Genomic DNA, 57671 nt, shown 5'->3' with positions numbered 1-57671 from the left:
CGTGAAACGCTTTGATTCGCGCGTGGTAGATATCGATAAAGGCCAGGTAATCCATCTGCTGAAGATGAAGGTGGCTGGGATCATAGAGTATGTTGCAGCGCGGGTGGTTATCGAGGCGCTGCAGAAAACGCTCAAAGGTGACGCCATCATGCAGATCTTCGCCGGGATGGATTTCGTAGCAGAGATCCACGCCCTGTTCGTCGAAAACGTCCAGCAGCGGCCGCCATCGCCGGGCCAGCTCATCAAAGGCCTCATCGAGAAGCGGCTGATTATGCGGCGGCCACGGATAAAAATAAGGCCACGCCAGCGCCCCGGAAAAGGTGGCATGCGCTTTCAGCCCCAGACGCGCAGAGGCCACCGCCGCCTGGCGCACTTTCTCTACCGCCCACTGCTGGCGCGCCTGCGGGTTACCGCGCAGCGCGGCGGGCGCAAAGGCGTCAAAGGCCGTATCATAAGCCGGGTGAACGGCCACCAGTTGACCCTCAAGATGGGTGGACAGCTCGCCGATCGCCAGGCCATGCTCCGCCAGCTTGCCGCTCATCTCATCGCAGTAGGTCTGGCTGGCGGCGGCGCGTTCAACATCGAAAATCGCCGGATGGTTGCAGGGGATCTGCAATGCCTGATAGCCCAAACCGGCAGCCCACTGCGCCAGGCCCTCCAGGGTATTAAACGGCGCCTGCGAACCGATAAACTGCGCCAGAAAAATGCCCGGCCCCTTGATTGTTTTCATACCACCTCCTGAAAAATTAACGCGACTCTTTCTCGTTGTACTGGAAAGAGAAAAGGAAAATCAGGGCGATGACCGCTGCGGCCACCGCCGGGATCCACCAGAAGGCGACCCACGCCTGCGGTACGCTCTGGCCTGCCACCAGGTGGTTATACAGCGCGCCGGAAATCTGCGATCCCAACAGCATGCCGATACCGTAGGTGAACATCACAATCATGCTCTGCGCCTGGCCCTTCACCTTTTCACCGGCCACGCGATCGGTATAGATAAAGCCGACAACAAAGAAAAAGTCGTAGCAGACGCCGTGCAGCAGGATGCCGAGATAAAGCAGGAACCGTCCCTCTTCGCTGACGCCCAGCGCAAAGAAGGCATAGCGTACAAACCACGCCGCCATGCCGATCAGCAGCATGTATTTCACCCCGAGACGGCGGAACAGCAGCGGGATCACCAGCATAAAGAAGATTTCTGACATCTGACCGAAAGACATTGCGGTGCTGACGTCCGCGATACCGGCATCCGCAAGATAAGACGCGGTGTAGGCGTAGTAGGTCCCCAGCGGAATCGAAATCAGCGTCGCGCAGAGGGAGAAAATCAGGAAGTGACGCGTTTTCAGCAGCGCGAAGGCGTCGGCGCACAGCAGGTCGCGAAACTGAACCGGGGTCCCTTTCGCCGGGGCCGGCGTGTGCGGCAGCGTCAGGCTATAAACGGCCAGCGCCACCGAACAGAGCGCCGCAACAGAGAAAATTCCTGTGGTATCGGAAATCCCCGTCACGCCGATAAAGATACCGGCGATGATCCAGCCGATGGTGCCGAAGACGCGCACCACCGGGAAGGTTTTATCGACGTTCGCCAGGCTATGGAAAGCGATGTTATTGGTCAGCGCCAGCGTCGGCATATAGCACAGGGTATAGCCGAACAGCAGGCCAATCAGCAGCGCGCCGTTTTGCGCCACCAGCGCCTGCGGGACAAACCATAGAATCACCGCGCCGGCCAGATGCATCACCGCCATCACCTTCTGCGAAGCGAAAAAACGATCGACCAGCATGCCCAGCACAAACGGCGAGAGAATAGACGCAATCGGCCCGGCGGAGAAAGCATCGCCGATCAGCAGCGACATCTCATAGCGGGTCATCACCAGCCCCAGCGTCACCGACCAGCTACCCCAGATAAAGAACTGCATAAACATCATTAACGACAGCCGCGGCACCAGAAAACGGTGGGCTACGCGGGGACTTTCACGACCTTCGGTTGTTGTGACCATTTCGACCGCCCTCAAAAAAGTAATCGATTACAAATACGCTCAAATAAAAAGTAATCGATTACAAAAAGAAGATCGCGAGCAAAATACGCTAAGCGCGAAGAAGATCACAATAAAAGTGGAAGATACCCCGCCGGACGGCGGGGCGATCGCGCGCTACGCCGTCCGGCGCAGGGTTTTAAAGGCCGCAAACAGGAACAGGATCCACACCGGCAGCAGAATCGCCGACAGACGCATCCCGTCGATGGTGCACATCAGCACCAGGATCAGCGCCAGAAAGGCGATACAGATATAGTTACTGGCGGGCGACAGCAGAGCTTTAAACTTCGGCTCGCGCCCCTTGCGCCGTTGGGCGGCGCGGAATTTCAGGTGCGCCAGGCAGATCATGATCCAGTTCAGCAGCAGCGTCGCCACCACCAGCGCCATCAGCAGGCCGAGGGCTTTCTGCGGCAGCAGATAGTTAAGCACCACCACCAGGGAGGTAATAATCCCGGAAAGCAGCAGGGAGTTGACCGGCACGCCGCGCTTGCTGACGCGGGCGAGAAACTTCGGCGCGTTGCCCTGCACCGACAGTCCAAACAGCATCCGGCTGTTGGAGTACACGCCGCTGTTATAAACCGACAATGAAGCCACCAGAATCACAAAGTTCAGCGCAGAAGCCACCACGTTGCTGTCAAGATTATGGAAGATCATTACGAACGGGCTGCTGTCGGATTGGATTTCCACCCACGGATAGAGCGCCAGCAGAACCACCAGCGAACCGATATAAAACAACAGAATACGGTATACCACTTGGTTAACCGCTTTCGGGATGCTCTTTTCCGGGTTCTGCGCTTCTGCGGCAGTAATGCCAATAAGCTCCAGTCCGCCGAAGGAGAACATAATGACCGCCAGCGACATAATCAGGCCGTGCCAGCCGGTGGCGAAGAAACCGCCGTGTTTCCACAGGTTATCGATTCCCGCTTTACTGCCGCCGTGGCCGCCGAACAGCATCCACAGGCCAAAGCCAATCATGCCGATAATCGCCAGCACCTTAATCAGCGCGAACCAGAACTCCGCTTCGCCGTAAAGGCGAACGTTTACGAGGTTCACGGCGTTGATAATGAGGAAGAAAGCGGCGGCCCAGATCCACGTCGGCACGTCCGGCAGCCAGTACTGCATATAGATGCCGGCGGCGGTCAGCTCCGCCATCCCCACCAGCACGAACATTACCCAGTAGTTCCAGCCGGAAAGAAAACCGGCAAACGGGCCCCAGTATTTATAGGCAAAGTGGGCAAAGGAGCCAGAAACCGGCTCTTCAACGACCATTTCGCCAAGCTGGCGCATGATCAAAAAGGCGACGATGCCGGCGACGGCATAGCCGAGCAGGACCGCCGGTCCCGCCATTTGAATCGCTGGCCCGATGCCGAGAAACAGGCCGGTACCGATGGCGCCGCCAAGGGCGATAAGTTGGATATGTCGGTTCTGTAAACCGCGGTGCAGCGTCGGGCCGCTTTCCTCTATGGTCTCCGACGACGTTGACGCGTCTTTCACGTCGATCCCCTGTGTATTTATATGAAGGGGCACCTTTTAACACTTATACTCGCCATACTTCAAGCGGCAGATGCGCAGGCTTCATACGTTCATTGATTTATCACAAGGGACGATCGGCCCTGCCCGCCTCTGCATTTTGGCTCAGAACGCGTAACCTACCGATACCTTGAACGTCCGCGGTTCGCCGCGGAACAGATAGGTTCCGCTGTCATCCGCGCCGGACCAGTAGTTCTCATCCGTTACGTTATCGACGCCCGCGCGTACCGTCATCTGGTTTTGATTCTCGTTAAGCGCCAGTCGATAGCGCACGCCGAGATCGAGGGTGGTATAGCTATCAATCTTCTTGCTGTTCGCCTGATCGGCATACTGCGAACCCGAGTGGTTGAGGCGCGCGGTGGCGGTCAGACCGTCGATGGGCTTGATGTCATACTCTGCGCCAAGCACCGTGTAGAACCCCGGCACGCCGATCGCTTTCTTACCATCGTTCAAACCCTTCGCGGTTTTCGACAGTTCGGCATCCAGCCAGGTAGCGCTGGCGTTAAGGCGCAGGCCATACAGCGGTTCGCCGAAGATATTAAATTCGACGCCGCGGTTACGCTGCTCGCCGTTAAGCCCGTAATAGCCGTTGCTGTCGAGGACCGCTGACGGCATTTTAATTTCAAACAGCGACAGCGAGCCGCCAATTGTACCGAAATCGGCCTTCACCCCGACTTCGTTCTGTTTTGAGTGAATGATCCCAACGCTTTCACCATAGTTTTTAGCGGAGGTTGGCGCATTGCTGCCCGGCTGTAGCGCTTCGGTATGGTTGGCGTATAAAGAAATCACTTTCCACGGCTTATAAACCACGCCGTAAGTGGGCATCCAGCGGCTGTCATCAAATGCGTCATCGGTTTGCAGGCCGGTGGTTTTGTTGTAATTGCGCACCACTACCTTTTGATGGCGCGCGCCAGCGGTAAACAGCAGCGTATCGTCGAGCACGCCAAGGGTGTCGCTTAGCAGCCAGCCCTGGGAACGGGTGCGGCCGCTGGTCAGCGGATCGTCATAGTCGCCGCCGAATGAAGCGTTGGCCGGAGGCGCGACCTGCCGGGTATCGTAGATGTTCACCAGCGGATTATCCGCCGCCTTCGACATCCGCCATGCGGTTTTGTCGTTTTGAGTTTTCGCCGAATAGCCGACGTTGACCCTGTGCGATACAAAACCGGTGGCGAACTCGCCGCGAAGGCCCGCCATGCCGCTGGCGGTATCAATATAGCGGTTGGTATCGAGGCGCCCCGCCGTGGCGTTGCCCGCCCGGTCAATCAGCTTCGAGGCGCTATACAGGCCAATCTCATGGGCATGCTGCGCCCCTAACGAGGCGTAGGCGGTCCATTTATCAATAATGTCGTATTCCATTCTCAGCATACCGAACTCATTTTCGATATCGCTGTAAGCCCATTTTTGCGTGTAGTTATGGGTGTTATCCGGCAGGCGCGGGATAAAATCCACGGCCGAAATATTGATCCCCATCGGGCCGCCGTGGAAGGTTTTCTTCTGATAGCCAAAGTCAAAAGAGCTGCGTAAGCGCTCACCGCGATAATCGAGGCCAATCGAAGCCAGAGTGGTTCTGCGCTTGTCATTGTCGACCGCCGCCTCGCCTTCGCGATGCACCAGGTTCACCCGCGCGCCGAACTGGTTATCGTCGCCAAAGCGACGGCCTAAATCCAGCGAGCCGCCGACCTGCGAATCCGAGGTATAGTCGACGCCAACGTTGGCGGTAGGGATATCCTCCGCGCGCTTAGGTTCGAGGTTAATCATCCCGCCGACGCCGGAGCTGGCGGCGCCGTTGAGCAGGGCGTTGGCGCCTTTAAAAATTTCGACCCGCTCAAGCATGGCGGTATCCACCACCTGACGCGGCACCACCCCGGCCAGCCCGCTCAGGGTCATATCGTCGCCGTCAAACTTGAGGCCGCGAATGCGGTAGGTCTCGGCATAGTTACCGTAGCCCTGCACCGGCTGAACCCCGGCATCGTTGCTCACCACGTCGGTGATGGTTTTCGCCTGCTGGTCCTGAATCAGCTTCGAGGTATAACCGATGATGCTAAACGGAACGTCCATGGCGTTTTGCTCGCCGAGCATCCCGAGACGCCCGCCGTTCGCCACCTGTCCGTCGTGATAGGCAGGCACCACCAGATCGCCGCCGGCTTTAAAATCGCTGGCGGGCGTTGCCTGGACGACCATGGTTTCTTCGCTTTTCTTGCTTTCCGCCGCCGCGGCTGAATGGGTGATTGCGCCGATGGTTAACGCCAGCAGCGTTTTGCGTAGCGGGAAAACAGAAGAGTGATAGGTACGCATAATGAGTCCCATAGGTAAGAAAAAATAAAAAAAGATTAATTATTAATAAAATCAATAAATTAACATTTACTTCGCCGCCGATGTTCTCTTTTCGATCTTGCGTGAGCGAGCCCTATCCCGCTTTCGCAGTTTCCCCGTGAGCATCCGCTGAGGCAGGCAATCACCGAAAACATAAAAACAAAATAAGAATGAGAACTATACGCATTATCTTAACGTAATCAAGAAGGGCTTTTAGCGCATGAAAAAACGTTTCATTTTTCGCTGAAAAGTATTCAGAGCCGGGGAAGTGACTAAAAGAGAAAAGAAAAGGAATACAAAACGCTGATGGAAAAGCGCCGGAACCTGACAGGCTCCGGCATACAGTTTTACGCGCTGGCGCTGTCCAGACGCGCCAGCTGGTCGGCGCTCAGGGTCAGTGCGGCGGCGCGGGCGAAGCTCTCCACCTGAGCGATGCTGGTGGCGCTGGCGATAGGCGCCGTTACGCCTTCGCGGCTCATCAGCCAGGCTAGCGCGACTTCGGCGGGTTTGGCGTCGTTTTGCTCCGCCACCTCAACCAGCGTATCGACGATGCGCAGCCCGCGCGGATTGAGATATTTGCCAATGCCGCCCCCGCGCTGGCTTTGCGCCAGATCGGACTGCTGGCGGTATTTGCCGGTCAGGAAGCCGGACGCCAGGCTGTAGTAGGTCACCACGCCGATATCGCGGCTGATGCACAGGTCGCCGAGCGCGCCCTCAAAAGCCGAGCGATGATAAAGATTGTATTCCGGCTGCAGCACCTGCCAGGCCGGCAGACCGCTTTTGCGCGACACTTCCAGCGAGCTCGAAAGCTGGCCGGCGTCAAGGTTGGAGGCGCCCATAGCGCGGATTTTCCCCGCCTGCTGCAGGGCGTGAAACGCCTCGAGGGTTTCCGCAACCGGCGTTTCCGGGTCCGGCCAGTGGGCAAAATAGAGGTCGATATAATCGGTGTTCAGGCGCCGGAGCGAATCCTCAACCGCCTGCTGGATCCACGCTTTTTTCAACCCTTTATGCCCGGGAAGGCCTAAATCGGCCCCCACTTTGGTGAAGATCTTCACCTTATCGCGCATGCCGGGCCGCGCCTGTAGCCAGCGGCCGATAATGGTTTCAGACTCGCCGCCCTGATTACCCTCCGCCCAGCGGGAGTAAACATCCGCCGTGTCGATAGCATCAAAGCCGTGGTCTATAAACGCATCAAGAATGGCAAAACTGGTTTTTTCATCGATGGTCCAGCCAAAAACGTTGCCGCCAAACACCAGCGGGGCGATGGAAAATCCGGTTTTGCCCAAGGGACGTGTGATCATGCCGTTCACTCCTTATCGCTTATATTCAGTATCCTTCGGAACGCCGTGAGGGCCAGGAAAGGACAATTACGGGATAGTAAGAAAAGGAAGCTTGAAGCGGGCTAGCCGTGCCCGCTGAATGCATAACAACATTATGTCCCGGAATAGACGTCAAAGCTAAAATATTTCCCGGCTAACTTTTTATAAGTGCCGTCGGCGAGAATGCGGGCAATCGCGCCGTTAATCTCCTGACGCAGGGCATCGTCCTCTTTGCGCAGGCCAATCGCCGCGCCGGCGCCGAACAGCTTGTCGTCCTTCAGATGGCCGCCAACGAAGGCAAAATCTTTACCCTGCGGCTGCTGCAGGAAGCTGTAGTCGGCCATCATCCCGGACAGCACCGCGCCATCAATACGCCCGGACTCCAGATCCTGAACCACGCGATCCGCCCCCTGATAGGCGACGATATTGATCCCCGCCGTGCGCCAGTGCTGGTTGACGTAAGTCTCCTGCGCCGAGCCCTGTTCCACGCCGATGGTTTTGCCCTTCAGCTGTTCGACGGTATTCCCGGCCAGGGTATTTTTACGCGCCACGAGGAACACCGGACCGTTGTAGAGCTTGTCGCTAAAGCCGATCTGCTCTTTGCGCTTCTCGGTCATATACATGCCGGAGAGGATCGCGTCGAACTTACGCGCCTTCAGCGCCGGGATAATGCCGTCGAAGTTGCTTTCCACCCACACGCACTTGGCCTGCAGCTGGGCGCAAATCGCGTTGCCGAGGTCAATATCAAAACCCGCCAGCTTACCCTGCGGATCTTTCCATTCAAACGGCGCAAAGGTGGGATCGACGCCAAAGCGAATTTCCTTATTTTCTACGGCCAGGGCTGAAGTTGAGGCCATCAGCGCGACCCACAGCAGAAGAGATTTTTTCATTATTTACGGACTCCAGAGATCAACGGCAGTGTGTTTCAACTAACCGGACGAACAGCGTCGCGCCGGTAGAAATAATGTCATCATTAAAGTCATAGCCGGGGTTGTGCACCATACAGCCGCCCTTCCCGCCTTTCTCCCCATTACCCAGCAGGAAGTAGCAGCCGGGGCGTTTCTGGAGCATAAAAGCGAAATCTTCGCTGGCGTTCATCGGCGAAATGGATTCCAGCACGCCCTCCTCGCCAAATACCTCCAGCGCCAGCGCTTTGGCGAACTCGGTCTCCTCGTCGCTGTTGGTCAGCACCGGATAGGAGTCAAAAACCTCAACCTCGCTGCTGGCGCCGTAGCTTTTGGCGGTAAAATCAGCGAGCTCCTTGATCCGCTTAATCAGCAGGTCGCGAATTTCCGGCTTCATCGCCCGCACGCTTAGCTCCATCACCACGTTCTCGGGGATGACGTTGGAAGCGATACCCGCCTGGAAAGTGCCGACGCTCACCACCGCGGTTGCGCCCGGCGGTACGTTACGGGCAACGATACTTTGCAGATTCATCACCAGCGCCGCGCCGGTCACAATGGGGTCGACGGTGCGCTCGGGGTGCGCGCCGTGGCCGCCGTAACCGGTAATGGTGATTTTGACCGTATCCGCCGAGGCCATAAAATTACCGGCGTAAAAGCCGAGTTTCCCCACCGGCAGGCCCGGCATATTGTGCAGGCCGAAGATGCGCTCGCAGGGGAAACGTTCAAACAGGCCGTCTTTAATCATTAAATCCGCGCCGCCGATAGCTTCTTCCGCGGGCTGGAATATCAGGTGTACCGTGCCGTTGAACTGGCAGGCCGGCGAGGCGATATATTTCGCCGCCGCCAGCAGAATGGTGGTATGGCCATCGTGGCCGCAGGCGTGCATTTTCCCGGCAACGGTGCTGGCCCACGGGAGATCGGTCGCTTCGAAAATCGGCAGCGCGTCCATGTCGGCGCGCAGGCCGATTGTGCGCGGAGAATCGCCTTTGCTTAAGGTTCCGACCACCCCGGTTTTCGCCAGCCCGCGGGTCACCGTATAGCCCCACTCGGTCAGTTTTCCGGCCACCAGCTCGCTGGTATTAAACTCTTCCAGGCTTAATTCCGGATGGGCATGTAAATAATGACGGATCGCAATCATTTCATCTTCGGTGGCTTTAATTTCAGGAATTACACAGTCGGTCATGCCGGTCTCCGGGAATAGAATCAGATGCAAAGCTTTAATAACTTAACGTGCTAAGGGTTTATTGCAAGCAGGATTTCTTATTCCGCAGGCAGTTTTCATCTGATTTATTCATAGTGATTTAACGGCGAAGCGGACGTCTTTTACTCTCGCCTGAACCAGGGCGCTTCTTACATTCTCTGCTTTTTATTAACCATGAAGCACAATAACAATTTATAAAGTCTAAATACGCAGATAAAACATCAAAGAAGAGGCACAAGGATGATATTTTCAACTTTGCGCTTTTTAAGTGAGAACAAGGGCGGGTGGGCATTGCCCGATAGCGCTACGCTGACCGGACTACCGTCCCTCAGACGCGGGGAAATCGGTAGCCCGGACAGGCGCGCAGCACCGCCTCCGGGGGAAGCGGTAGCGAGGTTAAGGCAGAAAAAGGTTAGTGACTCAGCGCGCCGTTAATCAGGATCGACGTAATAATCCCGGTCGCGGCGGCAATCAGCACATAGTTGCCATCAATATAGGACCAGTGCTGCCCGCGCGGCGGTGCCGGTAATCCGCGATCGTTCCAGTCGTTTATCCGGTAATCATTGCCGCGAAAACGTTCCGGCGCCGGATGACCTTTGCGGAAATCATGCCCGTTCCACGCAAAGTGGTCCTGCTCATGACGCGCCTGATGAGGGTTACCCTGCGGCCCCTTGTCACCATGCGCCGGGCCACGGTTATCGCCGTTGCCCTGATGGTTGTTAGCCTGCGGCCCCTGCTGACGGTTACCGTTCGGGCCGCCGCGCCCGGCGTCTTGCTGCCAGACCTGCTGCTGACCGTGGTTGTTGCCGCCAGGGCCATCCGCCCAGGAGACAGAAGTTAAAGCACAAGATAAAATAATCGCCAGTGAAAGAATCTTTTTCATAATACACCTCCTGATATATTTCCTTTGTACCAGGAGAATGTGGAGGAATAGTGAGTAACAATATAACCAGGACAATTCCTGGCATATCCGCTTAGTCTTCCAGGGCGCATTTTTATTGCCTGCGCTCATTTAACCCAGCCACAGGGTTTACTATGCCCCCGGGTATACCGCAAGCCGGCTCGATATCCATTGCGGATAATTATCCCGAGGCTGAACCATGGACGCTAAATAACAAAAAAGGCCGCTTTCGCGACCTTTTTTAGCAAAGAGTCAGTAATTACTCAGTGACTTTAGTTTTTAGCTCTTCGGCACCCTGCTTGGTTTTATCCCAGCCTTCTTTGCTGACCTCTTTGGTCTTATTCCAGCTTTTTTCGGTGCCTTCTTTAGTTGCGTTCCAGCCCTTCTCAGTCCCTTCTTTGGTCTTATTCCAGGTTTTCTGCGCGCCTTCGCTGACTTCGCTGCCTACGCTGTCGCTTTTGCCTTCCGCCGCGTGTTTAGCTTTGAGCTGCTGCTCTTCACCCTGGTGCTGGGCCTCGTGCAGTTTTTCCTTCGCGGTGTTCGCCCCTTCATGGGCCGCCGCGACGGTATCGTCGGTTGCGTGTGTCGTTGTTGCAGCAAAAACAGGAGCTGCTACCAGAATCGCAGATAACGCAATCATTGCTTTTTTCATAATATCCTCTCTCGCTAACGAACTTAATGTTATGAGTCGCATTTAGCATGGCACAAGATTTTGCCGTCTGGCTTTAGGGATTGTTCTTAAAACTGATTTCAGACTTTTCTATCGACTTTTGGTCTGCCGCTCCCCCCTTTGCACCTGTCCGGGCTGCCGCTTTTTACCGCTATAGAGTCCGCAGCCATCAGAAGTCTCTCCCGCTCAGCCGAACGGCCGCTCTTTTGCCAACCGGCTCACGTTTTTATACCCTGGTTCGCACTTTTCCGCCGCTGACGTTCCCCTGATCCTGTCGCTATGCTTTAATAAGCTAAACCGGTTTAACTAAGTTTAGCTATGGAGATTTTTCAGCATGATTGCAAAAGTTTGGGTTCTGGGAGATGCGGTAGTTGACCTGCTGCCGGAGAGCGAAGGCCGTCTGCTGCGCTGCCCCGGCGGCGCGCCGGCCAACGTGGCGGTAGGTATCGCCCGTCTTGGCGGCATCAGCGGGTTTATCGGGCGCGTCGGCGACGATCCGTTTGGCCGCTTTATGCGCCACACCCTGCAGCAGGAGCTGGTCGACGTCAGCCATATGCGCCTCGACGGCGAGCACCGAACCTCCACCGTCGTGGTCGACCTTGACGATCAGGGCGAACGCACCTTTACCTTTATGGTGCGCCCAAGCGCGGATCTGTTCCTGGCGAAAGAAGACCTGCCGCAGTTTGCCGCCAACCAGTGGCTGCACGTCTGCTCTATCGCGCTCAGCGCCGAACCCAGCCGCAGCACCACCTTCGCGGCTATGGAGAAAATCAAGCTGGCCGGCGGCCGGGTCAGCTTTGACCCCAATATCCGCCCGGACCTCTGGCAGGATCAGGAGCTGCTGCACGCCTGCCTCGATCGCGCCCTGCGCATGGCCAACGTGGTGAAGCTGTCGGAAGAGGAACTGGTATTCATCAGCGGAAGTGATGATTTAGCGCAAGGCATCGCCAGCATCACCGCGCGCTACCAGCCTGAATTGCTGCTGGTCACCCAGGGCAAAGCGGGCGTGCTTGCCGCCTTCCAGCAGCAGTTTACCCATTTCAGCGCCAAGCCTGTGGTCAGCGTGGACACCACCGGCGCGGGTGACGCTTTTGTCGCCGGACTGCTCGCAAGCCTTGCCGCCAAAGGGATGCCGACGGATATCGAAGGGCTGGAACCCACCCTGACGCTAGCGCAAACCTGCGGCGCTCTGGCGACAACGGCGAAAGGCGCGATGACCGCTCTGCCATACCAGCGCGATCTTAATCGCCAGTTTTGATTCTTCAGGCCGTCGTGCGCGGCCCACTTTGTTGCATCCATCACATTTATTAAACCGGTTTAGCAAAATCCATTTCCAAATGTTAAGGGTCATGCTTAACATAGCGCCTAAACCGGTTTAGCAAAAAACAACATTTCCAAATTTTACTTTCGGGATGCAACCAGCATGTATAAAAAAAGCACACTCGCGGTCCTTATCGCTTTGCTAACCGGTGCCGCCTCAGCCCACGCGCAAACGGACCTCAGCACCATCGAAGCCCGCCTGGTCGCGCTGGAAAAACGCCTGCAGGAGGCGGAAAACAGAGCGCAAACCGCGGAAAACCGCGCCGAGTCAGCGGAGAAAAAAGTCCAGCAGCTGACCACCCAGCAGCAAAAAAATCAGGACACGACGCAGGAAGTGGTTCAACGTACCGCCAAGCTTGAGAAAAAAGCCGATGAGAAAAGCGGCTTTGAGTTTCACGGCTACGCCCGCTCCGGCGTGATAATGAATGATTCCGCCGCCAGCACCAAATCCGGCGCCTATATGACGCCAGCGGGGGAAACCGGCGGGGCTATCGGCCGTCTGGGAAACCAGGCCGATACTTATGTTGAAATGAACCTTGAACATAAGCAGACCCTGGATAATGGCGCGACGACCCGCTTCAAAGTGATGGTCGCCGACGGCCAAACCAATTATAACGACTGGACGGCGAGCACCAGTGATTTGAACGTTCGCCAGGCTTTCGTCGAACTGGGCAACCTGCCTGCCTTTGAAGGGCCGTTTAAAGGCTCCACCCTGTGGGCCGGGAAACGCTTTGACCGCGACAACTTTGATATTCACTGGATTGACTCTGACGTTGTGTTCCTCGCCGGTACCGGCGGCGGTATTTACGACGTCAGGTGGAACGATAGCATTCGCAGTAACTTCTCTCTTTACGGACGCAACTTCGGCGATATTGCTGACTCGAGCAATAGCGTGCAGAACTATATCGTCAGCATGAACAACTTCATCGGTCCGGTGCAGGTGATGGTCAGCGGGATGCGGGCAAAAGACAACGATGAACGTCAGGATACCAACGGCAATCCGGTCAAAGGCGATGCGGCAAATACCGGGACGCATGCGCTGCTCGGGTTGCATAACGACACTTTTTACGGCCTGCGTGAAGGCACCAGCAAAACCGCCCTGCTCTACGGTCACGGCCTGGGCGCTGAAGTTAAAGGCATCGGCTCTGACGGCGCGCTACGCTCGGGCGCCAACACCTGGCGCTTCGCCAGCTACGGCACCACGCCGCTCAGCAAAAACTGGTTTATCGCCCCGGCTATCCTGGCGCAAAGCAGTAAAGACCGTTATGCCGAGGGCGACAGCTATCAGTGGGCAACGCTCAACATGCGTCTGATCCAGGAGATCAACCAGAACTTCGCCCTCGCTTACGAAGGCAGCTACCAGTATATGGATCTTAAACCTGAAGGTTATAACGATCGCCATGCGGTGAACGGTAGCTTCTACAAGCTCACCTTCGCTCCGACCTTTAAGGTCGGCAGCATCGGTGATTTCTTCAGCCGTCCTGAAATCCGCCTTTACACCTCATGGATGGACTGGAGCAAAAAACTGAATAATTACGCCAGCGACGACGCGCTGGGCAGTAGTGGTTTTAAATCGGGCGGCGAATGGTCGTTCGGTATGCAGATGGAAACCTGGTTCTGACGGGTAACGTCTGACGGCAGGAACATCCGGGGCGATTACGCGCGCGTTGTCGCCCCGGACACGATAATGACGCAGAAACTGCGCCCCCGTGAACACGGGACGACAACACGAAAATTTTACGCATTCAGAGGGTACTATGGATTTTGAACAGATTTCCCGCTCGCTGCTTCCGCTTTTGGGAGGCAAGGAAAATATCGCCAGCGCCGCGCACTGCGCCACGCGTCTGCGGCTGGTGCTGGTCGATGATTCGCTGGCCGACCAGCAGGCCATCGGCAAAATTGAAGGGGTTAAGGGCTGTTTCCGCAACGCCGGGCAGATGCAGATTATTTTCGGCACCGGGGTGGTGAACAAGGTCTACGCCGCCTTTATCCAGGCGGCGGGCATTAGCGAATCGAGCAAGTCGGAAGCCGCCGACATTGCGGCGAAAAAGCTTAATCCTTTCCAGCGTATCGCGCGCCTGCTGTCGAACATCTTCGTGCCGATTATCCCGGCAATCGTCGCCTCCGGCCTGCTGATGGGCCTGCTGGGGATGGTCAAAACCTACGGCTGGGTTGACCCGAGCAACGCCCTCTACATCATGCTGGATATGTGCAGCTCGGCGGCGTTTATCATTCTGCCGATCCTGATTGGCTTTACCGCGGCCCGCGAATTCGGCGGTAACCCCTACCTCGGCGCGACGCTCGGCGGCATTCTGACCCACCCGGCGCTGACTAACGCCTGGGGCGTGGCCGCCGGTTTCCATACCATGAACTTCTTCGGCCTCGAGATCGCCATGATCGGCTATCAGGGGACAGTGTTCCCGGTGCTGCTGGCGGTATGGTTTATGAGCATCGTTGAGAAGCAGCTGCGTCGCGCGATCCCCGATGCGCTGGACCTGATCCTGACGCCGTTCCTGACGGTGATTATTTCCGGTTTTATCGCCCTGCTGATTATCGGCCCGGCCGGTCGCGCGCTCGGCGACGGCATCTCGTTTGTCCTGAGTACCCTGATTAGCCACGCCGGCTGGCTGGCTGGACTGCTGTTTGGCGGTCTCTATTCGGTTATCGTCATTACCGGTATTCACCACAGCTTCCACGCCATCGAAGCCGGGCTGCTGGGTAACCCGTCCATTGGGGTTAACTTCCTGCTGCCGATTTGGTCCATGGCCAACGTCGCTCAGGGTGGCGCCTGCCTGGCGGTATGGTTTAAAACCAAAGACGTCAAAATCAAAGCCATTGCGCTGCCCTCGGCGTTTTCCGCTATGCTGGGCATCACCGAGGCGGCGATTTTTGGTATCAACTTACGTTTCATGAAGCCGTTTATCGCGGCGCTGATCGGCGGCGCGGCGGGCGGCGCGTGGGTCGTGTCAGTGCACGTCTATATGAGCGCAGTCGGCCTGACGGCGATTCCCGGCATGGCTATCGTGCAGGCCAGCTCGCTGCTGAACTACATTATCGGTATGGTCATCGCCTTTGGCGTCGCTTTCGTCGTCTCTCTGCTGCTGAAATACAAAACGGACGCTGAATAATGTCACTTCCATCACGTTTGCCTGCGATTTTGCAGGCCGTTATGCAGGGCCAGCCGCGCGCGCTGGCCGATAGCCATTATCCCCGCTGGCACCATGCGCCGGTCACCGGGCTGATGAACGACCCCAACGGCTTTGTCGAGTTTGCCGGGCGCTATCACCTGTTCTACCAGTGGAACCCGCTCGCCTGCGATCATAAGTTCAAGTGCTGGGCGCACTGGAGTTCAGACGATCTGCTGCGCTGGCGGCATGAGCCTATTGCGCTGATGCCGGATGAAGAGTACGACCGCAACGGCTGCTACTCCGGCAGCGCGGTGGATAACAACGGTACGCTCACCCTGTGCTATACCGGCAACGTGAAGTTCGACGATGGCGGCCGAACCGCGTGGCAGTGCCTGGCGACGGAAAACGCCGACGGCACTTTCACTAAGCTCGGCCCGGTCCTGCCGCTGCCGGAGGGCTATACCGGCCACGTCCGCGACCCGAAAGTCTGGCGGCATCAAGACCGCTGGTACATGGTGCTGGGGGCGCAAGATCGGCAAAAGCGCGGTAAGGTGCTGCTGTTCAGCTCCCCGGACCTTCATCAGTGGCGCAGCGAGGGCGAAATCGCCGGTGACGGCATTAACGGCCTGAGCGACGCAGGCTATATGTGGGAGTGCCCGGATCTGTTTGCGCTCGGCGACCAGCATATTCTGATCTGCTGCCCGCAGGGGATTGCCCGTGAAGAAGAGCGCTTCCTCAATACCTATCCGGCGGTGTGGATGGCCGGTGGTTTCGACTACGACCGCGCCGCGTTCAGCCACGGCGAACTGCGCGAGCTGGACGCCGGATTCGAGTTTTACGCCCCGCAGACCACGCACACCCGCGATGGCCGCCGCCTGCTGGTCGGCTGGATGGGCGTCCCGGACGGCGAAGAGATGCGCCAGCCGACGCTCGCTCATGGCTGGATCCATCAGATGACCTGCCTGCGCGAGCTGGAATTTATCGACGGTCAGCTCTACCAGCGTCCGCTGCGCGAGCTGACCGCCCTGCGCGGGGAAGCGCACGGCTGGCAGGGGAACGCCCTGCCGCTGGCGCCGATGGAAATCGCGCTGCAAACTGCCGCCGACGACGCGCTAAGCCTTGATTTCGGCGGCGCGTTAACCCTCGAGCGCGACGCCAGCGGGATCCGACTGGCGCGACGCAGTCTCGTCAGCGACGAGATGCACTATCGCTACTGGCGCGGCGAGGTCCGCACGCTGCGGATTTTCTTCGATCGGTCGAGCGTGGAGATTTTCATTAACGACGGCGAAGGCGTAATGAGCAGCCGCTGCTTCCCGGCTTATCCGGCGCAGCTGATTTTCTCCGGTAGCGCGCCGGATGCATTCTGCTACTGGCCGCTGCGCACATGCATGGTAGAATAAGCGTTTTGCTTTCAGGCTCATGGCGTCGTAATGAAAACCAAACGCGTAACCATTAAAGATATCGCCGAACTGGCGGGCGTTTCCAAAGCGACCGCCAGCCTGGTGCTGAACGGGCGTGGCAAAGAGCTGCGCGTGGCGCAGGAAACGCGCGAGCGCGTGCTGGCGATTGCCCGCGAGCAGCACTATCAGCCGAGCATTCACGCCCGCTCCCTGCGCGATAACCGCAGCCACACCATCGGCCTGGTGGTGCCGGAGATCACCAACTACGGCTTTGCGGTCTTTTCCCATGAGCTGGAGATGCTGTGCCGCGAGGCGGGCGTCCAGCTGCTGATCTCCTGTACCGACGAAAACCCCGGTCAGGAGAGCATGGTGGTCAATAACATGATTGCCCGTCAGGTCGACGGGCTGATCGTCGCCTCCTGTATGCACGCCGATGCAGACTATCTCAAGCTCAGCGAACAGCTGCCGGTGGTGCTGTTTGACCGCTACCCGAATGAAAGCGCCCTGCCGCTGGTGATGACCGATTCAATTACCCCGACGGCGGAGCTGATTGCCCGCATCGCGCCTCAGCATCGCGATGAGTTCTGGTTTTTAGGCGGCCAGCCGCGCCTGTCGCCCTCCCGCGATCGTCTGGCCGGGTTTACGCAAGGTCTGGCCCAGGCGGGTATTGAATTGCGCCCGGAGTGGGTGATCAACGGCAACTACCATCCCAGCTCCGGCTATGAGATGTTCGCCGCCCTCTGCGCGCGTCTGGGTCGGCCGCCAAAGGCGCTGTTTACCGCCGCCTGCGGGCTGCTGGAAGGGGTGCTGCGCTATATGAGCCAGCACCATTTGCTCGATTCAGACATCCACCTGGCGAGCTTTGACGATCACTATCTCTACGATTCGCTGTCGCTGCGTATTGATACCGTCCAGCAGGACAACCGCCAGCTGGCCTGGCACTGCTACGATTTGATAAGCCAGCTGATTGACGGCAACACGCCCGAGCCGCTACAGCGCTACCTGCCGGCGACGCTGCAGTTTCGGCATCGTTGAAATAACACGGCATCGGCTACCCGTTTTAGACGCCCTGCCCGCATTTTTGCCGGGTGGCGGCTGGCGCCTTACCCGGCCTACAAAACCCTTAATATTCTCAGGCGAATGGGGGAAACGCGCGCTTTTATCCTCAGAATAGAACACGCTCACGCATCCAGGCCCGCGATCCGCACCAGATGTACGGTGAGCCATAACAGCTCGTTGCCGCCGAGGGTGATATCGAGCTGGGCTTTGACGTAATCGCGGATCAGCAGCGCGCAGCGGTACGCCTCCGGATACTCCTTAATCACCTGCACCAGCAGAAAACTGTCCCGCGCGCCGTCCAGCTCTCCCTCTTGTAAACGCTGGAGGAAAAACTGCATATGGACCAGAAAACGCGAGTAGTTAATCGAGTCGGTGTCTATCGGCTGTTTAAAGTGATACTGCACGAGATTAAAAATATCCTTCAGCATCTTCACCGACTGCATGGTTTGCGCCACGTCGTCGCCCTCGCTCTGGCCGTTTACCAGATGAAAGGCGATATTCCCGGCTTCCTCCTCCGGCAGTTCAATCCCGTACTGCTGGCGAATAATCGTTACCGCCTCGCTGGCGACGCGGAACTGCTGCGGATAAAAACGCCTGACTTCCGGCAGCAGGCGATTTTGAATGGCGATCCCTTTGCGGCTGCGCTCGATGGCAAAGGTCAGGTGGTCGGCGAGGGTAAAGAAAATCTGCTCGCGAACCTTGCTGGCGAGCTGCATATTGGCGCGGGAAATAATCATCGCCGCCATTTCAATGACCTCATCCGGAATGGCGGAGAGCGCCTCAAGATAGCCGCTGCGCGCGCCGAGCGCCTGGGTCACGAACAGCTTCTCAATCTTATCCGGGGCGATCTCATCCCCGGGTCTGCTGTTGAAGCCAATGCCTTTCCCCATGACGATAACCTCCCTGCTATCGTCATCCATAGAGAGCACCAGGCTATTATTGAGCACCTTCTGAACAATCATCTCTGCGACTCGTCGTGGTTGCCGTTTTGCGCGATGACATCCTTATACCACCAGAAGCTGCGTTTGCGGATCCTTTGCAGGCTTTTCAGGTCATCCTCGCCGCGATCGACATAAATAAAACCGTAGCGCTTGGCGTATCCCTGATGGGTGCTGACCACGTCAATCGCCGCCCACGGACAGTAGCCCATCAGCTCGACGCCGTCGGCTATCGCCAGGCGCATTTGCTCAATATGCGCCTGTAAGAAGGCGATGCGATAGTCGTCATTTACCGTCCCATCAGGCGCCAGCTTATCCGGCGCGCCCATGCCGTTTTCGCTAATCAGAATCGGCAGGCCGTAGCGTTCGCACACTTTACGCAGCGTCAGGCGCAGCCCCACCGGATCGACCACCCAGCCGTAGGGGGTTTTGCCAACCCACGGGTTTTCCGCCGGACGATAAACCCCCTCTTCGCCCAGCATAATTTGCTGGTCCCCGGCGCGGGGCGCAACGTCGCCGCCGTCGCCCCGGCTGGCGGCAATGGTAGCGGTCGAGTAGTAGTTAATGGCGATAAAGTCCGGCCTCCCCTGCTGCAAAATCAGCGCATCTTCCGGCTGCAGCTCCGGCGCGAGGCCGCGATCCTGCATATAGGCCCACGCCAGGGCGTTGTAGCGGCCATGCGCCGCAACATCCAAAAAGCTCCAGCAGCGCAGCGTCTCCCAGTTATGCGCGGCGATGGCGTCCTCAGGCTTACAGCTTTCGGCGTACATCGACGTGGTGTTTATCGCCGGGCCGATGCGCAGCCCGGGGAACTCGCGGTGGCACAGGGCGAAGATCTGCGCCTGGGCCAGCATCATATGATGATTCTGCTGGTACAGCGCCTTCTTGTCCGGCAGTTCGCGATCCGCTGGCACGCCAATCGCGCCGGGATGGAGGATCATGGTGTTCTGTTCATTGATGGTCAGCCAGAGCGGAACTTTGGCGGCAAATTCGCTGAACAGCAGCCTGGCATAGCGCACGAATGCCTCCCCGGTTTTGCGGTTCAGCCAGCCGCCTTTAAGCTCCAGCGCCCACGGCAGGTCGAAGTGGTACAGCGTGACGATGGGGGTGATGCCATGGCGGGTCAGGGCGTCGATCAGGCGGTGATAAAACGCCAGCCCGGTCGGATTCACCGGGCCATCGCCGTCAGGTATCACCCGCGACCAGGCCACCGAAAAACGGTAGGCCTTCAGCCCCATCTGCGCCATCAGCGCGACGTCCTCCTCCACGCGATGATAGTGGTCGCTGGCGATGCGGAAGTCCGCCGTTCCCGGCGGATGGCTGAGCATATCGACCACCGAAGGGCCTTTACCATCTTCATTCCACGCGCCCTCAACCTGATAGGCTGAGGTGGACGCGCCCCACAGAAAACCGTCCGGGAACTGCGCTTTCTTTTGATAAATCATGCCTGCGCCTCCTTAGCGGATTGCACCATCAGTTGCTCCCCGTAATCGACCTGCGCGGCGGCAGTCAGGCGCAGTGAGTGCTGCTCGTCGCCGTTGACCACAATCACCGGGGTAATCAGGTCATACCCGGCCTGCTCGATGGCGGGAATATCAAAGCGGATTAGCTCCTGTCCCGCTTCCACCCTATCGCCCACCTTCAGCGTAGAGCTAAAGTGCTGGCCGTTAAGATTAACGGTGTCGATACCGATATGGATCAGCAGCTCAAGACCGCTGTCGCTCTGCAGGCCAACGGCGTGGCACGACGGCAGAAACATCATCACCGTGCCGCTAAACGGCGCGCGCAGTACCCCTTCCTCGGGACGAATCGCCAGCCCCTCGCCCAGCAGGCCGCCGGAAAAGACGTCATCGTTCACTTCGCTGAGCGCCACCACCTGGCCGCGCAGCGGGCTGAATACTTCCGTCTCCCCCTCGTTTTTCGGGCTCACCGCAGGCTGCGGCGCCTCGCCCACTTCCTCTTGTTCCTCAGGAACGTCTTTAAAAGCGATAAACCAGGTCAGGGTAAAGGTCACCACGATGGAGATCGCGCAGGTTACCAGCGCATGGACGATGTTCATCGGGTTTTCGCCGATAAACGCCGGCAGCGCCGCGAGGCCTGGCGAGACAAACGCGTAGCGCACCAGCCCGCTCACCCCGGCGTAGACCCCGGCGCAGCCGCCGCCGATCATCGCGGCAATCAGCACGCGGCGGAACTTGAGCAGCACCCCGTACAGCGCCGGTTCGGTGATCCCCAGCAGCGCGGTAAAGCCCGACGAAGAGGCCAGCTGGCGCAGGTTGCTATTTTTGGTTTTCAGCGCCACGCACAGCGTCGCCGCCCCCATCGCCACGTTGGACGCCAGCATCCCCGGTCCGTTAATCATCTCGTAACCGCTTTTACTCAGCTGGCCGGTGGCGATCGGCGTCATCGCCCAGGCGGTGCCGGTAATAATCAGGAAGGGCTGCAGGGTGCCCATCAGCATCGGGATCAACCAGCTGGCGTGGCGGTCGATAGCGCCCGCCCCGGCAGCCACCAGATCGTTAAGCAAAATGCCCGCCGGGCCGACCACCACCAGCGCCAGCGGCGCGGTAATCAGCAGGATCAGCATCGGCTTAACAAAGAATTTAATAATCGACGGCGAGACTTTTTCGGCAAAGCGCTCCACCCACGACATCAGCCACACCGTCAGAATGATCGGCAGCACCGAACCGGCGTAATCGGAAAGCAGGACGTTGATGCCGACAAAATCGACCGCTTTACCGGCCGCCAGCATCTGGCCGATGCCCGGATGCAGCAGCACGCCCGCGAGGGTCATCGCCAGAATCGGGTTGCATTCAAACTTCAGCGATGCGCCGTAGGCCAGCAGCACCGGTAGGAAGAAGAAGGCGGCGTCGGCAATAATATTCAACAGCTGATACGTCGAGCTGGTCTCGCTAATCACCCCGGTGAGCTTGAGAATAGCCAACAGCGCTTTAATCATCCCCGCGCCGGTAATCGCCGGGATCACCGGGGTAAAGGTGGTCGAAATAACGCTGATAATCCGGGCGACGATGCCGGCCGGCTTCGCATTTTTATCGCCGCCTGCCGGGCCTTTTTTCTCCGGCAGCGCCTTATTGAGCCGCCGGTAAACCTGCTGCACCTCGTTACCGATCACAATCTGGAACTGGCCGCCCTTCTCCACCACGCTGATCACGCCGGGGAGGGTGCCAATCTGCGCATCGTTTACCTTTGCGCGGTCGTTGAACTCCATGCGCAGCCGGGTGGCGCAATGGGTGAGCATGCGGATATTCTCCGCACCGCCCACCGCGTGGAGGATTTTGTCTGCTGTTTCGTTATAGTTCATAGTGTTCCCTGGTGTTGGGGCAAAAAAAAAGACCAAAACAGAGACGCTCCCCTTGGCGGGAGAGCATTTCTATTTTGGTCTTGCCTGCTTTCGCAGTAGCACGCCATCATAAAAATGGGTTATTTCGGCGGATTATCTAAGCGCCCCTGCGTAATGACAATGGCAACCGAACAAAAATGTGAGCTGGATTAAGTAAATTCTTAACTAAATATCAACCGAGGGCCTGCTGGCGTAGCCAGCTCTGCAATAGCTTACCGTTGGGGGTCATATCACTATCCTGACGTACGCAAAGATAATAATCCCGGCCATCATCAATTGCCGCATCGAAGATTTTCACCAACTCGCCGCTCTTCAGATAGGGAGCGATCAGCGGTTCGCGCATGAGCGCGCAGCCCAGCCCGGCCTGCACGCCCGCGAGGGTCAACAGGCCATCCTCAAATAATGGCCCGGTCGAGCGCGGCGGGCGCTTCACTCCCTGCTGCACAAACCACTGATTCCAGGTCGTGCGCTCCTCGTCGTGCAGCAGCGGCATCTGCAACAGCTGTTCCGGGGTATCAATATGCCCGTGCAGGCGTAAAAAGGCCTGGCTGCATACCGGCACCATTTTGCCGGAAATCAGCTTTTCGCTTTGATAGCCCACCCAGTGACCGTTGCCAAAGCGGATCGACATATCGGAAGCGTCGCTAAGATAGTTGCGATGGTTGGCGTAGACCACGTTGATTTCGGTATGCGGATTGGCGTGCACGAATGACGGCAGGCGGGGAATAAACCAACCCATGCCAAACAGCGGGATCAGGCTGATCGTCACCTGCTGGGTTTGCACCTGCTCGACCAGATGCTCGGTGGCCTGGCGCAGCACGTTAAACGCCGCGCGGATCGAGCGATAATACTCCCGCCCCTGCTGGCTGAGGGTCAGCCGTCGCCCCTGACGTTCGGTGAGCGGGATCTGCAAATAGCCTTCCAGCACTTTGAGCTGATGGCTAACCGCCGAGGGCGATATCGCCAGCTCCTGCGCCGCCAGGGTTACGCTGCCGAGGCGCGCGATCGCCTCGAAGGCGCGCACCGCCCGCAGCGGCGGATCGTTTACCAAAGTACTCTGCGACCAGCTACCCGGCGCCTCCGATTGTTCTGTTTTTTTCATATATTGATTTTCTTAGCGCATTACGCTATCCAGCGATTTATTAAATTATATTTAAAATCATAATTTTAGTTAACCACACATTTATAATAAGAAAGAATATATGCGTATTTTACAATTTAATTCATTTGTTGGATGGTAGCTATTATTTGAGCATCTTGTCGGAACAATCAGTTGGACACACTCATACAACAAATCATCAACGGGGTCATGCTCGGCAGCATCTACGCCCTGATCGCGCTCGGCTATACCATGGTGTACGGCATCCTGCGCATTATTAACTTTGCCCACGGCGACATTCTGATGGTCGGCGCGTTGACCACCCTTTCCGGGATGCACGCCCTGAACGCGCATTTCCCCACTCTGCCGCCGCTGGCGCAGCTCGGGCTGGCGCTGCTGCTGGCCATGACGGTCTGCGCCCTGCTGGCGATGGCGGTCGAACGCTTTGCCTACCGCCGCCTGCGCAACGCCCCGCGCCTGGCGCCGCTGATCTCCGGGATCGGCGTCTCGGTGCTGCTGCAAACCGTGGCGATGATCGTCTGGTCGCGCAATCCGCTGATGTTCCCGCAGATCCTGCCAATGGATCCGATCGCCGTGACCCACGGCAGCGCAGCGCATCCTCCGGCTCTCATTACCGTCACCGGTATCGTCACCGTCGCGCTGGCCCTCACGGTGATGCTTGGCCTGTGGCTGCTGGTGGAATACACCCGCTTAGGCCGCGGTATGCGCGCGGTAGCGGAAAATCCACGCATCGCTACGCTAATGGGCGTTAACCCTAACGCGATTATCGCCCTCACTTTCGCCATCGGCGGCGTATTCGCCGCGCTGGCTGGCGTGATGATGGCCAGCAACTACGGCAGCGCTGGTTTCTCCATGGGCTTTCTGCCCGGCATTAAAGCCTTTACCGCCGCGGTGCTCGGCGGCATCGGCAATATTCGCGGCGCGATGATCGGCGGCCTGCTGCTGGGGCTTATCGAATCCCTCGGAGCGGGCTATCTCGGCGACCTGACCCACGGCGTCTTCGGCAGCAACTACCAGGATATTTTCGCCTTTATGGTGCTGATCCTGGTGCTGGTCTTCCGCCCGGCCGGTTTGCTCGGCGAACGCGTCGCGCACCGGGCTTAGGAGAAAAATCATGACAACGCTACAACTCGATACTCCTGCCGTCTCCCGCCGCTTCTGGTCCGGGATGACCCTGTTGGTCTGCGCGCTGCTGGTGGCGCCGATGGTCGCCAGCCAGCTCGGCGGCAACTACTGGGTGCGGGTCATCGACTTCGCCCTGCTCTACGTTATGCTGGCGCTGGGGCTGAATATTGTGGTCGGCTATACCGGCCTGCTGGATATGGGCTTTATCGCCTTTTACGCCGTCGGCGCGTATTTGGCGGCGCTGCTGGCTTCTCCGCATCTGCTGGACGTCTTCCCGATTTTAAATAGTTGGTTTCCGGACGGCCTGCACACCTCCTGGCTGGTGATTATTCCGCTCGCCGCGCTGGTGGCGGCAGGCTGCGGTATCGTGCTGGGCGCGCCGACGCTGAAGCTGCGCGGCGACTATCTGGCGATTGTCACCCTCGGGTTCGGCGAAATTATCCGCATCCTGATGCGCAACCTCGACCGTCCGGTCAACATCACCAACGGCGCAAAAGGCATCTCCGGGGTCGATTCGCTGAATCTGTTCGGCCTCAAGTTTAGCGGCGTTTATCACTGGTTCGGCTTTAAAGTCCCGGCGCTGTGGCTGTGGTACTACCTTCTGATGCTGGTGATTGTGGCGATTATTTTCGTCTGCCTGCGGCTGCAGCATTCGCGCATTGGCCGCGCCTGGCACGCCATCCGCGAGGATGAAGACGTCGCCCGGGCGATGGGCATCAACCTGCGTAACTACAAACTGCTGGCTTTCGCTATCGGCGCCTCATTCGGCGGCGTGGCGGGCGCGCTGTTCGGCGCATTTCAGGGCTTCGTTTCGCCGGAATCCTTTACCCTGCAGGAGTCGATTGCGGTGCTGGCGATGGTGGTGCTGGGCGGGATGGGGCATATCCCCGGCGTGATCCTCGGCGCGGTACTGCTGACCGCGCTGCCGGAGCTGCTGCGCAGCCAGGCGGCGCCGGTACAGCAGGCGCTGTTTGGCGAAGTGCTGATTGACCCGGAAGTGCTGCGCCAGCTGTTCTACGGCCTGGCGCTGGTGCTGGTCATGCTTCTGCGCCCGCAGGGCATCTGGCCCGCGCGACATCAAGGAGCGAAAGCATGAGCCTGTTAAGCGTATGCCATATGACGAAGCGTTTCGGCGGTCTGACGGCGGTCGACAACGTATCGCTGAGTATTAATCAGGGTGAAATCTACGGCCTGATCGGCCCCAACGGCGCGGGGAAAACCACCTGCTTTAACCTGATTACCGGCCTCTACCCGGCGGACAGCGGCGAGTTCGCTATCGGTGGCGAAGCCTATTTTCCGAGCAATATTGAGAAAGTGACCGCCGCGGGCATCGCCCGCACCTTCCAGAACGTGCGGCTGTTTAACAACATGTCGGTACTGGAGAACGTTATGGTGGGCCGCCACGTCCGCACCCGCAACGGCCTGTGGGCCGCGATCTCCCGTCATAAACGCGCCCGCGCCGAGGAGACGCAAACCCGCGAGCTGGCCTGGCACCTGCTGGACTATACCGGCATCTCGCAGTTCGCCCACTATCGCGCCTGCGACCTCGCCTACGGTCACCAGCGGCGGCTGGAGATTGCCCGCGCGCTGGCCACCGAACCGCGCCTGCTGGCGCTGGATGAACCGGCGGCCGGAATGAACGCCGCCGAGAAGATGGCCCTTGGCGAACTGCTGCTGCGCATTCGTGACGACGGCAAAACGCTGCTGATGATTGAGCATGACGTCAAGCTGGTAATGGGGATCTGCGATCGCCTGATGGTGCTGGATTACGGCAAAACGTTAACCAGCGGCACGCCGGATACCGTACGCCGCGATCCGGCGGTGATCGCCGCCTGGCTGGGAGGCAATATCCATGTCTGATTTATTAACCGTCAACCAGCTTAGCGTCCACTACGGCGGCATCCAGGCGGTGCGCGACGTCTCATTCAGCGTTAAAGAGGGCGAGCAGACCACGCTTATCGGCGCCAACGGCGCGGGCAAAAGCTCCACCGTGCGCGCCATTACCGGGCTGGAACCCTTTAGCGGTGAAATTTTGTTTAACGGCAAGCCGATCCGCAAACGTCGGGCCGAATCCCTGCTGCGCGAAGGACTGGTGATGGTGCCGGAAGGACGCGGCATCTTTGCCCGCATGACGGTGCTGGAAAACCTGCAAATGGGCGCCTGGCTACGACGCGACGCGGCGGCGGTAAAGCAGGAGATGGGCGCCATCTTCGCTAATTTCCCGCGCCTCGCCGAACGCCAGCATCAGTTGGCGGGGCTGCTCTCCGGCGGTGAACAGCAGCTGCTGGCGCTCAACCGCGCCCTGCTCAGCCAGCCGCGCCTGCTGATCCTCGACGAACCGTCGATGGGCCTGGCGCCGCTGATGGTCGAGAACATTTTTCGCGTTATCGCCACCCTGCGCCAGCGCGGCGTCGCGCTGCTGCTGATCGAGCAGAACGCGCGCCTGGCGCTGGAGGCCACCGACAGCGCCTGGGTGATGGACAGCGGCAGCATCGTCGAGCGCGGTCCATCGCAGACGCTGCTGGCCGACGATCGTATTGCACAGATCTATTTGGGCGAAATGCCCGTTTAACACACCAACCAGCATCAGGGAAAAACAATGAAAACCGTAAAAATCAGCGCGCTCAGCGCCGCTATCCTGCTCAGTGGTTTTGCCTCATCCGCCGCGTGGTCCGCAGCCAGCGAAACCGTGATTATCGGCCTGGCTGGCCCGCTCACCGGCCCTTCCGCGCGTATCGGCAAGGATCTGGAAAACGGCGCGCAGCTGGCGATTGACGATATCAACAAGCAGCACCCGACCATCGGCGGCAAGGCGGTAACCTTCAAGCTGCAGTCGGAAGACGATCAGTCCGACCCACGCACCGCCGTTGCCGTCGCCCAGCGTCTGGTGGACAGCGGCGTCGCGGGCGTCGTCGGCCACTGGAATACCGGCACCAGCATTCCCGCTGCGCGGGTTTACCACGATGCGGGCATCGCCCAGGTCGCGCCGGTCGCCACCGGGCACGCCTACACCAAACAGGGCTTCGACACCAGCTTCCGCGTGATGGGCCACGACGATGACGGCGGCCAGTTTGCCGGACAGTACGCGGTACAAACCCTGAAGGCCAAACGCATCGCGGTCATCGATGACCGTACCGCCTTCGGCCAGGGGCTGGCGGATGAGTTTATTAAGTCGCTGGAAGTACAGGGAATCAATATCGTCGATCGCCAGTACGTCGATGACAAAACCGTCGACTTCAGCGCCGTGCTGACCGCGATCCGCAGCAAAAACGCCGACCTGATTTTCTTTGGCGGCGTCGATAGTCAGGCCGCCCCGCTGGCGCGCCGCATCAAACAGCTGGGCATGAACGCTACCCTGATGGGCGCAGGTGGCTTCGTTAGCCAGACCTTCCTCCAGCTGGCGCAGAAAGAGGGCGACGGCGTGGTGGCGCTGGAGCCGGGACTGCCGGTCGAGCGGATGCCGGGCGGTAAAGCCTTCGAGCAGGCCTACCAGTCGCGCTATCACACCCATATCGAACTGCACGCGCCGTTCGCCTATGACGCTACCCGCGTGCTGGTCGCGGCGATGGAAAAAGCCGACTCCGTCGATCCCGCCGACTATCTGCCCGCCCTGCGCGCCATTAACTACGCCGGCGTGACCGGACAAATCGCCTTTGATAAAGAGGGCAACCTGAAATCGCCAACCTTTACCGTTTATAAAGTCGTCGAGGGCAAATGGCAGCCGCAAACCGTACTCGGCGGCGCAACAACGCAGTAACGCAGTGAGGCAATGTGATGAGTGATCATAATGAGCTGGGCATTCTCGCCCGCCGCAAAATTGAAGCAGAAATAATCAAGCCGATTTACGACATCCTGGTACGCGAGATAGGTAAGGCTCGCGCCCAGGCGGTCATCGGCGAAGCGATTGAAAACGCCGCCATTGAGGCGGGAAAAGCGTTTGCCCGCCAGGAGCCTGACGGCGCGGATATTCGCAGCTTTGTCGCGCTGCAGTATCTGTGGGAGAAAGATAATGCCCTGGAGGTCACGGTGCTGGACGCCGACGACCAGCAGTATAACTACAACGTAAACCGCTGCCGCTACGCCGAGATGTATCACGAAATGGGCCTCGGCGAGATTGGCCACCTGCTCTCTTGCGCCCGCGACGATAAATTTATCGTCGGCTACGCCCCGGACGTGGAGCTGACCCGCACCACCACCATCATGGAGGGCGGTAAGTGCTGTGACTTCCGCTATCGCGTGCAAAAGGACAAGTCATGATAACCGTCAACGGCGCACGTCTGTGGTCGACGCTCAACGAGATGGCGCTGCTCGGCGCCACGCCGGCAGGCGGCGTGACCCGGCTGGCGCTCAGCGAAGAGGATCGTCAGGCGCGCGACCTGCTGCGCCAGTGGGCGCGGGAAGCCGGCTTTCCCTGCGAAGTCGACAGCATGGGCAATATGTTTATTCGCCGCGCCGGTAAAAATTCGCAGTTAGCCCCGGTGCTGACCGGTTCCCACGTCGACTCCCAGCCGCTCGGCGGCCGCTATGACGGCATTTACGGCGTCCTCGCCGGGCTGGAGGCGCTGCGCACGCTGAACGATCGCGGCATTGAGACCGAACGCGATATCGTGCTGGTGAACTGGACCAACGAAGAGGGTGCGCGCTTTGCCCCGGCGATGCTGGCATCCGGCGTGTGGGCCGGGCAGTTTAGCGAAGATTTCGCCCTCGCCCGTATAGACCGCGACGGCATCAGCGTTAGCGCGGCGCTGGAGGCTATCGGCTATCGCGGGGAATGTCCGGCCGCCGCCTTCCCGCTCCACGCCTGCTACGAAGTGCATATCGAACAGGGGCCGATTCTGGAAGAAGAAGGCGTTGATATCGGCCTCGTTCACGCGGCAATGGGCCAGCGCTGGTTCAACGTCACCCTGGAGGGCTTTTCCGCCCACGCAGGCACCACGCCGATGGGCAGCCGCCGCGACGCGCTGACCGCTTTCGCCGAGTTGGCGCTGGCGGTGGAGCATATCGGTATCGCCCATAATCCCGACGGGCGCGCGACTATTGGGATGGCGCAGGTCATACCGGGCTCGCGCAACGTGGTGCCGGGACGCGTGGCGTGCAGCGTCGAGTTTCGTCATCCGCAATCCCCGGCGCTGGAAGCCATGGAACGGGAACTGCATCGCGCCGCTGAAGCGCTGGCGGCGCGGGGCGTGGCGGCAAACGTCGAGCGCATTTTTGATTACGCGCCCATTGCCTTTGATGGCGAGTGTCTGGCGCGCAGCCAGCGAGCGGCGGACGAACTGGGCTATAGCGCGCGAACCATGGTCTCCGGCGCCGGTCACGATACCTGCTATATCAGCAAGGTCGCGCCCGCCAGCATGATTTTCATTCCCTGCGAGAAGGGCATTAGCCATAACGAAGCGGAGAACATTCTGCCGGAATGGGCGGAGAAAGGGGCGAACGTGCTGCTCAACAGTTTACGTCTTGCCGCGGATGAGTCCGCTTGCGGCGCGGCATAAACGCGACATAGCCCACGGCAGTACAGGCCGTGGGCTATTGCCGATTAATGCTTTTTGCGGTTGCGGCGCATATCGATAGTCACCGCTGCGACGATAATGATGCCTTTGATAATATCCTGCACGTAGGCGTCGACGCCGACAAAGGTAAACCCGCTTTTAATCAGGCCGAGGATCATCGCGCCGATTAAGGTCCCGGTGATACGCCCCACCCCGCCCATCAGGCTGCTGCCGCCGATAACCGCTGCGGCGATAGCATCCAGTTCGTAGGACATGCCCATGCTCGACTGCCCGCTGCTGACGCGCGCCGCCAGCACCACGCCCGCGAGGCCGGAGAGCGCCCCGGCGATGGCATAGACGATCACCAGGTATTTATTCACGTTGATACCGGAGACCTTGGCCGACGTCATGTTACCGCCGATAGCGTAAACGTATTTACCGTAGCGAGTATGCTTCAGGGCAATATGGAACACCGCGGCGACGACGAAGAAAATAATCACCGGCATCGCCCCCTGGCCGATGGCGGTAAAGCTGTCGGATAAGAAGCTGATGGGGTTGCCCTGAGTGTAATACTGCGCCAGACCGCGCGCCGACACCATCATCCCAAGCGTCGCGATAAACGGCGGGATGCCGGTGCGGGTCACCAGAAAGCCGTTGGTTAAGCCGCACAGCAGGCCGACGCCGATACCGGCGCCAATCGGGATAATCGCCGGCATATTGACCAGCGACGGGAACATCGGCGACAGGCTATCGGAGGTTTGCGCAAGGCTTGCCGCCACCACGGCGGCGAGCGCGATCACCGACCCGGAGGAGAGATCAATGCCGGTGGTAATAATGACCTGGGTGACCCCGACCGCGATAATACCGATAATCGCTACCTGTAAAACAATTAATATCAGGCGATTGGTGTTTAATAAAAAGGACTGGTCGCGGACGTACCAGCCGGCAATTTCAAAAGTCAGGGCAATCACCAGCATGACGATAAATATCCCGGTATCTTTCGGCAGCCGGTGGCGCAATTGCCCAAAGAAAGAGGGTTTCTCAGTGACCGGGGTTGCCGTTATTTTCATATTGCTCATTCTCTGTGCCTCAGTGGGATGCCAACGACAAAATGGTTTCCTGGTCGGCGTCCTCTTTATCGAGGATGCCGGTAATACGCCCTTCATGCATAACCATCACCCGATCGCTCATCCCGAGAATCTCAGGTAATTCTGAAGAGACCATAATCACCGCCACGCCGCGGTTGGCCAGCTCGCTGATCAGATGGTAAATTTCCGCTTTTGCCCCGACGTCGATTCCGCGCGTCGGCTCATCGAGGATCAGTATTTTCGGCTGCGCCAGCAGCCAGCGGGCAATCAGTACCTTCTGCTGATTACCGCCGCTGAGGTTATTAATAATCTGATCCATGGTGGGGGTTTTAATATTCAGGCGGCGGATCTGCTCCATGCAGTCTTCGGCCATTTTGAGGTGCTGAACAAAGCCGGTTTTACCGATATATTCCGGCATTTTGACGATGCTCATATTCTCCAGCACCGACAGCACGAGAAACAGCCCGGACTTTTTCCGGTCTTCCGTCAGCAACGCCATCCCTTTCTCAATCGCCGTCGAAGGCGAATCAATATTGACCGGCATCCCATCAATCAGCACTTCGCCGCTATCGGCTTTCTCCATGCCGAACAGGCTCTCCATCACTTCGCTGCGCCCGGCTCCCACCAGCCCCGCCACGCCGAGGATTTCGCCGCGGCGGACGCTAAAGTTGATATCGTGAAACGCCCCCTTGCGCGATAGATTGCGGACGGTCAGCACCTCTTCGCCAATAGCGTTATTGAACTTGGGAAAGAGCTGGGTGAGCTCCCGGCCGACCATCTGGGTAATCAGCGACTGGCGGGTAAACTCGGTGGTCTGTTTACTGCCGACCCAGGTGCCGTCGCGAAATACGCTGATCTCATCGGTAATCGCGAAAATCTCATCCATTTTATGGCTGATATAGATAATGGCTTTTCCCTGCTGGCGTAAATCGCGAATAATGGTAAACAGATGCGCCACTTCGCTCTCGGTTAACGCCGAGGTCGGCTCATCCATAATCACAATATCCGCGTTCCACGAAACCGCTTTGGCAATTTCCACCATCTGCTGGGAGGCGATACTTAACTCCCCCACCAGCCGGTCGGCGGATAATCGGATATTCAATTTATCCAGCAGATCCTGCGTCTGACGGGCAAGCTGGCGATGATCGACAAAACCATATTTCATCGGCTCGCGGCCGAGCCAGATATTTTCCGCCACCGTCATGTGCGGCACCAGGTTCAGCTCCTGGTGGATCATCGAGATCCCGGAGCGCAGCGCGTCCATCGTATCCTGAAACTGGACCGGCTCCCCTTTAACGCGGATCGCGCCCTTATCGGGACGGTAGATCCCGATAAGGCATTTCATCAGCGTGGATTTTCCGGCGCCGTTTTCGCCCATCAGCGCGTGCACCGTCCCCGGGCGCACGCGTAATGAGACGTTGTCGAGCGCCTTCACGCCGGGGAAGAATTTGCTGATCCCTTCGGCTTCAAGTGCAAAAGCGTTCATACTTCACCTCCGTACCCTGAGCGACTATTTCTGGTTGCGATTAACGAACTCAGCCATGTTGTCTTTGGTGATCAGCTGATAAGGGACGTCAATGACCTTTTCCACTTTCTCGCCGTTGGCCAGCTTAATGGCGGCATCCACCGCGCCTTCGCCCTGCCCTTTGGCATCCTGGAAAATCGTGGCGATCATTTTGCCGTTTTTGAGCATTTGCAGGGCATCGGGCGTCCCGTCCACGCCGGCAATCAGGATATGGTTCGGGTTTTTACCCAGCGCCTGCAGCGCGCCGATCGCCATTTCATCGTTGTTGGAGGCGATGGCCTGAATGTCTTCGCCGCTGGTCATCCAGTTGCTGACCACGTCAACGGCGTCGTTACGGGTAAATTTAGCGGTCTGCTTCTGCACGATTTTGATATCCGGGTACTTCGCCACCACCTCTTCGACGCCTTTGGTGCGGTCACGGGTCGATTCATTCGCCAGGTCGCCGAGCAGAATGGCGACGTTACCTTTGCCGTTCATCGCTTTGGCTAACGCTTCCATCTGTAAGCGCCCCGCCAGCACCGAGTCGGAGCCGACGTAGGCCATTTTGTCGGTCAGCTGCGCCTGCGGGCGGCGGTTAACAAAGATCAGCGGAATGCCCGCTTTGGTCGCCTGGTCCATAATCGGTTTGACCGCGTTGGTATCCACCGGGTTGACGATAATCGCGTCGACGCCCTGGCCAATAAAGTTCTGTACCTGCTGTAGCTGCTGGGAGACGTCGCCTTTGGCATCTTCCACCTGCGCCTTAACGCCGTCTTTTTGCATCTCTTTTTGCATGGCGGTGCGCAGAATCGTCAGGAAGTTGTCATCGAAAAGCGCCATCGAAACACCGACCGAAATATCTTTCGCCATCACGACCGCTGGCAGCATGCAGGCTATCAAAGAGGCAACAACCGTTTTCTTGATGTTCATAGTTGATCCTTTATTTTCAGGTGCATCGGTTAGGTAAGGTAAAATGAAAAAATAGTTTCATTAATCGTGCGCTAAGCGCCTGCTTTTTCAGCTTTTCGAAAAAACGGCCTGCGCGCTGGCGCCTTTTTCACGGGTGATCGAAATCACAAAATTCAGTTGTTTTAAAATGGTTTTTTGAAACATCAGTCCATTTGTCGCGAAAGAAAAATTCCAGACCATTTATTTCATTAACAACACATATGAAACTTTTATAAGTAAATAACTGAAATGAAAATTTTAAAACTACACGTTAACAGAACTTTGACACACATCTAACATTGACGCATAAACGCGCAAAAAATGAGAGGCAGCCGACGGTTTGCCGCGCGGCGCGCCGATAGCGGCAGCGGTATGAAACGGGGTATCAGATACGGGGTTAAAAGGGGATATTGTCCCGCGGACCGCGAGCGTTCAGTCGACGTTTTCAGCGCTGTAAAGGATAAATTCGACCTTGCCGTCGCTAAAGAGATGCGGCTGATAGCCGGTTTCCAGGTGACGCAGAGCCAGCTCCACCGCCAGGCGGGCATGCTGATGGGCATGCTGATCGATCGTCAACGCCATTCCGCCCTGCGCCAGCTGTTCACGGGTGGTTCGGTAACGTTCATGGGTGATCCAACAGCACTCGCCGTAGCGGCGGTGGCGAGCCAGCGCCTGCGCCACCTGCGTGTTGCCCAGCCCGGTATTGTAGATGCCCACCACGTCGCGGTTGCGGCGCAGGGCCTCTTCCAGCAGGCGGTCGATCCGCTGCCGGTTGTCCTCCCCCGCCAGCACCTCGCCGAGCTGCAGATGCGGAAAGCGCTGGGTTATCACCTCGCGGAATCCCTGAATACGCAAACGATGGGCGCTGAAGTCCTGGCGTCCGCTGAGCATCAGCACTTCTCCAGGCCGATGCGCCATTAATCCCATCATCCTGCCCGCGGTGCGGCCAGCCTGCTGCTGATCGATGCCGACGTGGCAAAGCCTTTGCGCGCCGGGCAGATCGGTAACCAGCGTAATCACCGGCACGTTCGCCTCGCGGCACTGGCGCAAAGCCTCGTAGACCAGCGGATGTTCGTTGCCAAAGACAATCAGCGCATGGCGCTTTTTGCTGCTGCGGATAATGCTTTTCGCCAGCTTTTCCGGCGCGGACTCCGCCACCAGCGTACGGTGCAGCGTCAGTCGGCGATAGCCAAGGCTATCCGCCACGTCGGCGAAATCCTGCGTCAGGCGGGTGAAAAAGCGCGAATCGTTACCGCTGAGAAACACTTCTATTTGCCACGGGAGACGGCGCTCTTCCGGCAGAATGCGCTTCAGCCCGGCTTCCCGTGCGGCCTGCAGCACCTTACGCGTGGTTTCCGGCGACACGCCGCCGCGTTCGTTAAGCACCCGGTCAACGGTTGCTACGCCCACGCCAATCCGTTTAGCCAGCGCCTCCAGCGACATGCTTTTCATCGTTTCCCCCATGATGGAAATCCATCAAAACGCCTGTGTCGGTCAGTGTAGCAAACGGATTACTTTGGCAACGCTGAATCCCTCTTTCTGGAGAAAAAAATGACCTGCATTCGTTTTGCCTTGTTGGGCAGCGGTTTTATCGGCCAGGTTCACGCCGCCAGCCTCGCTCGCCATGAGCGAACCGTTCTGTCCATGGTGGCTGACGCCGACCCCGAACGGGCGAAAGCGCTGGCGTCCCGCTACGGCGCGCGGGCGGTAACCGTCGCCGAGGCCATCAATAGCGACGCCATTGACGCGGTACTGATCGCCAGCTCGACGCCTTCACACGCGGCGCTGCTGGCGGCTGCCGCCCGCGCCGGGAAAGCGGTCTACTGCGAAAAACCGATCGATCTTTCGCTGGCCCGCGCCCGCCAGGTCGTCGAGAAAGTGCTGCCGCTCGGGGTACCGGTGACCGTTGGCTTTAACCGCCGCTTCGACGCCAGCCACCAGCAGCTGCGCCGGGAGATCGAGGCCGGGGTGATTGGCAAAATCGAACTGGTGCAGATGGTGTGTCGGGCATCGATTATGCCGCCGCTGGAATATCTGCGCAGCTCCGGCGGCCAGATGCGCGACCAGGCGATTCACTTCTTTGACCTGCTGCGCTTTCTTACCGGTGATGAAGTGACAACCGTCGCCGCCATGGGGGATGCGCTGGCGCTGGCGGAAATTGCTGAATTCGACGATGTCGATACTTCCATTCTGATGCTGCGGATGCGCGGCGGCGCAATGGCGCAGCTGGACAACACCCGGCGTACCGGCCACGGCTACGATGAGCGCATTAGTCTGCTTGGCTCGGATGGCGTGCTGGAGTCCGGCAGCCAGACAACGCGCGGCGTCACGCTGTGGCAGGGAGAGCGCCGCATTCAGCCCGGCCTCTACCCGGACTGGTTCAGCCGCGTCGAGGGATCGTACTACGCGCATCTGGACGCGTTTGTCCGCTCGCTAGGCGGAGAAGAGGTGGCGGACCTGCCGGGGCTGCTGGACGGCCTGCGGGCGCAGGCCATCGCCGAAGCCGCCGTGCTCTCGCTGCAGCAGGGGCAATTTGTCAGCGTCGAACCGCTGGCGTAAAAAAGCCCCGTATGCGGTCGGCATACGGGGCCGCTTCGCTTAGCGCTCTTCGTTAAATACCACGCCAATCTGCCGCCGCACTTCATCCATCACGCTCAGGTTTTCCAGCACCCTGGCCAGCGGGCGGATCGGCGAGTCCGTCAGCCCCTGACCGACGCACCAGGCAAAATGCTCGGCCTGATAAAACAGCTGGTCGTAGCGGTTGCGCGGCTCCTCCCAATGCAGCACCTGCCCGCCCTGACTGGCGGCCAGGGTAAAATTCCCCGGCGCGTAGAACTGCCCGTCAAGGGTAAGAGTCGCATCGCGTCCGGCCACCACCGCGCCGCCCGGCGTGTTGCTGAACAGGGTGGTGTTCAATAATCCCTGGAGGCCCTTTTCCCAGTTAAACAGCATCGAAATCTGCCCGTTGACGCCTCTTTGGGCGGGGCGTCCGCGGGCGATAATATCCTGCGGTACGCCGCCGACCATCACGCTGAATGAGGTCAGATAGCTGCCGAGATCCATCATCGGCCCGCCGGCGAGATCGGCATTAAAAATGCGATGATCCGGGGTAAAGAATTCGCCGTGATCGGCGAGCAGCGTGTGCAGGTCGCCCAGAACGCCGTCCTCCAGCAGCTGGCGAATCACGTCATACTTCGGCGCGTAGTCGCACCACATCGCCTCCATCGCCAGCGTCCCCTGCTTCACGGCTTCCGCTTTCAGCGCCGCGCCTTCCCGCCGGTTCAGCGCAAACGGCTTTTCAATCAGCACATGCTTGCCCGCCCGCAGCGCACGCAGCCCGTCGGGAAAGTGGTGGTTATGCGGCGTGGCAATATATACCGCGTCAATATCCGGTCGCGCCAGCATCTCATCCACCTGAGCATAAGCCTGCGGGATCCCCCAGCGGGCAGCAAAGGCGTCGGCTTTTTGCTGCGTGCGCGAGGAGACGGCAACCACCTGCTGGCGGCTGAGCTCTTTTAACGATTTCACAAAGCGCTCGGCAATCCAGCCGGGGCCAATAATCCCCCAGCGCAGCGTGGGGATCGCCGAGGCGGCGTGGTGGCGCGGTTTTGGTAACTGTGACGGGAACATAGCGGCTCCTGATTTTATTTTGCCGGGGAGGGACACTATAAGCAGGCGCGGAGGAGGACGAATAACGAATTTATGATGGAATTCCATCATCGACATAGTGCTTGTCAAAAGCGCGGGAGTCGCGGATAGTCCGGGCAGCTCATCACTATCAAGGAGTCAGAGATGTTGAAAAGTTCGTGGCGTAAAAGCGCCCTGATGGCCGCCGCCGCCGTTCCGCTGCTGCTGGCGAGCGGTTCATTATGGGCCAGTGCCGATGCTATCCAGCAAAAGCTGGCTAATTTAGAAAAACGGTCCGGTGGCCGGCTGGGCGTGGCGCTGATTAACACGGCGGATGATTCGCAAACCCTTTATCGCGGCGACGAACGTTTTGCCATGTGCAGCACCGGTAAAGTGATGGCCGCCGCCGCGGTGTTAAAGCAGAGCGAAAGCCATCCCGATGTGGTGAATAAAAGGCTGGAGATTAAAAAATCGGATTTAGTGGTCTGGAGCCCGATTACCGAAAAACATCTGCAAAGCGGAATGACCCTGGCGGAACTCAGCGCGGCGGCGCTGCAGTACAGCGACAATACCGCGATGAATAAGATGATTAGCTACCTTGGCGGACCGGAAAAGGTGACCGCATTCGCCCAGAGCATCGGGGACGTTACTTTTCGTCTCGATCGTACGGAGCCGGCGCTGAACAGCGCGATACCCGGCGATAAGCGCGATACCACCACCCCGTTGGCGATGGCCGAAAGCCTGCGCAAGCTGACGCTGGGCAATGCGCTGGGCGAACAGCAGCGCGCCCAGTTAGTGACGTGGCTAAAAGGCAATACCACCGGCGGGCAAAGCATTCGCGCAGGCCTGCCCGCAAGCTGGGCGGTCGGGGATAAAACCGGCGCCGGAGATTACGGCACCACCAACGATATCGCGGTGATCTGGCCGGAAAATCATGCCCCGCTGGTGTTAGTGACCTATTTTACCCAGCCGCAGCAGGATGCGAAAAGCCGCAAAGAGGTGTTAGCCGCGGCGGCGAAAATCGTGACCGAAGGGCTGTAGTCCGGGAACAGGCCCGAACTGCAACCCTCTGCGCTCTGCTCCCGGGGGCGGCGCTCAACGCGCCTTGCCCGGGCTACGGGTTCACCGCCGTCTGCGGACCGGCGCAACGCGCCGCCTCCGGGACAGCCTGAATAGACAGCCGCCACATATTAGTCGGTAATTTTAAACGTCAGCGCGTAGGCGCTGGTTTTCCCTTCATCACGCGCGCCGCCCATCTGATATACCCGCACCGTATATTTCCCGCTGACACCCAGACGCTGTTCAAAAATATCGCCGCTCATCGAACCGTTAAAAATCGCGTGATTATCCGGGGTAATCACATTAAAAAAGGGATGCGGCCACTGGCTGTTCATACCGATATGCATCATCTGGCCGGCTTTCGCCTCCAGCGTATAGTCATTAACATCGTCGCCGGTCACGGTACTTTTTATTATCGTGCCGTTGCTGCCTTTATCAAAATGAATGGTATTGCTGTTTATATTATCACTTGCCATTGATAATACTGACGTTAATAAATAACTTGCACAGATCACGCCGCCAACAATTAATTTTATTTTTTTCATTTAATTAACACCTTATGTTTTTTATGCGCGCTGTTATAGCACATAAGGTGCCCGGAGTAAGCTTATTCGCCATATCACTCGCCGGGATAAACGCGTCGAAATTAAGGCCCCCCGCTCAAATAAACGAGGGGCCTGGTTTCAGCATGATTTATTTCTGCGGACGCATTGCCGGGAACAGGATAACATCGCGGATGGTGTGGCTGTTAGTGAACAGCATCACCATACGGTCGATACCGATGCCCAGACCGGCGGTCGGCGGCAGACCGTACTCCAGCGCGGTGACGTAGTCTTCGTCGTAGAACATCGCTTCATCATCCCCCGCCGCTTTGGCGTTGACCTGATCCTGAAAACGCTGGGCCTGGTCTTCCGCGTCGTTCAGCTCGCTAAAGCCATTACCGATTTCACGTCCGCCGATGAAGAATTCGAAGCGGTCGGTAATTTCCGGGTTCACGTCGTTACGGCGCGCCAGCGGCGATACTTCCGCCGGATACTCGGTGATAAAGGTCGGCTGGATCAGATGCGCTTCCGCCACTTCGTCGAAAATTTCGGTGACGATACGCCCCAGGCCCCAGCTCTTCTCAACGTGAATGCCGATGGATTCCGCCAGCGCTTTCGCCGCATCGAAGTTATCCAGATCCGCCATCTCGGTTTCAGGACGGTATTTCTTGATCGCTTCGCGCATGGTCAGTTTTTCAAACGGCTTACCGAAATCGAACACCTGGTCGCCATACGGCACTTCGGTTTTACCCAGTACGGTCTGCGCCAGCGTGCGGAACAGGGATTCGGTCAGTTCGATCAGATCTTTGTAATCCGCATACGCCATATAGAGTTCCATCATGGTGAACTCTGGGTTATGACGCACGGAGATACCTTCGTTACGGAAGTTACGGTTGATTTCGAACACCCGTTCGAAGCCGCCGACCACCAGCCGTTTCAGGTACAGCTCCGGCGCGATGCGCAGATACATATCCAGATCGAGCGCGTTGTGATGGGTGATAAACGGACGCGCGGAGGCGCCGCCGGGGATCACCTGCATCATCGGCGTTTCGACTTCCATAAAGCCGCGCGCGACCATGAACTGACGCATGGTCGCCAGGATCTGCGAACGCACCTTGAAGGTGTGGCGCGACTCTTCGTTGGAGATCAGATCCAGATAGCGCTGGCGATAGCGCGCTTCCTGATCCTGCAGGCCGTGAAACTTGTCCGGCAGCGGGCGCAACGCTTTGGTCAGCAGACGCAGCTCGGTGCAGTGAATGGAGAGTTCGCCGGTCTGGGTTTTGAACAGCTTACCGCGGGCGGCGATGATGTCGCCGAGATCCCATTTCTTAAACTGCTCGTTGTAGACGCCTTCCGCCAGATCGTCGCGGGCGACGTACAGCTGAATGCGTCCGCCCACGTCCTGTAAGGTGACGAAGGAGGCTTTACCCATAATACGGCGGGTCATCATGCGGCCAGCCACGGAGACCTCGACGTTCAGAGAGGTGAGCTCGTCGTTTTCCCTACTATCGTATTCAGCATGGAGCTGGTCGGAAGTATGGTCACGGCGAAAGTCGTTCGGGAACGCCACGCCCTGCTCGCGCAGCGCGGCCAGTTTTTCACGACGGGTTTTCAGTTCATTATTAAGGTCAATTGCCTCATCGGCACCTTGTGCTTGTTGTTCAGACATGTTGGTTCCTCATAACCCTGCTTGCAAACTTGCTTCGATAATTGAACCAGGCCTGTTCCGGCGTCGGCGCCGGAGAACAATCTTAAGGAGCCTGGCTTCAATTGCGGCTGATTTCACTCAGCCCTGTCTTTTGTAACCTCTTTTTATCTTCGGCTTTCGCGCCCGCCAGAATATCCTCCTCCTGTTCAGTAAGGGGTGCAAGGAGCGGCTTTTTGCTCCGTTTAGGGATGCGATAATCCCGGAGGCGGTGCTGCGCACCTGTCCGGGCTACAGATCCTGGGCGTTGACGCCGGGAAGTTCACCGGCGGCCGCGCGGCGTTTGCCGACGCTGAACGCGGCGGCGAAGGCGACAACGACAATGACCGCCACGCAGCCCAGCGTCCATTCGCCCATCTGGGCAAAGAAGTGCTGATACGCGGCAATCGCCGTATCGCTGATTTGCGACTCGGTAGTCTGCTGCGCCACCACGCCCGCCAGCCAGTTGGCTACCGCGCCGGTCGCCAGCATATAAATCCCGGTCAGTACCCCGGTGACGCCGGGCATATTGAGGCGGGTGATCTGCGCCATCGCCACCGGGTCGATAAACAGCTCGGCGAAACCCATCAGCGCCAGGCCGGCCACCATCATGCCCATCGATGCCTGTCCCTGTGCCGCGCCGTGGCGCGCGTTAAGCGCCAGCAGCATAAAGCCGCAGCCCATCAGCACCAGGCCAAAGGCGAACTTCAGCCATACGCGCAGCGCCGAGCGGGTCGCGCCCTCCGGCCGCATCAGCCACGCCAGCACGACGCCCGCCGCCATCACCGCCACGGCGTTAACCGACTGGAACAGCGCGGTCGGCACCTCAATATTCAGCAGGCGGCGGTTAACAAAGTGGTCGATGAACAGGCTGATCGAACTGCCGCCCTGCTGCGCCAGTACCCAGAACAGGGTCCCGGTCAGCATCAGCAGAACGATTTGCCACAGCGCGCGGCGATGCTCCGGGGATTTGACCATAATGCGCGCCACCATCTGGGCGGCGAATACGCAGACGATCGCCAGCAGGTAGCCGGACCAGTTATTCTCCAGCAGCAGCGTGAAAAACACCGGCGCAACGCAGAGCATCACCACCAGCCAGCCCCAGGTCGGCAGCACAAATTTCACCGCCCGCAGCGCCTGTTTATCGACGCCGCGCGCGTGGCGGAAGTAGCGGCTGCCGCTTAAGAAAATCATCAGGCCGACAAACATGCCGATACCCGCCAGCGCAAAGCCGATATGCCAGCCGTACCACTGCGCCGCCAGCCCGCAGGCGATAGGCGCGGCGATGGAGCCGACGTTCCCGGCGGCGTACAGCAGCGAGAAACCGCCGTCGCGGCGAGGGTCGTCAACGGCGTAGAGCTCGCCCAGCAGACAGCTGATGTTGGATTTGAACAGACCGTAGCCGCAGATAATGATCGCCAGCGCGAGGTACAGGCTCCAGGTGGAATCGGATTCGACGCCCAGCACTACGTGGCCAAGCGTCATTAATAGCGCGCCGGCAATGACCGCCGTGCGGTTGCCGAGCAGGCGGTCGGCAAGCCAGCCGCCGAGAATAGGAGTGACGTACACCAGGGAGGCGTAGGCGCTGAACAGACTGATGGCGTGGCTGTCATCAAAGCCGAGCTGATGGGTGAGATAGAGGATGAGTAAGGCACGCATGCCGTAAAAGCTGAAATATTCCCAGATTTGGATCGCAACGATGTAATAGATCGCGCGCGGCTGTGAGGGTGTTTTCATGTGTTCTCCTTGCAGCGTGAAAAAGGGAAGCGGCAAGCCACTTCCCTGTTGTGCATCGATTATTTGTTGTTTTCTTCTCTCAGCACTTTAACGGTGTAACGACCATCCGCCTGACGATAGGCGCCGTGGATATCGGTTTCGAAGCCCGGATAGTGGGCGCCGATTTCGCACAGCATCTGCAGGAATTCCAGCACCGGACGGCTCTCTTCGGTGATCATTTCACCCGGCATCACCAGCGGCACTCCCGGAGGATACGGCAGGATCATGTTGGCGTTGACGCGGCCCACCATCTCTTCGAGATACACCTCTTCGGTCTGACCGTGCAGCTCTTTCTGGAACGCGGCGTACGGCGTGATCATCATGGTTGGCAGCACTTCGAACGCGCGGAACATCAGGTCCGGCAGGTTGTGGTGCTCAATCAGTTTGTGAATGTTCTGCGCCAGTTCCTGAACGCGCATGTTTTCGTAGAATTCAGGATCTTCACGGTACAGCGACGGCAGCATGTTTTTCACCCGCAGGTTCAGGTCGAACGCGCGTTTGAAATCGGTCAGCGCGCGCAGCAGGCTCAGCGCTTTGGTTTTGTCGATACCGATGCTGAACAGGAACAGCAGGTTGTACGGACCGGTTTTTTCGACCACGATGCCGTGCTCATCGAGATACTTCGCCACGATGCTTGCCGGAATACCGAAATCATCCATGGTGCCGTCTTTCTTCATCCCCGGGGTCAGCAGCGTGACTTTAATCGGGTCGAGATACATATGTTCGTTATCGATGTTTTTGAAACCGTGCCACGCGCTGTCGGAGCGCAGCGGCCAGCATTCCGCGCCATCAATATGTTCCGGCTGCCAGACGTCGAAGAACCAGCCGTCGGATTCGCCTTTCAGGCGTTTAATCTCTTTACGGAACTTAATTGAACGTTCGATAGAGCCGTCAATCAGGCGCTTACCGGCGTTGCCTTTCATCATCGCCGCCGCGGTTTCCGTCGAGGCCACCACGCCGTAGTGCGGAGAAGTGGTGGTGTGCATCATGTAGGCTTCGTTAAAGGTTTCTTCGTTTACGTCGCCTTTAACATGAATCATTGATGCCTGAGAAAACGCCGCCAGCAGTTTGTGCGTGGACTGGGTTTCGTAAATAACTTTCCCTTCGACGCGGCCGCCGCTCATCCCGCATTTGCCTTCATAAATCGGCGAGAAGTTGGTGTAAGGCACCCACGCGGAGTCAAAGTGGATGGATTTCACATCCAGGGTTTTCTTGATGTAGTCCGTGTTGTACAGCAGGCCATCATAGGTGGAGTTGGTGATCACCGCGTGCACCGGCCAGGTCGCGTTCGGGGTTTCTTTCACGCGCTTCGCGATGGTCGCGTGCTGGAATTCGCTCTGCGGGATACCGCCGAGGATGCCGTAAGCGTTACGGGTCGGGCGGAAGTAGATTGGCGTAATGTCGCTCATCATCATCAGATGGGTCAGCGATTTATGGCAGTTACGGTCAATCAGCACGGTGCTACCGGCCGGGGCGGAATACATACCGACGATTTTGTTGGCGGTAGAGGTGCCGTTGGTCACCATGTAGCTGCGTTCTGCGTTGAAGACGCGGGCGATGTACTCTTCCGCTTCTTTATGCGGGCCGCTGTGATCCAGCAGGGAACCGAGTTCAGAAACTGAAATCGAGATATCGGATTTCATGGTATTGGAACCAAAGAAATCGTAGAAGATGCTGCCGACCGGGCTTTTCTGGAACGCGGTACCGCCCATGTGGCCTGGGGTACAGAAGGTATATTTGCCTTCACGCACGTATTTAAACAGCGCTTTGGTCAGCGGCGGCAGAATGGTGTCGATATACTCGTCGGTATTCTGTTTGATTTTGTTCGCAATATCTTCCGCCGCGCCCAGCGCATATTCGAAGAAGCGAACCTGCATGCGCAGATCGTTGAGGCTCACGTCCAGCGTTGAGTAAGTATTCGCAAAGGCGTACAGCGGCATATATTCGTTCATTTTGCTGATGTCTTCGCACAGTTCGAGATTGTATTTATCCCAGTCGAAGATCACGCCGCACAGACGCGCATTGTTTTCGATCAGTTTTAATAAGTCGTCACGGTCGTTCGGGTAGACAATACGGAAGTCCAGGCGTTCGAGGGCGCGATGCAGCTCACGGATGGGCTCTTCTTTGAAGTAAACACCCATGTGATTCATGATTGCGATAACGTTCATAGTCAAATCTCCAGATAAAGAAAGCCCCTCCCGCCACGTCGTGACAGGTGATGGAAGGAGCCTCAGGAATAGGGTTACGGATTAATGCGCGCTGGCGGTGCTGCTATCAGCGGAGCCGTCGTTACTCTGACGCTGGTGCATTTTGCGGCCGTAGAACATCAGGATGATCAGGCTGACGATAAAGGTGCCGGCCAGTTCGAAGGAGCTTGCCCCCATCAGGGCGATGAAACAGAACCCGCAGCCGAGGACGGAGCAAATCAGGCTGACGAAGTTGCGGACGTTAATGCCTTCGAAGCGAATCAGGTCAACGCAGGAGTAGAAGTAAGGCAGCATGGTCAGCAGAACCGCGATACCGGTCAGCTCGCCGAACAGGTCGGAGGCTTTCCCGCCGGTGGAGTTCATCAGGGTGATCAGCACCATCAGGACGGTCATTTTCACCGCGGCCAGCAGCAGGCCTTTTTTCGGGTTGCCGTTTTTATCCAGTTCACCGTAGATTTTCGGGAAGTTGCCGTCGTTAGCGGCGCGCACGCCGGCCTGGCCGACCAGCATCATCCACGAACCGAGAGAAGTCAGGCAGGCAAAGGCGGTAAAGGCCGACACCATCGGCGCAGCCCAGCCGCCAAGGATAGTCGATGCGCTGATAGCAAACGGCGCGCCGGACGCGGCCATCTCAGACGCAGGGTACATACCGGCGATGACCTGGGTCGCGGCGATATACACGATACCCGCCAGCGCGGTCCCCAGCATGGTGGCCAGCGGTACGGTACGTTTCGGGTTTTTCACCATCCCGGTACTGACGGCGGCAGATTCTACCCCGACAAAGGCCCACAGACAGAGAAGGATACTTTTCACCACCGCATGGCTATCCGTCGTGGCTGAGGTGTTCCAGTTTGCCTGATAGGTGGCAACGTCAAACCAGTGCCAGCCGACCACCGCGGTCATCACGACCGGAATAAGCACCAGCACCAGACCAATAGTCGTCAGGCGGCTTACCCAGGTACCGCCGAGCATATTCACGAAGGTGAATATCCACACGATGGCAATACAGGCAATACCTGCCGGTACCGGGTTATTTAAAATAGGGAAGAATGTTGATAAATAAGAGACGGCGGTAATGCCGATTGCCAGATTGCCGATCCAGTTAGCGTGATAATAAAGCACACCGGTCTGGAAACCGAACGCCGGAGATATTTCGCCGGCGTAGGCGATGGGGCCACCCTGCTGCGGGTTTTTGGTCGCCAGACGGGCATATACATAAGCCAGCGACATCGCGCCAATAATAGATATTACCCAACCCCAAATGGCGATAGAACCGATACTCGCCAGGTTCGCAGGTAATAATGCAATACCGCTCCCCATCATATTACCGGCTACCACGCCGGTACAGGCAAATAGCCCGATCTTCTTGGCAGAACTCATGTTTGCTTTTCTCCTAAGTTTATTTGGGAGGTACAGATCATGATGATGAACCTTTTATTGACCCGACCAACTGCCAATCAGATTACGGATTAGTACGAGATAAGTCCTAAAGATAAAGTGAAATAACTGCAAACATCAGACAAATGATATTTTGACCTTTTTCGCGCAACATATCAGGATGACATGTTGAGGTCATGAAAAGATAAATATTAATAAATTACATGCATTTACGAACACAATTTCGTGTTGAAGATGTGTTAAAAACAAGCAAGAAAAGGATATAAAATATAACAACAGAGGCGCTCATGAGAAACATAAGTTTAACCTCACCACGGCCAAAACCATGACCATGATGAGGGTTTACTTATTCTGAAGCGAGGAAGTTATCGAGATACGGAACCACGCGGGTAACCGAGGTCTGAAATACCGCGTTTTCAATCCAGTAAAATGTATTCTCACCCGGACGTAAATTAAACGCCGTCAGGTAAGCATCGGCAGCTTCCCGGTTCTGCCCTTTCATTTCGTAGACCTTACCCAGCAGCACATAATTCATCCACGACATTTCCAGATCAATGCCGGTATTAATCGCGCTGTAGGCTTCATCGACTTTGCCTTTGCCCAGCATATCTACCGTTTTAATCTGATAAAATATTGCCATGTCTTTAATCCCCGGCATATTACCCACCCGGGTTATTTCGCTGTAAAGATCGGCAAGCTGTTTATCATCCAGCGGCTGCTGAGAATGGCGTAATACGTCCACCAGCGCTTTTTCCGCCCAGGCATAGGTAAAGTCCGGCGACTGTTTATTCACGTCGGCAAGCAGGCTACTGGCTTTTCCGAGTGAATCGACGTCTCCATTCATTAATAGCTGATGCGCCTGATAGAAATGGGTAAGCGCGATACTTTGCGACGGCTGATATTGCTTTAACATCTCCTGCATCCGCGCCGGCCACGGCTGCTTCAGCGCCTCAGACAGGCTGCTCAGCAGGTCGTTCTGAATCGACAGCTGGTTGTCGCTGGTGACAAAGTAACGCTTATCCATCATGGTCGAACCGTCGGCGTTATCCACCACCTTCACCGACATAAAGCACTGCTGCGCGCGGTAGTGCCGCTGGTTGACGAACTCAATGGTCAGGGTTTTACCGGAGCTGCTCGGCTCATTGATGTTGTAGTTGGTTTTATCGTGCACCATAAAGGTGGAGAAGGTGTTCAGCGAGGTGGTAATCAGGCTCCCGAGACCAATGGCATAGGAGTGCTGCGATGACCAGTTGTTGCAGGCGCTGCCGCTGAGCAGGTGAATATCAACATCGCGCGGGTTGAGCAGCAGCCGCGTTTTCGTGACCGGCGGGCGCGACTCGAGGGTCGATAACGCCACCAGCGCCACGCAGCTCGCGAGGGCCAGCAGAAACAAGCCCCAGACGATAAACGTACTCAGCCGCTTGCGTTTTTCCGGCTTTACCACCGGCGCCATCTCTGGCGCAGCCGCCTCAGGCTGCGGGGAAACCGATGGCGCGTCCACGGCGACCGTCGGCGTTTCTGCCGGGATAACCGGCGTCAGTTCTTCCCCCTCTTCCGTACACCAGATCACCGGCACCGTTAGCTTATAGCCTCGCTTGGGTACGGTCGCGATATATTCAAGGCTGCCGTCGTCGCCATCTTTCAGCGACTTACGTAGCTCAGAGACGCTTTGCGTGACGACATGGCTGGTGACAACGTTGCGGGTCCAGACATTATCGATGAGCTCATCCCGGCTGAGTACTTCCCCAGGATGACGGGCAAAGAAAACCAGAAGATCGATTAAGCGCGGTTCGAGAGTTAGCTGACGCCCCTTGCGGCTAATTTGGTTAACAGAGGGAGTAACCAGCCATTCTCCAACGCGAACAACAGGTTGTTGCATAAAAAAGAGCCCCAGGACGAAACGGGAAAGGCGCGATGATATCACATTTACCCTACCTATTAATGATAGGGGTCATGACCATGAACGCAATATATTCATCTTCGTTTTTGACGACTGGCAAATTTTCATTTGCTAAAGGCGTTTTTTTGCCTCACAGCGACGTTTCTTAAGCGTGCGAAAGCTTACCCTTTTTCGCGCGATTTTCCCGGATTGTGTGACCTGAGCAAGGCTTAGGCGCGACAATCGTCGCCCATCAGCGGGGATATGCTATTTTTAGGTCGCCCGACAGAGATCGGACCGCCGAACAGATGGCCGAAAACAGTGCCTCACCCGCAGCGTAAGGAATGTCGACGATGACCTGGAAATTAGTTAAGCAAATTGTGCACGATGACGCGTTAAGAAAGAGCTTCATTGACCTGGCGATTAAAACCTTCGATCTCTCCTTTAAAGAGTGGTACCGCAAAGGCTACTGGACCGACGCCTATATTCCCTACGCCCTGGTCAGCAACAATAAAGTGATTGCTAACGCCTCCGCCAATATTATCGACCTGATCTGGCAGGGCGAACCCCGCCGCTATATCCAAATCGGCACCGTAATGACCGATATCGATCATCGCAATCGGGGCCTCGCCGGGCAGCTTGTGAATGAGATTTTGGCGGACTGGCAGGATAAAGCCGACGCCTTCTTCCTGTTCGCTAACCCGACAACCGTTGATTTTTACCCGAAATTCGGCTTCGAGCGCACCGACGAGCATCAGTATATTATGCCGGTAGTGCCGGCTGCGGGCGATTTCCGCAAGCTCGATATGGATCGGCCGGAAGACGTTGCGCTATTGCAGCGGTATTATCAAAAATCGAATCCGTTTTCGCAGCTGCGGGTGCAGAATAACTTCGGTTTATTGATGTTCTACTGCTCCGCCTTTATGCAGCACTTCGTCTATTATTCCGAGAAAAACCAGGCGATCGCGATTGCGATGCAAAACGGTCCGGCGCTGATCTGTTTTGATATTTTCTGCGACAGCGGCCGCTCCCTGTCGTCCATTGTCAACCAGCTCGCCGATGACAATACGTACCAGGCTATCCTCGGCTTTACCCCCAAAGAGAATCGGACCGGCGAGTATGAGAAAATCGAAGGCGAAGATATTCTGTTTATCTACGAGCAAAAAGAAAATATTTTCAAAGAGAATAAGCTGATGTTCCCGCTTTTATCCCACGCCTGAGGCTGCGCTTAATGCCAATAAGGCCCTGCCCGGGCCTTATTGCGTCAACAGCCACTGCTCGAACGCCCGTAGCGCCGACTCATTGACGCCGTTTTCCAGCGGCTTCACCAGGCAAAAGCGCTTGCTCAGGCTGCGGGCCTGCGGCCAGGGCGCAGCCAGTAGCCCGTTTTCGATCGCGTTTTCGACGTACACATGGGGCACCAGCGCAACGCCCTGCCCGGCCAGCGCGGCGGCTATCGCCATCTCATGCAGATCGTAGCGCCCCCCCTGCGCCGGATTATCCAGCACGATCCCGCACTCTTCAGCATAGCGCTGCCAGGCGTCGGGATTCTGCCGTCGATGAATTCGCGGCAGCGCGTTCAGTTGGCTGACGAGATCTTCTTCCGTGAGTAGCCCGGCGTGGCATACCGGTACCAGCCTCTCTTCAAACAGAAACTGCATACGCATTCCGGCCCAGGCGGGGTGTTCAAAGTGAAGCGCCGCGTCAAAACCGCTGCCGGTGAGGATAAACGGGTCGGTTCTGACCGCGATATTCAGCGTGATATCCGGATGCCGGTGCTGAAAATCCCCCAGCCGGGGAATGAGCCAGCGGCTGGCGAAGGTCGGCGGCGCGGCGATTTCCAGGCTTCGGCTGCCGTCCGCGGCCCCCATCAGATATTGAGTGTCCCGTTCAAGGCGCTCCAGCGTTTCGCGCACATGGTGCGCATAGCGCGCGCCGTTAGGATTCAGCCGTACCCGGCTCCCCGTCCGCTCAAACAGCCTGCAGTTCAACAGCGATTCCAGACGGGCGATTTGCCGACTGATCGCCCCTTCGGTAAGCGACAGTTCTTCCGCCGCGCGGGCAAAGTTACCGTGCCTGGCGGCAGCCTCAAAAGCCTGCAAAGAGGCGCTGCTGGGGAGTTTTTTTCGCACGATGACCACCTCTGCTGGATTTTGCATTAATGACAAAATGTCATTGAGGGATGAAATAATATCGTTTCAGAGCGCTCAATACACAACGTAGCATGATCAAACGTCAATATCATCACGCCATCATGCAGAGGTCAGCCCATGTTATATATCGTTGAGTGCAGCTACGCCGACCCGGAAAGCGAAGCCGGCTGGAATCGATTTTACAGCCAGCACAAGCTGCCGGCGCTGGTATCCGTCAGCGGGTTCCGCGCTTCGCAGCGCTTCCGGGCGCTCTCCTCCGGCTGCCCGGTCTATCTTGCCATCCATACTATCCATGATGCTGACACCATCGCCAGTGAAGCGTATCGCCATAAAGGCGGCGGCGACTTTGCGCGCTGGCAGGCGCATATTCGCGACTGGCGGCGAAACCTGTATCGGTACAGCGGGGTGTTCCCTGCCGTCTCTGAGGAGGATGTTTTGCTGCTGAGCCCGGAGCCGCTGGACTTTGTGGACTCGGAGCTGGGGTATCAGCCGACAAGACTTCCGGCCGCCGGGCTGGATAATAACCCGTCGCTGCGCGTGGTATACGTTCTGCCGCGCCGGGAGGCGATGCTACTTGCGGGACGGGAAAAAGCCTGGATCTATGAACCCATGGCCGGTCAGCTGCAAAGCCCGGCTGAAAAACAGCCAGCATCACGCTAAGAGGTTTTTATGCGCAATTCATCTTTTGTCACCCGCCAGATTGGCGATTTTCAGGTGACTGCCCTTAGCGACGGCAGCATGGCCGCCGGCCTGGCGCTGCTGTCCGGCATCGATAGCGGCGATGCCGCACAAATCCAGCGCGATGCGGGCGTCATCGACCCCGGCACTATTGACATTAATGGCTATCTTATCCGCGGCCGGGGAAGAACGATTCTGATCGACGCGGGGACGGGAGGCGGCGTGCTGGAAACCAGTCTGCGGGCGGCGGGAAGTGCGCCAGACGACGTTGATACCGTCCTGCTGACCCACGCTCACCCGGATCATATCGGCGGCCTGCTGGATGCCAACAGCGCGCCGCGCTATCCCAACGCTCGTCTTCATCTGCATCCTCTGGAAGCGGAGTACTGGCAGGATGACGTCATGTTAAGACGGGCTAATGAGCGCGGGCAGCGAAACTTCGCTCTCGCCCGCCGCACCCTGGACGCGTGGTCCCGGCGCCTCGGGTTTCTGGAGGATCGCGAAGTCGTCGCGGGTATCCATCCGGTCTGGTTACCCGGACATACGCCGGGCCATAGCGGGTTTCGCATTGACGCCGCCGGGCAAAGCCTGCTGATTTGGGGCGATATCGTCCACTTTCCGCATATTCAGGCCGCGCGACCCGCCGCCGCTATCGCTTTTGATTGCGATCCCGTACAGGCCAGAGCGACGCGGGAAGCGATTCTCGCCCAGGCCGCCAGCGAAAACCTGCTGATTGCCGGTATGCATCTTGGCGGATCGGGGTTTGCCCATATCGTACCGACTTCGTGCGGCTATCGTATCGATGATTCTCAGCAGTAGAAGGGAAGCTGGGCGGTGAGGTCCGCCTTTGCTTATCTGATTAAGTTTTTTTTTCGCCTGATGAAAGATTGAACTGACTCGCGTTTATTTTCCCACATAAATATATAATGATGTTTTATTTTAAATGAATTTGAATTTTATTTTCTCATAAAATATGACATTAAGGAAAATCTATGCGCAATACCTTCAGACCTGCACGCGGCATGCTGGCGTTGGCAATCGCACTAGCCGGGCTCGCAGGCGGCTGTAATGACAGCGGCGGAACCGTCGATAACCAGCACGATGCGCCCGCCTCCGCGCCACAAAATGTCATGGTTCCGATACTGTCTGCCGATGAAAACAGCCTGGTGCTGGTCTGGGAAAAACCGGAGTCTGAGACCGAGCAGGTGGTGGACTACGCCGTCTATCGTCAAGGCGAGCGGCTGGGCCTGGCGCGTGAAAATCAAAACCATTTTTCCCCGGCAAAGCCCTATATTGATAACTTCTATCAGCGGATCGCCAGCGACGGCTGGCAGCAGAAAATCGATCTGCGCAGCTTCACGGCCACCAACCTGCAGCCGGATACGGAGTATGCCTTTACGGTGCGCGCGGTCTACGCCAATGGCCAGGAATCTCCGGACAGCGCGGTGGTTAAAGCGCAAACCCGCAAAACGCCGCACGTCATCGAAGCCAGCACATTCGGCGCGAAGGGTGACGGCACCACGCTGAATACCCAGGCGCTGCAGCGGGCCATTGATAGCTGTACCGTCACGCACTATCCTCAGGGCTGCAAGGTGCTGATTTCCGGCGGCGAATTCAAAACTGGCGCGTTGTTCCTGCACAGCGATATGACCCTGGATATTGCGGCTGGCGCCACCCTGCTGGGTTCGGACGATCCGGCCCAGTATCCGCTTGATAAAGGCTATTACCTCTATCCCTATAGCGATCATCCGCAGCCTCGCCGCCCGCCATCATTAATTAACGTGCTGGGCGCGGACGATAAGGGCGAGTCTCCGGCCGGAACGTTTCGTAATATTCGCATCGTTGGGAAAGGCACGATTGACGGCAACGGCTGGACCCGCGGCGTCAAAAGCGGCGGCGATGCGACAATTAGCGACGAATTGGGCAACGCGCTGCCGCAGTACCGGGCCAGCAATGCCAAAAAAGTCGGCGCGGACGGTATTCTGGCAAAGCATCAGACCGAAGCGGCTATCGCGGAAGGGATTGAAAACAATAGCGCCTATAAAAACCGCCGCTCCAGCCTGATGACCTTGCGCGGCGTGCAAAATCTCTACCTTGCCGGACTGACTATTCGTAATCCCGCTTTCCACGGGGTGATGGTGCTGGAGTCAGAAAATATTACCCTGAATGGGCTTGTGCATCAGACCTTTGACGGCAATAACGCCGACGGCGTCGAGTTCGGCAATAGCAAAAACGCGTTGGTCTTCAATAACTTCTTTGATACCGGAGATGATTGCGTTAATTTTGCCGCCGGGTTTGGTAAAGGCGCGAAAACGTTTCATCAGCAGCCGCAAAGCGCGGCGTGGATTTTTAATAACTATTTCCGTAAAGGCCACGGCGCCGTGGTGACGGGTAGCCATACCGGCGCGTGGATCGAAAACGTTCGCGCCGAGGATAACGTCATGTATATGACCGACGTTGGCCTGCGCATGAAGAGCCGCCCCTACTATGGCGGTGGCGTGCGGGAGGTGCTGTTCCGTCATAACGCGATGAAAGATATCGCCAAAGAGCCGTTTGTTTTTACTATCAAATACAGCGCCGACGTAAATGATACGACCCCTGCCGACGAGCCCGCTCAGTTCCGCGACGTTCAGGTGCAGGATGTGACCGTCGATGGTACTTCGGCTAAGCACAGCATCCTGATTGACGGCATGACGGTAGCCGAAATGGCGGAGTCGTTTGGTATTCACTATTCTCGCGATGCCTATCATCAGAATCTGCGTTTTTCCAACGTCAGCTTCCGTAACACCAAAGCAACCAATATCTCTTTCCTGCACGACAGTCAGTTCGATGAGGTAACCTTCGCCAACACGCCGCAGGCCTGGGAATTTTTCGCCGTCAATGACGTAATGCTCGCCGACAGCCTTCATCAGCAGAGCATCACCCGTGGGGAGAACGACAAGGTTATCCTTGAGGGCGCAACGAAGTAATGCCGTTTCCGGCGGCTCCGGTCGCCGGGAATTAACCCGTAAGTCACATCAGAACAAATATATGGCGTTTATCTATCCATAGTAAATACGCAGGTCATCACCGGTGAATTGAGCGTTCCCCAGACAATGTAGTCCCTGTTCCGGGTAAAAATAAAGATGGGTGATTTTCCGGACAATCCCATGATATCATAAATAGGTATAATGAGATCATCAGGAATACTTCCATATCTATTATCGATTTTATCACCCGGTAATATTTTGTATCGTCCCTCACCATCGGCCATATAATCAAAGGCTATATCCTGCGAAAGATAGTACGATTCATCACCATCGACTATCTTTCCAGACAAAGAAACATAGCCACTATTATTGCTCATATCAAATAAAACATGGCCGTCAAAAGTGTATGAATCGTTCAATGATGAAATAGTAAAGTAAACATTTGCCTCACATGTTTTAATTTTATTTTTCTTATTCAGTAAAATCAGTAGATAAATAATCAGAGCGAAGACCGCGCAGAACAAAAAAACAAAGCACAGGTAGAATTTATTCTTAGTCATGCTGCCTCCACTGATTAGCGTAAAAATTATGACAATAGAGCGTCTTATGGCTTATGCTATTCACAGGGCAAAATGATGTAAAAACGGCGCCAGATTTACCATGAAGGACACTTCTTTGGACATAAACGATTAGTCTGGCCGGACTACTTTGACAGTGTTCAAGCAGCCCAGGATGATGCATCTCCATTAGATTAAGAACTTTTTCCTGCATTCTCTCGGGGATGGGAACAGACGATTTTAATTGACAGTTGCCGATACGAGTCAGATTGTCGGACTCTTTCAAACGAATAGATGGAACAACAACTTCATATTTAGCAAGCAAAATAAAAAAAAGGCTGGGGATTAGTGCTAAAATACCTCCACGTATCAGATAACTAAACCAGTGGTAACGGGTTCGCCGTGGAGGAGATAGCCCGTTGCTGACTTCATTACATAGTTTAATTTTGATATCTGCAGACAGATAAAAGCCAACGCCTGGATTTGTCAAAATAATATTCTCTGTTCCCGTCAGGGATGATAGTTTCTTTCTGAGAATACTAATATATTGGTTTAAAGATGAATTTGAAGCTTCGAGCCCACGAGACTCCCACACCCTCTCTAACAGGCTTTGCCGAGGAACAATCTCACCGTGGGATTCAATCAGTATGGCCAGAATATGATTGGCCGTTTTCGTTAATTGGTGCTTATCCGTTACGCCAATATCAATACGAATAAGCTCACCAGACTCAGCATTATAAATCAGTTTGTTTTCAATTAAGTACTTCATAATTATTCTGCATCCTGTGAATACCTAAGTATGCTGCGGTAAGACAAGCTCTGAACGTGTTGAGCCCTGTAGCATCCCGGGGAAATTGAAGTCTTGTAAACACATCATACCAGGTCTCGAGAGGTATGCTACCCAACAGTCAGGCGTATGCATTCAGATCCCTGATATAATTAGCCTCCTGTCCCCCTGTTGACGATACAGGAATGAGTAAAGAGGTATCGTATTAATAAACCAATAGTATCAATAAACACAATGAGGAATGTTATAAGAACAATCATTTTATGTTAATTATGTGTACAACATCATATTAATCATCGCCGATGAAACAATAAAAAAACATTCAACAAATTCAGAAACAACTCATAATACAAAAACACACATAGCATTAAAAAATAATATTTCACAGTGCTTAAATGGCAATAAAAAACCTTTAAATTTTCGCATAAAAAATCTCTTAGAGTTTAAAGCGAATTATAAAAAACTAAAAATTAATACATTAAAATCTTTGCATTTATAATCACTAAGAAATTAACCTGCGATTGAATTATTTTTTTCTTGCCTATATATTTGAGAACAGCAGTATTCAGTCACTCAAAGAAAATACTTCGTAGATTTACAGCCAAATAAACATTAAGAATCAAGAGAGGATTATGTATAGTTATCGCTGGGCCAAATTCCTTATTGCAGGCGCAAGGTACAATGATAGCCAAGTTCTACTCGTGGAATTATATATCCACCGCGAGTCAGATGGCATCATTAAACCAGGAGTTTGCAGAAACAGACAATGGGTATTAAGCCATTTGGTTAATGGCTCAACTTTATTTACTTTAAATCAAAATAATAATAAGTGGCAAAAAAAGGATCGAATAATACTCAACCAAGTTGCTGGTAGATATTATATCAGGACGCATCCCTCTCCTCATCCCGGAGATGATATAGGCTATCATTTTACTCAAGGCTGTATGATATAAATTAAAAACTAGTTTTAGCAACTACAGGTATAATGACAATGTGGAAAATATGTTCGATTCTGGATATTATTCGCAGTAGCAATGAGAAACCATTGATAATAATTGTTAACGACAGTATGCATCTCCGGCTTATCAGACCATCTCTCTCATGTGAACAAATTAGGAAGATAAGCATCGAACAACTTGAGGAAATCATCATCAGAGAATTGTAAAGTCCTGGGCTGACGCTAAATTATATCATTAATCATTTTAATTCTTCATTTTCACTATCATTACGCTTACCAATACACCCGATATCGGGTGTATTGGTACCGCCAACATAAAAGAGAACAAGCGGCCACATAATCCACATTTTTATACTAATCAATGTTCAAGAGCGAGCGCGTAGACATGCTCAACATGAGACAGATCGTGGTATAAGTCAGGTAAGGTCATTTTCTGGCGAACAACCATTTTTAAATTAACCTCAATCTTTCCCTTTTTAATGTCTCTAATCGTAATATTCTCGATAATATTTTTTTGCTGATGAATACGGCTTATCAGCTTTTCAAGGGCCCCTCGTTCATCAAGAACCACCCGTACTTTCACTTTTCCAGGGAACTGATTTTTAGTTTGCAGGAATATAATGAATGGGCTTAATTTTATCGCCAATAAGAACAAACCCGTGGCGAAAAAAGCATGAAAATAAAAACCGGCGCCGCAGGTAATTCCAATCCCGGCTGATGCCCAGACAATGGCCGCCGTCGTCAGGCCTGAAATAGCATCGTCGTGGCGATGTAGAATCACTCCCGCCCCCAGAAAACCGACGCCGCTGATAATCTGGGCCGCCAGGCGCATCGGATCGCTACGGATGTTCATCGAAATTTCAGCATAGTATTCCGCCGACTGTATTGAAACGATGGTTAACACACAGCTGGCGACAGATAAAATGACACAGGTTTTGAATCCGACAGGTTTCCCTTTCGATTCTCTTTCCAGGCCAATGATGCCTCCCAGAATAAACGCAATGCTGATTTTGACGATGGTCAATAACGGAAACCATCCGTGATCGACGATCGTGGCGGCCAGATTATTCATATCTTTACCTTAATGAAAGATCCGTTATCAATCAGGAATTCGCTTTCTTCAATTCGAGATCCGTTTTGCGTTTTGACAGATCGTCGCGGAAGAAAATCAGGAAGAAGACGCTCACTACCGCGGCCACACCGGCTGAAACTAACCAGAATGTTTCCCATTGCGGTAACGCTTCCGGCCCTTGCTCAGTCACGGTAGTGTTAAAAATCTGCCCGCAAACGGTAGAAGCAAACAGCAGCCCGACGCCGTTGGAGACGATAAATCTCAAGCTTTGCGCCTGCGCTTTGATCTCTGGCGCGGCTTTGCGGTCAACATAAATATCGCCGACGGTAAAGAAAAAGTCCCAGCAGAATCCCTGTAACATCAGGCCGATCAGCACAAACATCATGTTGGCATCCAGCGAGGCATGAGCAAACAACAGCGTGCGGATGATCCAGCAAACGGCCCCCAGCATCAGCGTGATTTTAAAGCCGGCTTTTAGTAAGAAGAACGACAGCAGGAACATAAAAATCACTTCGCAGGCAATCCCGATCTGCATCATTGATGCGGCATTATCGAACCCCAGCGCTTTCAAAAAGACCGGAATATAGGCGGAATATGCAGTTTTGGGGATCATTAAGACAAAAATACTCAGCATCAGCACGCTGAAGCTACGATCTTTGAAGAGTGCCAGAGCATCGAGACATAACAGATCGCGCAGCGCAAAAGCGTTTCCTTTTGCTTTTGGCGGCGTATTCGGCAATGTGAAGCAATATAAGCCCAGGAAGGCGCCGGAAGCTGCCGCAATATACCAGGTAACTGTGTTGCCGGAATATCCCATTTCACCAATGATAAAGCCGATTGCCATAAAGCCGAAGGTGCCAAAAACGCGGATGAATGGGAAATATTTCACCCCATTGATATGGCTGAAACTGATACTGTTAGCCAGCGCCGTTGTCGGATAAAACAGCAGACCGACCAGGAAAATCATGGTCAGCGTCAT

The 57671-nt window shown here is 56.4% G+C and carries 48 protein-coding genes (2 of these 48 cut by a window edge); 19 read left to right on the top strand and 29 right to left on the bottom strand.

What is annotated here, in order from left to right:
* The 9 genes from BWI76_RS07370 to BWI76_RS07330 all read right to left on the bottom strand — a co-directional run.
* Window positions 1-730 carry the 5' portion of a sugar phosphate isomerase/epimerase family protein gene (locus BWI76_RS07370; protein ID WP_004135316.1) on the bottom strand. The gene continues 299 nt to the left of window position 1, outside the view, so 730 of the gene's 1029 nt are visible here — the first part of the coding sequence; the start codon lies at window positions 728-730; its stop codon lies off the left edge, out of view.
* A gap of 16 nt (window positions 731-746) precedes the next feature.
* Window positions 747-1988 carry an MFS transporter gene (locus BWI76_RS07365; protein ID WP_004135314.1) on the bottom strand — a complete coding sequence of 414 codons (1242 nt, stop codon included), beginning with the start codon at window positions 1986-1988 and terminating at the stop codon, window positions 747-749.
* A gap of 153 nt (window positions 1989-2141) precedes the next feature.
* Complete coding sequence (gene pheP, locus BWI76_RS07360) at window positions 2142-3518, bottom strand: phenylalanine transporter (RefSeq protein WP_064371462.1); 1377 nt, start codon at window positions 3516-3518, stop codon at window positions 2142-2144.
* 141 nt (window positions 3519-3659) lie between these two features.
* A complete protein-coding gene (locus BWI76_RS07355; RefSeq protein WP_406565771.1) occupies window positions 3660-5861 on the bottom strand; it encodes a TonB-dependent receptor in 2202 nt (733 codons plus the stop codon).
* A gap of 353 nt (window positions 5862-6214) precedes the next feature.
* A complete protein-coding gene (locus BWI76_RS07350) occupies window positions 6215-7168 on the bottom strand; it encodes an aldo/keto reductase (protein WP_064371464.1) in 954 nt (317 codons plus the stop codon).
* A 131-nt stretch (window positions 7169-7299) separates the two neighbouring features.
* A complete protein-coding gene (locus BWI76_RS07345) occupies window positions 7300-8076 on the bottom strand; it encodes an ABC transporter substrate-binding protein (protein ID WP_004135306.1) in 777 nt (258 codons plus the stop codon).
* 19 nt (window positions 8077-8095) lie between these two features.
* A complete protein-coding gene (locus BWI76_RS07340; RefSeq protein ID WP_004135304.1) occupies window positions 8096-9274 on the bottom strand; it encodes a M20 aminoacylase family protein in 1179 nt (392 codons plus the stop codon).
* A 430-nt stretch (window positions 9275-9704) separates the two neighbouring features.
* Window positions 9705-10175, bottom strand: coding sequence for an RcnB family protein (locus BWI76_RS07335; RefSeq protein WP_004135302.1), 471 nt, complete (start codon window positions 10173-10175; stop codon window positions 9705-9707).
* Between the two features lie 277 nt (window positions 10176-10452).
* A complete protein-coding gene (locus tag BWI76_RS07330) occupies window positions 10453-10845 on the bottom strand; it encodes a hypothetical protein (RefSeq protein ID WP_004135300.1) in 393 nt (130 codons plus the stop codon).
* Window positions 10846-11197: 352 nt separating this feature from the next.
* Between BWI76_RS07330 and BWI76_RS07325 the strand changes: the two genes are divergently transcribed.
* From BWI76_RS07325 to BWI76_RS07305, 5 genes are all read left to right on the top strand, one after another.
* Window positions 11198-12121 carry an aminoimidazole riboside kinase gene (locus tag BWI76_RS07325; protein WP_024358893.1) on the top strand — a complete coding sequence of 308 codons (924 nt, stop codon included), beginning with the start codon at window positions 11198-11200 and terminating at the stop codon, window positions 12119-12121.
* A gap of 165 nt (window positions 12122-12286) precedes the next feature.
* Window positions 12287-13804 carry a carbohydrate porin gene (locus BWI76_RS07320; protein WP_024358894.1) on the top strand — a complete coding sequence of 506 codons (1518 nt, stop codon included), beginning with the start codon at window positions 12287-12289 and terminating at the stop codon, window positions 13802-13804.
* Between the two features lie 136 nt (window positions 13805-13940).
* The gene (locus BWI76_RS07315; protein ID WP_004130149.1) at window positions 13941-15311 is read left to right on the top strand and encodes a sucrose-specific PTS transporter subunit IIBC; all 1371 of its coding nucleotides are present in this window, start codon (window positions 13941-13943) and stop codon (window positions 15309-15311) included.
* Window positions 15311-16711 carry a sucrose-6-phosphate hydrolase gene (locus BWI76_RS07310; RefSeq protein ID WP_004135289.1) on the top strand — a complete coding sequence of 467 codons (1401 nt, stop codon included), beginning with the start codon at window positions 15311-15313 and terminating at the stop codon, window positions 16709-16711. Before BWI76_RS07315 ends, BWI76_RS07310 begins: the two co-directional genes overlap by 1 nt.
* Window positions 16712-16741: 30 nt before the next feature.
* On the top strand, window positions 16742-17746 hold the full coding sequence (locus tag BWI76_RS07305; RefSeq protein ID WP_004135287.1) for a LacI family DNA-binding transcriptional regulator: 1005 nt from the start codon (window positions 16742-16744) through the stop codon (window positions 17744-17746).
* Between the two features lie 146 nt (window positions 17747-17892).
* Here BWI76_RS07305 and BWI76_RS07300 read toward each other — a convergent pair whose 3' ends face one another.
* The 4 genes from BWI76_RS07300 to BWI76_RS07285 form a co-directional block, all read right to left on the bottom strand.
* Window positions 17893-18732, bottom strand: a complete 840-nt coding sequence (locus BWI76_RS07300) for a PRD domain-containing protein (protein WP_049087505.1) — start codon at window positions 18730-18732, stop codon at window positions 17893-17895.
* Window positions 18729-20153 carry a glycoside hydrolase family 1 protein gene (locus BWI76_RS07295; protein WP_024358900.1) on the bottom strand — a complete coding sequence of 475 codons (1425 nt, stop codon included), beginning with the start codon at window positions 20151-20153 and terminating at the stop codon, window positions 18729-18731. The genes BWI76_RS07300 and BWI76_RS07295 overlap by 4 nt, the downstream gene beginning before the upstream one ends.
* Window positions 20150-22030, bottom strand: coding sequence for a beta-glucoside-specific PTS transporter subunit IIABC (locus BWI76_RS07290; protein ID WP_004135282.1), 1881 nt, complete (start codon window positions 22028-22030; stop codon window positions 20150-20152). The genes BWI76_RS07295 and BWI76_RS07290 overlap by 4 nt, the downstream gene beginning before the upstream one ends.
* Window positions 22031-22241: 211 nt before the next feature.
* Window positions 22242-23171 (bottom strand): LysR substrate-binding domain-containing protein, encoded by a 930-nt coding sequence (locus BWI76_RS07285; protein WP_004135280.1) that lies wholly within the window; start codon window positions 23169-23171, stop codon window positions 22242-22244.
* A gap of 171 nt (window positions 23172-23342) precedes the next feature.
* Here BWI76_RS07285 and BWI76_RS07280 point away from each other — a divergent pair, with 171 nt between their 5' ends.
* Genes BWI76_RS07280 through BWI76_RS07250 form a run of 7 tightly spaced genes read left to right on the top strand, consistent with a single transcriptional unit; the run spans window position 23343 to window position 29809 of the window.
* On the top strand, window positions 23343-24293 hold the full coding sequence (locus tag BWI76_RS07280) for a branched-chain amino acid ABC transporter permease (RefSeq protein ID WP_004135279.1): 951 nt from the start codon (window positions 23343-23345) through the stop codon (window positions 24291-24293).
* Window positions 24294-24303: 10 nt separating this feature from the next.
* Complete coding sequence (locus BWI76_RS07275) at window positions 24304-25410, top strand: branched-chain amino acid ABC transporter permease (RefSeq protein WP_004135278.1); 1107 nt, start codon at window positions 24304-24306, stop codon at window positions 25408-25410.
* Window positions 25407-26174: an ABC transporter ATP-binding protein gene (locus tag BWI76_RS07270; RefSeq protein WP_004135277.1), complete on the top strand. Its 768-nt coding sequence runs from the start codon at window positions 25407-25409 to the stop codon at window positions 26172-26174. Before BWI76_RS07275 ends, BWI76_RS07270 begins: the two co-directional genes overlap by 4 nt.
* The gene (locus tag BWI76_RS07265; RefSeq protein ID WP_024273872.1) at window positions 26167-26886 is read left to right on the top strand and encodes an ABC transporter ATP-binding protein; all 720 of its coding nucleotides are present in this window, start codon (window positions 26167-26169) and stop codon (window positions 26884-26886) included. The genes BWI76_RS07270 and BWI76_RS07265 overlap by 8 nt, the downstream gene beginning before the upstream one ends.
* Window positions 26887-26913: 27 nt before the next feature.
* Window positions 26914-28071 carry a branched-chain amino acid ABC transporter substrate-binding protein gene (locus BWI76_RS07260; protein ID WP_064371466.1) on the top strand — a complete coding sequence of 386 codons (1158 nt, stop codon included), beginning with the start codon at window positions 26914-26916 and terminating at the stop codon, window positions 28069-28071.
* A 17-nt stretch (window positions 28072-28088) separates the two neighbouring features.
* Window positions 28089-28571 carry an L-2-amino-thiazoline-4-carboxylic acid hydrolase gene (locus BWI76_RS07255; protein ID WP_004137832.1) on the top strand — a complete coding sequence of 161 codons (483 nt, stop codon included), beginning with the start codon at window positions 28089-28091 and terminating at the stop codon, window positions 28569-28571.
* Window positions 28568-29809 carry a Zn-dependent hydrolase gene (locus BWI76_RS07250; RefSeq protein WP_064371467.1) on the top strand — a complete coding sequence of 414 codons (1242 nt, stop codon included), beginning with the start codon at window positions 28568-28570 and terminating at the stop codon, window positions 29807-29809. Before BWI76_RS07255 ends, BWI76_RS07250 begins: the two co-directional genes overlap by 4 nt.
* A 44-nt stretch (window positions 29810-29853) precedes the next feature.
* Here the strand turns inward: BWI76_RS07250 and BWI76_RS07245 are convergent, their stop codons facing one another.
* The 4 genes from BWI76_RS07245 to BWI76_RS07230 form a co-directional block, all read right to left on the bottom strand.
* Window positions 29854-30876 (bottom strand): ABC transporter permease, encoded by a 1023-nt coding sequence (locus tag BWI76_RS07245; RefSeq protein WP_171016429.1) that lies wholly within the window; start codon window positions 30874-30876, stop codon window positions 29854-29856.
* A 19-nt stretch (window positions 30877-30895) separates the two neighbouring features.
* Complete coding sequence (locus BWI76_RS07240; RefSeq protein ID WP_004130130.1) at window positions 30896-32380, bottom strand: sugar ABC transporter ATP-binding protein; 1485 nt, start codon at window positions 32378-32380, stop codon at window positions 30896-30898.
* 24 nt (window positions 32381-32404) lie between these two features.
* Window positions 32405-33328: a sugar ABC transporter substrate-binding protein gene (locus BWI76_RS07235; RefSeq protein ID WP_004130128.1), complete on the bottom strand. Its 924-nt coding sequence runs from the start codon at window positions 33326-33328 to the stop codon at window positions 32405-32407.
* A 450-nt stretch (window positions 33329-33778) separates the two neighbouring features.
* A complete protein-coding gene (locus BWI76_RS07230) occupies window positions 33779-34798 on the bottom strand; it encodes a LacI family DNA-binding transcriptional regulator (protein ID WP_049088998.1) in 1020 nt (339 codons plus the stop codon).
* A gap of 99 nt (window positions 34799-34897) precedes the next feature.
* Between BWI76_RS07230 and BWI76_RS07225 the strand changes: the two genes are divergently transcribed.
* Window positions 34898-35905, top strand: a complete 1008-nt coding sequence (locus tag BWI76_RS07225; RefSeq protein ID WP_004137837.1) for a Gfo/Idh/MocA family oxidoreductase — start codon at window positions 34898-34900, stop codon at window positions 35903-35905.
* A gap of 39 nt (window positions 35906-35944) precedes the next feature.
* Here the strand turns inward: BWI76_RS07225 and BWI76_RS07220 are convergent, their stop codons facing one another.
* Window positions 35945-36976 carry a Gfo/Idh/MocA family protein gene (locus tag BWI76_RS07220; RefSeq protein WP_004137839.1) on the bottom strand — a complete coding sequence of 344 codons (1032 nt, stop codon included), beginning with the start codon at window positions 36974-36976 and terminating at the stop codon, window positions 35945-35947.
* A 162-nt stretch (window positions 36977-37138) separates the two neighbouring features.
* Between BWI76_RS07220 and BWI76_RS07215 the strand changes: the two genes are divergently transcribed.
* Window positions 37139-38014 (top strand): extended-spectrum class A beta-lactamase OXY-6-4, encoded by an 876-nt coding sequence (locus tag BWI76_RS07215; protein WP_004137840.1) that lies wholly within the window; start codon window positions 37139-37141, stop codon window positions 38012-38014.
* 149 nt (window positions 38015-38163) lie between these two features.
* Here the strand turns inward: BWI76_RS07215 and BWI76_RS07210 are convergent, their stop codons facing one another.
* From BWI76_RS07210 to cadC, 6 genes are all read right to left on the bottom strand, one after another.
* The gene (locus BWI76_RS07210; protein WP_004130120.1) at window positions 38164-38577 is read right to left on the bottom strand and encodes a hypothetical protein; all 414 of its coding nucleotides are present in this window, start codon (window positions 38575-38577) and stop codon (window positions 38164-38166) included.
* A gap of 148 nt (window positions 38578-38725) precedes the next feature.
* Window positions 38726-40243, bottom strand: a complete 1518-nt coding sequence (lysS, locus tag BWI76_RS07205) for a lysine--tRNA ligase (RefSeq protein WP_004137841.1) — start codon at window positions 40241-40243, stop codon at window positions 38726-38728.
* Between the two features lie 267 nt (window positions 40244-40510).
* Entirely contained in the window at window positions 40511-41995 is a 1485-nt protein-coding gene (gene dtpD / locus BWI76_RS07200) for a dipeptide permease DtpD (protein WP_024358909.1), read from the bottom strand.
* A gap of 59 nt (window positions 41996-42054) precedes the next feature.
* A complete protein-coding gene (gene cadA, locus BWI76_RS07195; protein WP_004130111.1) occupies window positions 42055-44202 on the bottom strand; it encodes a lysine decarboxylase CadA in 2148 nt (715 codons plus the stop codon).
* An 81-nt stretch (window positions 44203-44283) separates the two neighbouring features.
* Entirely contained in the window at window positions 44284-45621 is a 1338-nt protein-coding gene (cadB, locus tag BWI76_RS07190) for a cadaverine/lysine antiporter (RefSeq protein WP_024358910.1), read from the bottom strand.
* A gap of 364 nt (window positions 45622-45985) precedes the next feature.
* Window positions 45986-47518: a lysine decarboxylation/transport transcriptional activator CadC gene (cadC, locus tag BWI76_RS07180; RefSeq protein WP_004137845.1), complete on the bottom strand. Its 1533-nt coding sequence runs from the start codon at window positions 47516-47518 to the stop codon at window positions 45986-45988.
* 353 nt (window positions 47519-47871) lie between these two features.
* Between cadC and BWI76_RS07175 the strand changes: the two genes are divergently transcribed.
* Window positions 47872-48738, top strand: coding sequence for a GNAT family N-acetyltransferase (locus BWI76_RS07175; RefSeq protein WP_004137846.1), 867 nt, complete (start codon window positions 47872-47874; stop codon window positions 48736-48738).
* A gap of 36 nt (window positions 48739-48774) precedes the next feature.
* Here the strand turns inward: BWI76_RS07175 and BWI76_RS07170 are convergent, their stop codons facing one another.
* Window positions 48775-49650, bottom strand: coding sequence for a LysR substrate-binding domain-containing protein (locus BWI76_RS07170; RefSeq protein ID WP_004137847.1), 876 nt, complete (start codon window positions 49648-49650; stop codon window positions 48775-48777).
* Between the two features lie 138 nt (window positions 49651-49788).
* Here BWI76_RS07170 and BWI76_RS07165 point away from each other — a divergent pair, with 138 nt between their 5' ends.
* The 3 genes from BWI76_RS07165 to BWI76_RS07155 all read left to right on the top strand — a co-directional run bounded on the left by BWI76_RS07165 (window position 49789) and on the right by BWI76_RS07155 (window position 53318).
* Window positions 49789-50331: a hypothetical protein gene (locus tag BWI76_RS07165; RefSeq protein ID WP_049088974.1), complete on the top strand. Its 543-nt coding sequence runs from the start codon at window positions 49789-49791 to the stop codon at window positions 50329-50331.
* 9 nt (window positions 50332-50340) lie between these two features.
* The gene (locus BWI76_RS07160; RefSeq protein ID WP_049130778.1) at window positions 50341-51168 is read left to right on the top strand and encodes an MBL fold metallo-hydrolase; all 828 of its coding nucleotides are present in this window, start codon (window positions 50341-50343) and stop codon (window positions 51166-51168) included.
* Window positions 51169-51341: 173 nt separating this feature from the next.
* Complete coding sequence (locus BWI76_RS07155) at window positions 51342-53318, top strand: glycosyl hydrolase family 28 protein (protein ID WP_004137849.1); 1977 nt, start codon at window positions 51342-51344, stop codon at window positions 53316-53318.
* A gap of 68 nt (window positions 53319-53386) precedes the next feature.
* Here the strand turns inward: BWI76_RS07155 and BWI76_RS07150 are convergent, their stop codons facing one another.
* Together BWI76_RS07150 and BWI76_RS07145 are read right to left on the bottom strand one after the other, a co-directional pair.
* Complete coding sequence (locus BWI76_RS07150; protein ID WP_004137850.1) at window positions 53387-53878, bottom strand: hypothetical protein; 492 nt, start codon at window positions 53876-53878, stop codon at window positions 53387-53389.
* Entirely contained in the window at window positions 53871-54644 is a 774-nt protein-coding gene (locus tag BWI76_RS07145; RefSeq protein ID WP_004137851.1) for a winged helix-turn-helix domain-containing protein, read from the bottom strand. Before BWI76_RS07145 ends, BWI76_RS07150 begins: the two co-directional genes overlap by 8 nt.
* Window positions 54645-55294: 650 nt before the next feature.
* Between BWI76_RS07145 and BWI76_RS07140 the strand changes: the two genes are divergently transcribed.
* On the top strand, window positions 55295-55615 hold the full coding sequence (locus tag BWI76_RS07140) for a hypothetical protein (protein ID WP_071830639.1): 321 nt from the start codon (window positions 55295-55297) through the stop codon (window positions 55613-55615).
* Window positions 55616-55978: 363 nt separating this feature from the next.
* Here BWI76_RS07140 and BWI76_RS07135 read toward each other — a convergent pair whose 3' ends face one another.
* Window positions 55979-56692, bottom strand: coding sequence for an MgtC/SapB family protein (locus tag BWI76_RS07135; protein WP_004137852.1), 714 nt, complete (start codon window positions 56690-56692; stop codon window positions 55979-55981).
* A 31-nt stretch (window positions 56693-56723) separates the two neighbouring features.
* Window positions 56724-57671, bottom strand: the 3' portion of a protein-coding gene (locus tag BWI76_RS07130; RefSeq protein ID WP_004137853.1) for an MFS transporter. Its footprint extends 288 nt past the window's final position; only the last 948 of its 1236 coding nucleotides appear in the window; its start codon lies beyond the right edge, outside the window; the stop codon is at window positions 56724-56726.

Source organism: Klebsiella sp. M5al (assembly GCF_002090195.1).
In the GTDB taxonomy this organism is placed as follows: domain Bacteria; phylum Pseudomonadota; class Gammaproteobacteria; order Enterobacterales; family Enterobacteriaceae; genus Klebsiella; species Klebsiella grimontii.
This window is presented reverse-complemented; position numbering and strand designations above follow the sequence as displayed.

Coding starts and splice junctions, on each gene's coding strand:
- BWI76_RS07365 (WP_004135314.1), bottom strand. CDS start 1,988: ATGGTCACAACAACCGAAGGTCGTGAAAGTCCCCGCGTAGCCCACCGT.
- BWI76_RS07355 (WP_406565771.1), bottom strand. CDS start 5,861: ATGGGACTCATTATGCGTACCTATCACTCTTCTGTTTTCCCGCTACGC.
- BWI76_RS07350 (WP_064371464.1), bottom strand. CDS start 7,168: ATGATCACACGTCCCTTGGGCAAAACCGGATTTTCCATCGCCCCGCTG.
- BWI76_RS07345 (WP_004135306.1), bottom strand. CDS start 8,076: ATGAAAAAATCTCTTCTGCTGTGGGTCGCGCTGATGGCCTCAACTTCA.
- BWI76_RS07340 (WP_004135304.1), bottom strand. CDS start 9,274: ATGACCGACTGTGTAATTCCTGAAATTAAAGCCACCGAAGATGAAATG.
- BWI76_RS07335 (WP_004135302.1), bottom strand. CDS start 10,175: ATGAAAAAGATTCTTTCACTGGCGATTATTTTATCTTGTGCTTTAACT.
- BWI76_RS07330 (WP_004135300.1), bottom strand. CDS start 10,845: ATGAAAAAAGCAATGATTGCGTTATCTGCGATTCTGGTAGCAGCTCCT.
- BWI76_RS07325 (WP_024358893.1), top strand. CDS start 11,198: ATGATTGCAAAAGTTTGGGTTCTGGGAGATGCGGTAGTTGACCTGCTG.
- BWI76_RS07320 (WP_024358894.1), top strand. CDS start 12,287: ATGTATAAAAAAAGCACACTCGCGGTCCTTATCGCTTTGCTAACCGGT.
- BWI76_RS07315 (WP_004130149.1), top strand. CDS start 13,941: ATGGATTTTGAACAGATTTCCCGCTCGCTGCTTCCGCTTTTGGGAGGC.
- BWI76_RS07310 (WP_004135289.1), top strand. CDS start 15,311: ATGTCACTTCCATCACGTTTGCCTGCGATTTTGCAGGCCGTTATGCAG.
- BWI76_RS07305 (WP_004135287.1), top strand. CDS start 16,742: ATGAAAACCAAACGCGTAACCATTAAAGATATCGCCGAACTGGCGGGC.
- BWI76_RS07300 (WP_049087505.1), bottom strand. CDS start 18,732: ATGATTGTTCAGAAGGTGCTCAATAATAGCCTGGTGCTCTCTATGGAT.
- BWI76_RS07295 (WP_024358900.1), bottom strand. CDS start 20,153: ATGATTTATCAAAAGAAAGCGCAGTTCCCGGACGGTTTTCTGTGGGGC.
- BWI76_RS07290 (WP_004135282.1), bottom strand. CDS start 22,030: ATGAACTATAACGAAACAGCAGACAAAATCCTCCACGCGGTGGGCGGT.
- BWI76_RS07285 (WP_004135280.1), bottom strand. CDS start 23,171: ATGAAAAAAACAGAACAATCGGAGGCGCCGGGTAGCTGGTCGCAGAGT.
- BWI76_RS07275 (WP_004135278.1), top strand. CDS start 24,304: ATGACAACGCTACAACTCGATACTCCTGCCGTCTCCCGCCGCTTCTGG.
- BWI76_RS07270 (WP_004135277.1), top strand. CDS start 25,407: ATGAGCCTGTTAAGCGTATGCCATATGACGAAGCGTTTCGGCGGTCTG.
- BWI76_RS07265 (WP_024273872.1), top strand. CDS start 26,167: ATGTCTGATTTATTAACCGTCAACCAGCTTAGCGTCCACTACGGCGGC.
- BWI76_RS07260 (WP_064371466.1), top strand. CDS start 26,914: ATGAAAACCGTAAAAATCAGCGCGCTCAGCGCCGCTATCCTGCTCAGT.
- BWI76_RS07255 (WP_004137832.1), top strand. CDS start 28,089: ATGAGTGATCATAATGAGCTGGGCATTCTCGCCCGCCGCAAAATTGAA.
- BWI76_RS07250 (WP_064371467.1), top strand. CDS start 28,568: ATGATAACCGTCAACGGCGCACGTCTGTGGTCGACGCTCAACGAGATG.
- BWI76_RS07245 (WP_171016429.1), bottom strand. CDS start 30,876: ATGAAAATAACGGCAACCCCGGTCACTGAGAAACCCTCTTTCTTTGGG.
- BWI76_RS07240 (WP_004130130.1), bottom strand. CDS start 32,380: ATGAACGCTTTTGCACTTGAAGCCGAAGGGATCAGCAAATTCTTCCCC.
- BWI76_RS07235 (WP_004130128.1), bottom strand. CDS start 33,328: ATGAACATCAAGAAAACGGTTGTTGCCTCTTTGATAGCCTGCATGCTG.
- BWI76_RS07230 (WP_049088998.1), bottom strand. CDS start 34,798: ATGAAAAGCATGTCGCTGGAGGCGCTGGCTAAACGGATTGGCGTGGGC.
- BWI76_RS07225 (WP_004137837.1), top strand. CDS start 34,898: ATGACCTGCATTCGTTTTGCCTTGTTGGGCAGCGGTTTTATCGGCCAG.
- BWI76_RS07220 (WP_004137839.1), bottom strand. CDS start 36,976: ATGTTCCCGTCACAGTTACCAAAACCGCGCCACCACGCCGCCTCGGCG.
- BWI76_RS07215 (WP_004137840.1), top strand. CDS start 37,139: ATGTTGAAAAGTTCGTGGCGTAAAAGCGCCCTGATGGCCGCCGCCGCC.
- BWI76_RS07210 (WP_004130120.1), bottom strand. CDS start 38,577: ATGAAAAAAATAAAATTAATTGTTGGCGGCGTGATCTGTGCAAGTTAT.
- lysS (WP_004137841.1), bottom strand. CDS start 40,243: ATGTCTGAACAACAAGCACAAGGTGCCGATGAGGCAATTGACCTTAAT.
- dtpD (WP_024358909.1), bottom strand. CDS start 41,995: ATGAAAACACCCTCACAGCCGCGCGCGATCTATTACATCGTTGCGATC.
- cadA (WP_004130111.1), bottom strand. CDS start 44,202: ATGAACGTTATCGCAATCATGAATCACATGGGTGTTTACTTCAAAGAA.
- cadB (WP_024358910.1), bottom strand. CDS start 45,621: ATGAGTTCTGCCAAGAAGATCGGGCTATTTGCCTGTACCGGCGTGGTA.
- cadC (WP_004137845.1), bottom strand. CDS start 47,518: ATGCAACAACCTGTTGTTCGCGTTGGAGAATGGCTGGTTACTCCCTCT.
- BWI76_RS07175 (WP_004137846.1), top strand. CDS start 47,872: ATGACCTGGAAATTAGTTAAGCAAATTGTGCACGATGACGCGTTAAGA.
- BWI76_RS07165 (WP_049088974.1), top strand. CDS start 49,789: ATGTTATATATCGTTGAGTGCAGCTACGCCGACCCGGAAAGCGAAGCC.
- BWI76_RS07160 (WP_049130778.1), top strand. CDS start 50,341: ATGCGCAATTCATCTTTTGTCACCCGCCAGATTGGCGATTTTCAGGTG.
- BWI76_RS07155 (WP_004137849.1), top strand. CDS start 51,342: ATGCGCAATACCTTCAGACCTGCACGCGGCATGCTGGCGTTGGCAATC.
- BWI76_RS07150 (WP_004137850.1), bottom strand. CDS start 53,878: ATGACTAAGAATAAATTCTACCTGTGCTTTGTTTTTTTGTTCTGCGCG.
- BWI76_RS07145 (WP_004137851.1), bottom strand. CDS start 54,644: ATGAAGTACTTAATTGAAAACAAACTGATTTATAATGCTGAGTCTGGT.
- BWI76_RS07140 (WP_071830639.1), top strand. CDS start 55,295: ATGTATAGTTATCGCTGGGCCAAATTCCTTATTGCAGGCGCAAGGTAC.
- BWI76_RS07135 (WP_004137852.1), bottom strand. CDS start 56,692: ATGAATAATCTGGCCGCCACGATCGTCGATCACGGATGGTTTCCGTTA.